Origin of the sequence: Rhodococcus aetherivorans, assembly GCF_011058165.1 — a bacterium.
Classification (GTDB): Bacteria; Actinomycetota; Actinomycetes; order Mycobacteriales; family Mycobacteriaceae; genus Rhodococcus; species Rhodococcus aetherivorans.
The window spans coordinates 1-57,671 of sequence record NZ_JAALEG010000025.1; the positions used below are offsets into that span (position 1 = coordinate 1).

Here is a 57,671-nt window from a genome sequence, read left to right on the forward strand (position 1 = left end):
CCCCGGCACCGGCCCCCGCTCCCGAAGCGCCGGCACCGGCGGCCGTGCCTTAGCCGGCCGCCGGTCCCCTCGCCGGTGCCCTAGCCGGCCGCCGGTCCCCTCGCCGGGGCCGTCACCGCCACCAACGCTCGAGGATGCGGGCTACCCCGTCCTCGGTGTTGGTGGCGGTGACCTCGTCCGCGGCCGCCTTCGTGTCCGGGTGCGCGTTCTCCATCGCGACCCCGTGGCGCGCCATCGACAACATCGGGATGTCGTTGGGCATGTCCCCGAACGCGACGATCCCGTCGGCCGCCACCCCCAGGTGCTCGGCCATCAGCTGCAGGCCCGACGCCTTCGTCACCCCCGAGGCGGAGATCTCGATCAGGCCGTTGTCCGTGGAATAGGTGACGTCCACCAGGCCGCAGAGCTGCGGGGCCAGCGCTTCGGCCATCTCGTGGCTCGTCGCCGACGCCATCCGGATCAGCAGCTTCACCGCCGGCTCGGCGATCACCTCGTGGTCGGCGAGCTCGGTGTTGTCCGGATTCAGCCACGCATGCTCGTAGCCGGGGGCGCTGACGAACTGTGGCGTCGCGGCGTCGTGGGCGCTCGCCCCGATCCGCTCGGCGGCCAGACCGCAGCCGGGCAGCACGCTGTTGGCGACGTCGGCAACCCAGGCCAGCTCGTCCGCGGAGAGCACGGCGGCGCTCAGGACCCGGTCGGCGGCGCTGTCGTAGAGCACCGCGCCGTTGGCGCACACCGCCATGGGCGCGAAACCGAGTTGCTCGATCACCGGCGGAATCCATCGCGGCGGACGGCCGGTGGCCAGGACGAACGGCGTCCCGGAGGACACCACGGCCTGCACCGCCGCGCGGGTACGGTCCGAGACGCGCTCCTCGTCGTCGATGAGGGTGCCGTCGACGTCGGTGGCAACCAGGCTCGGCAGATCTCGGCTCACTTCGCCATTGTGCCGGTCCGCCGCGACACGGCGCATCCGGACGACCCGGGCCTCACCGCGGCTGTCGTCGTCACCGGTCGGTGCCGGCATCCTTCTGCGCCCGGCGGGCCTTGCGCGCGGCGGTGTCGGCGTCGTCGAGCGCCGTGGCCTCCGCGAGCGTGGGCGCGGTGCCGCCGAGCCGGGCGGGCACCCAGTACGCACCGGCTTCGTGGACGTAGCTGCCCTGCAGTTCCCGCAGCATGCGCTCCATCGTCTCGTGCAGCTCCGCGGTCAGCTCCGACGCCGACGCGTTCGGCGCGATGGGTTCGCCGACGGCGATCGAGATCGGCGTCTTCGTGCGGCCGAGGCGCTTGGGGTGCCCCTTCGTCCACACCCGCTGGGACCCCCACATCACCACGGGGATGATCGGCACGTCCGCCTCCAGCGCCATCCGCACGGCACCCGTCTTGAAGCCCTTGATCTCGAAGCTGCGGCTGATCGTGGCCTCGGGGAAGACCCCGACCAGCTCGCCCGCACGCAGCGCCGCCACCGCCGCGCGGTAGGAGTCGGCGCCGTCGGCCCGGTCGACGGGGATGTGCTTCATGGCCCGCATCAGGGGACCGGAGATCTTGTGGTCGAAGACCTCCTTCTTCGCCATGAACCGGATGTAGCGCTTGGAGGTGCGGGCGGGCAGGCCCGCGTAGGTGAAGTCCATGTAGCCGACGTGGTTCATGGCGATCACGGCGCCACCGACGGCGGGGATGTTCTCGGCGCCGGTGACGGTGAACTTCAGTCCCTGCGCGGCGAAGACGGTCCGGGCGAGGCCGATGACGGTCCGGTAGAAGGGTTCCACAGTCGGTCAGAGTAGCCGGATCGGCGGCTGCGGGCTCCGCCCGATGTCCGCCGCCCGCCCGATTCGGGATCAAAGGCCCGTATCCGGCCCGGGTTCACCGCCTGGGCGCGGCGCCGCACCGGCGTCCCCCTACGCTGGGTGGTACGTCGGTCAGCACGTCAGGAGGCAACGAAGTGCAGATCACCAGCGTCGGACACGCCGGGTTCCACATTCAGACCGCAGCGGGATCGATCCTGTGCGATCCGTGGGTCAACCCCGCGTACTTCGCGTCGTGGTTCCCCTTCCCGGACAACACGCAGTTGGACTGGGACAAGCTCGGCGACGTCGACTACCTGTACGTCTCGCACCTGCACAAGGACCACTTCGACCCGGAGAACCTGAGCAAGCACGTCAACAAGGACGCGACGGTGCTGCTGCCCGACTTCCCGGTCCCGGACCTGCGCCGCGACCTCGAGCAGCTCGGGTTCACGAAGTTCCTCGAGACGACCGATTCCGTCAAGCACACCGTCAGCGGCCCCAAGGGCGACCTCGACGTCATGATCATCGCCCTGCGCGCGCCCGCGGACGGGCCGATCGGCGACTCCGGCCTCGTCGTCTCGGACGGCGAGACCACGGTGTTCAACATGAACGACGCCCGCCCGGTCGAGATGGACTCGATGCTCGAGGCGTTCGGTCGGATCGACGTCCACCTGCTGCAGTACTCGGGCGCGATCTGGTACCCGATGGTCTACGACATCCCCAAGCGCACCAAGGCGAACTTCGGCAAGCAGAAGCGCCAGCGCGGCATGGATCGCTGCCGCAGCTACATCGACCAGGTCGGCGCGACGTGGGTGGTCCCGTCGGCCGGGCCGCCGGTGTTCCTCGATCCGGCGCTGCGCCACCTCAACGACGACCACGGCGACGAGGGCAACATCTTCCCCGACCAGATGGTCTTCCTCGAGCAGATGCGCCTCCACGGCAACGACGGCGGCGTGCTGATGATCCCCGGTTCGGTGCTCGAGGTGCACGGCAGCACGTCGATGACGCTGACCCACCCGATCCCGGACGCCGACGTCGAGCGGATCTTCACCGACAAGGCCCCGTACATCGAGGAGATGGCGCAGCGCCTGGCCCCTGTGCTCGAGGCCGAGAAGGCGACGTGGGCCCCCGCCGAGGGCGAGCCGCTGCTCGGCCCGCTCAAGGCGAAGTTCGAGCCGATCATGGCGCAGTCCGATCTGATCTGCGACGGCATCGGCTACCCCGTCGGCCTGGTGATGGGCGAGGAGACGGTCGTGCTGGACTTCCCCAAGCGGGTCGTCCGCGAACCCATCGAGGGAGAAGGCAAGTACCGCTACGGTTTCCGCATCGCGCCGGAGCTGGTGCGCACTGTCCTGCGCGACGACGAGCCGGACTGGGTGAACACCATCTTCCTGTCCACCCGCTTCGAGGCGTGGCGTGTGGGCGGCTACAACGAATTCCTCTACACGTTCTTCAAGTGCCTCACCGACGAGCGGATCGCCTACGCGGACGGCTGGTTCGCGGAGGCCCACGACGATTCCGCGTCGATCGAGCTGGGCGGGTTCGAGATCCAGCGCCGCTGCCCGCACCTGAAGGCCGACCTGTCGAAGTTCGGTGTCGTCGAGGGCACCAGCCTCACCTGCAACCTGCACGGCTGGCAGTGGGACCTCGTGACCGGCCGCTGCAAGACCTCCCGCGGTCACGAGCTGCGCTCCCGCAAGCTCTGACCCCCCGTCGCGTGGGTGTGGCCGAATGTCACATGGGTTCAGTTCGATCGAACGCGTGTGACATTCGGCCGCAGCACGTTCGGCAACAGTGCCGGCACGGCGAGCACCAGCGCCCCCAGCGCGACGAGCGCATACGGCCACCACTGCCGCTCGGCGGTCGTCTCCACCGCCGCCCCGACGTCGCCCGACGACGCCGGGGCCGGCGACTTCGGCAGCGCGGCCGTCGCTTCCCGCACGTTGTCCGAGACTCCCTCGATCACCCCGGTGACCGGGCCGACGCCGTCCACGAGCTGTCCGGTGCCGTCGACGAGCTGCCGGCCGCCGTCGTCGAGGAGCATCAGTCCGTCGCGTAGCTGCCGCGAGCCGTCGGCGGCCTGCACCATGCCGGCGACGAACTGCGCGTCCGGGTCGCTCAATTCGTAGGCGAGCTGCCGCGCGCCGCCGCGCAGCTGCTCGAGCTGCGCGAGCGTCTCCGGGCCGAGCCCCTCGGTGTTCAGCCGTCCGACGAGCCCGTCGAGCCGGGCGGCGGCCTCCTGGGACACCGGGTCGGGCGATTGCCGCAGGGTGCCGGCGACGACGGTCAGCTGCTCGGTCACGCCCGCCTGCATCTCCCCGAAGCCGGTGAGCCGGTCGACGACCTGGTCGACGCCATCGCTGACCTGGGTCGCACCGTCGCCGAGCAGGCCCACCCCGCCCTGGAGCTGACCGAGCCCGTCGGCGAGCTGCTGCCCACCCGCGCTGGCCTGCGCGAGCCCGTCGGCGAGCTGGTGGGCGCCGTCGTCGAGCTGGCGGCTGCCGTCGGTGAGCTGCCCGACCCCACCGCCGAGAAGCGCGAGCGGCAACCCGGCCTGCTGAAGGTTGTTGCGGGTGCCGGAAAGCGGGTCGCCGGTCGCGGCGGGCGGTGCGTCGGCCGGCGTCGCGACGGCGGGCGCGTCGGCGTACGCGAAGGCGGAACCGGTACCGATCAGGCCGAGACCGGCGGCGACGAACAGGGCGGGAACGAGACGAGCACGCATGGCGGAGGACGTTAGTCCGGCGAATTAAGAGGGGACTGAGACGGCGGCAGCCACCGCACCGCCGCGACGGCCAGGCCGAGCAGGGGCACCGCCCACGCGGCGAGCACCGCCGCCAGCGGCAGCCAGACCGTTCCGAGCGCGAAGCCGGCGTAGACCGCCACCGACGCGACCTCGCCGACGAGGCCCGACACCGACGTCACGGTCGCGCGGGCGGTCCCGCTCATCGCGTCCTGCATCCGCGCCTCGGCGACGATCATCGCGTTGTGCAGGGCGCCGTAGCCGATGCCGATCGCCACGAATCCCGCCGCGCCGCCGAGCGCGGCACCCGCCGCCAGCAGCACACCCCCGGCGGCGATCACCGCCCCCATGGCGCGACCGGTCATTGCCGCGGTGCGGCCGGCCGTCGCGGCGCCGAGCACCTGTCCCGCAACGGTGATCGCCACCAGCACCGGCGCCGCGGACGTGCTCGAGCCACCCTCGCGCGCCAGCAACGCGAAGTACTCCTCGAACGCGAGGCACGCCGACAGCAGCGCCGCGAGCAGCACCGCGCGGCGCACCACGGCGCTGCGTCGCGCCTCGCTCGTCCCGGCGTGCAGCACCGCCAGGTAGCGGGTCACGAAAGCGCCTGGAACGGCGCCTGTCTCGTCCGCCGAGGCGTGACGGGGGGCGGCCGGCAGGGTGAGGACGAGCAACCCGTTGCCGACGGTGATCGCCACCGACAACCACCCCACCGTCGCGTAGCCGCCCACCGCGAACAGCGGCGCGGCCGACAGCGTCGCGGCGAGGACGCACAGCGTCTCGCCGGCGTTCGCGTAGCCCAGTACCGCCGGATACCGGTGCGCCGCCCCGCGTGCGGACAGTTCGTCGTACACCAGGGCCTCGAACGTCCCGGACTTCAGCGACTCGCTGATCCCCCACGCCACGAAGCCCGCCGCGAACCCCCAGTAACCCGGGAACAGCAGCCACAGGGCGAAGCCCGCGGTGAACAGGACCGCGCTGAGCAGCAACAGGCCCCGGCGGGACACCGTGTCGGCCCACGCGCCCGACGGCACCTCCGCGACGAACGCCACGACGGACCACAGCACGAAGAGCGACGAGATCTCGCCCGTACCGAGGCCGTGGTCCTCGAACAGGAGGGCGTACAGGCCGTAGAGCGGCACGAGTTCGCGGGTGGCCGCGTACGCCACCACACGAACGGTCAGGGAAGAGGCGGAGCCGGATCAACATCGGTGGCGCATGGCTCCAGGGTGGCACGCGCGGACGGGTTTGTCACCGCGCGATACGGTCGGCGGGTGACCGAACGCCAGCGCACCTACACGTGGGACGACCCCGCCCCGACGTCCGCCGCGAACCGCGACATGCAGGGCCTCGACTTCCTGCGCGGCCTGATCGACGGCTCCATCCCGCACCATCCGACGTCGCGCACGCTCGGCTTCCGGGTGACCGACGCCCGCGAGGGCTGGGTGGAGGTGAGCATGGAACCGCAGGAGTTCCACGCCAACGCGGTGGGCAGCGTGCACGGCGGCGTGATCGCGACGATGTTCGACACCGCGATGGGGTTCAGCGTGTCGAGCACGCTCGAGGCCGGTGTCGGGTACACGACCCTGGACCTGCAGGTGCGGTATCTGCGGCCGGTCCAGGCCGGCAACGGCGTCGTCCGCGTGCACGGCATCTGCGAGTACAGCGGCCGTCGCACCGCCACCGCCCGCGGCGAGGCCCGCGACGAGAACGACCGGTTGCTCGCGACCGCGTCGACCACCTGCCTGATTCTGCGCTGACAACCGTCGCCGGACCCGCACACTGAAGTGCATGAGCGTGGAACGCATCGCACTGGACCGCTTCTTCACCCTGTACGGAGAGGCGCTCGCCGGGTTCGACGCCGAGGCCTCGGCCGCGCTGTGGGGTGAACCGGGCACGATCCTGACGGATTCGTTCGCCGGATCGCTGGCGAACCGGAAGGAGATCACCGAGGCGCTCACGCAGAGCAACGAGACCTACCGGAAGCACGGCCTCGCCGGTGTGGGGCACGAGTTGCTCGACCTCTCCCCGGTCACCGACAAGATCGTGCGGGCCCGGGTGCGCTGGTCGTTCCGCGACGCGAACGACGCCGTGATGGCCACCAGCGACTACGAGTATCTGCTGCGCGACGACCCCGACGGCCTGCACGCGTACGTGGCCGTCGGCTGCGACCCGGGCAGCTGAGCCTCAGAAATCCTTCACGCGCTCGGCCGCCGCGTCGAGCACGTACCGGCGTATGTCGGGTGGTGTCCGTGACGTGGACTGGACGTGGACGGCGACATCGTCGGGACCGATCGAGTCCACGAACCGGACAGCAGCGGCCCGATCGAGAGGCGTCGTACCCCAATGGCTGCGGCACAAGGTGTCCGATCGCGTGAACGATCGATCGGCGTCGGTGCCGAGACGATCGACGTAGGTGCCGTACAGGAAGCACTCGGAGAAGTGGAGTTCTCGGGCGACGGCAGCCCGCCAGTCGTCGCCGGTGACCTCGCGGACGCGCTCGCCCACCCTTCGGACGATTCGAGGATCCCATGTCAGAAACGACGTCACATAGTCGGCCGACGGGTCCGACGACCGCGCGTCGAGGCCGAGAAGCCGATTCGCGGCATCGCGCCAAGCCGCGTGTCTCGCCATCGCAGTAGTGATCCCGCCGGGCAGTCGGTAGAATCTGACCGCTCCGCCGCGGAGGAAATCGTCGGCACCGACAGGGCGGATCAGCGCAACATCGGAATCGACGAGCAGAACCACGTTCGCCTCGATGCGGCTCGTCGCTGCGAGTTTGACGATCTGCTGCAGTACCCAACCGCGGACCGGTGGCCAGGGCCGCAGCAGGTTGAGCGCTTCCACTCTCGCCACTCTCGACATCCGGGGGATTCCCCTCAATCGGCTCCCCAGTGGATACGTGGACAGAAAGGAACGCGGCAGCAGTGCGTCGATCGGATGCACCGTCAGCCGACGGGATTCGATGGTCGTGAACAGCGCGACGTCGCGGTTCGGCACGACGACATGGTGGACGACATCGTCCGACGTGTACTGCACGACCGACGAATGCAGTTCCGTGAAATGCCGGAAATCCGGTCTGTAACTTGCAGTCAGTACGGCGAGGGTACCCAACTCCCCCTCCGATCCGATCTGCGCTCGAGTTCACGCATGGAGCCTCCGCCGTGCTCGCGTGACATCGGCGCACGGCAGATCACCGATCTCGGCCATTCACTTTCGAATCTACCGACCGAGACACGACCGTGTGGCGTTTCGGGTACAACACGGACGATCCCACAGGCTTCCGGTATCACAGCCTTCCGGTATACAGTCGTCCATCCGACGTCGTTCCGCCGTCCACTATTCAGGCACGAGGCCGTGCCCGATTGCCACGGGCAGGTACGGTATCCGATACCCGGTGAAGCTCCCCCTGCCGATACATGTGGCGGCTACCCTCGGTTTGTGTCCCGCCCCCGCATCAGAGTTGCTGTCCTCGGGATCAACTACGCGCCGGAAGTAACCGGAGTCGCGCCCTACACGACCGGTTTGGCGACGGGCCTGGCGGCACGCGGACACGACGTCCGGGTCTTGACCGGACTACCACACTATCCCCAGTGGAAGCTCGCCGAGGGATACGGGGGTTTCCGCTGGATCGGAACGATAGACGGTGTCCGCGTCGCTCGGTTCCGTCACCACGTGCCCAGCGGTCGTTCCATGAGGAGACGGGCGATCATGGAACTCACCTTCGGCCTCCAGCTCCTCACCGCGCCCTGGTACCGACCTGACGTCGTGGTGTGCGTGAGCCCCCCTTTGCTGGCCGTTGCCTTGGCAGCGACTCGCACCCAGCTGACCCCGCACCGACCGGCCCTCGGAGTCGTCGTCCACGACGTCTACAGTCGCGCTCTGGTGGAGATGGGCGCGGAATCGGGCCTGTCCGCACGCGCCGTCCGTGCGGTGGAAGCGTTCACGATCCGGCGGGCCGACGGCGTCGCCGTGATCCACGAGGGCTTCGCCACCGATCTCGTGTGCACCTTCGGCGTCGATCCGCGACGGATCCGCGAAGTGCGCAACTGGACGCACATCGCCGTGCCCGACCCGGCCGCCAGCGCCGACTTCCGATCGACGCACAAGTGGGGCGACGATGAGATCGTCGTCCTGCACGCCGGGAACATGGGGACCAAACAGGGGCTGGAGAACGTGATCGACTCCGCTCGCCTGGCCGGCGAACGTGGCCTTCGGGTCCGCTTCGTTCTGCTCGGGGACGGACATCGACGGACAGATCTGCAAGCCGCAGGTGCAGGCGTGCCCAACCTCCAGTTCCTGCCCCCGGTACCCGAGGCCGAGTTCCCTGCGGCGCTGGGCGCGGCCGACGTCCTCCTCGTCAACGAACTCCCCGGCGTAGCCCATATGGCGGTACCCAGCAAGCTGACCTCCTACTTCGCAGCTGGAAAGCCGATCCTGGCGGCCACCGACGAGAGCGGCTTCACCGCGGAGGAGATCGCCGAGTCCGACGCAGGAATCCGGGTCCCGGCCGGACGCCCGGACCTGCTGCTGCGTGAGGCGGTCCGGCTGGGCACCGATCGCGCCCTGGCCGGACGACTGAGCGAGGCCGGCCGGCGCTACAGCGACCTGCTCCTCTCCACGACAGGAGCGATCGACCAGTACGAGCAGTGGATCCTGGATCTTGCCGCGACTCGCCGAACGACACACTCGACACGTGAGGGGGAGGACCCATGAGGCGTCGCGCACTCATCACAGGAGTCACCGGGCAGGACGGATCGTATCTCGCGGAACTCCTGTTGCAGAAAGGGTATGAGGTTCACGGGATCATTCGTCGAGCGTCCACGTTCAACACCGGCCGGATCGATCACCTGTACGTCGATCCGCACGATCCCGATGCCCGGCTGTTCCTGCACTACGGCGACCTGCTCGACGGAACCCGCTTGATGGCGCTACTCGCTCGGATCGGACCCGACGAGGTGTATCACCTGGCGGCCCAACCACACGTCCGTGTCAGCTTCGACGAGCCGGAGTACACGGCCGACACAACCGGACTGGGCACGATCCGTATGCTGGAGTCGATCCGGCAGCTCGGGTTGGACTGCCGCTTCTACCAAGCATCGAGCTCCGAGATGTTCGGCTCCTCGCCACCACCGCAGAACGAGCTCACACCGTTCCATCCCCGCTCGCCATACGGCGTCTCGAAGGTGTTCGCATACTGGGCGACCCGGAACTACCGGGAGGCGTACGGCCTTTTCACCGTCAACGGGATCCTGTTCAACCACGAATCACCGCGCCGCGGAGAAACATTCGTTACCAGGAAGATCACGCGCGCGGTGGCCCGGATCCGCGCCGGACTCAACGAGCATCTGTACCTGGGCAATCTCGACGCCGTGCGCGACTGGGGCTATGCTCCGGAGTACGTCGAAGGGATGTGGCGCATGCTCCAGGCGGACCGTCCCGACGACTACGTGCTCGCCACCGGCAGAGGTTGTACGGTAAGAGAATTCCTTTCTCTGGCCTTCGAGCACGCCGGTCTCGACTGGCAACGGCGCATTCGGTTCGACGAGCGCTACCTGCGTCCCGCCGAGGTCGATGCGATTGTCGGCGATGCATCCAAGGCCCGGTCGCTGCTCGGGTGGGAAGCCCGGGTTCAGGTGCCCGAACTGGTGCGGATCATGGTGGAAGCGGACATCCGGTCGCTCGAGGCAGGCGGTACGTCGTGGATCGACCGGCCGACGGTGGCGGGATGGGGAACATGACGGGACGTCAGGTTCGATACGCATCCTGATGCCGACGGAACCACTCGTAGGTGCTCTGCACCCCCGCTTCGAGCGGAATCGTCGCGGTCCACCCCAGCTCGGTCAGGCGCCGTACGTCGAGAAGCTTGCGCGGCGTGCCGTCGGGCATGGTGGCGTCCCACAGGATCCTGCCGCGGTACCCGACCACGCCGGCGACCAGTTGCGCCACCTCGGCGATGGTCCGATCGGTTCCTGCACCCACGTTGACCACCGAGTCGTCGTCGTAACGATCCAGCAGGAAATGACATGCGTCGGCCAGGTCGTCAGCGTGCAGGAACTCACGGCGCGGGTGCCCGGTACCCCAGCAGGTCACAACGTTCACACCGTCGCGGGTCGCGTCGTAGAACCTGCGAATCATCGCCGGCAGGACATGGCTGTCGTGCGGGTGGAAGTTGTCGCCCGGTCCGTAGACGCTGGTCGGCATCACCGAGATATAGGGCAGATTGTATTGGCGCCGGATCGCCGTGATGTGAAAGATGCCGGCGATCTTGGCGATCGCATAGGCATCGTTGGTGACCTCGAGCGGACCGGTGAGCAAGGCTTCTTCCCGGATCGGCTGCTCGGCGAACTTGGGATAGATGCAACTGGACCCCAGAAACAGGAACCGCTCGACGCCGGACGCCACGGCACTGTCGAGGAGGTTGAGCTGGATCCGCATGTTGTCGGACAGGAATTCGGCCGGTCGGGCCGAATTCGCAGCGATGCCCCCGACTCGCGCGGCCGCGTCGATCACCACTTGGGGCCGGGTTTCCTCGAAGAACGCCCTGGTGGCGTCCGCATCGCGGAGATCCAATCCGATGGAGTCCCGTCCGATCAGATCCGCGAAGCCCCGCGAGGTGAAGTGCCGCCACAGCGCCGATCCGACCAGGCCCCGATGCCCCGCGATGTAGATCCGGGTATCCGTCGAAAGCGGCTCGCACACCATGACCCCCATTGTTCCAGCTTGTCGCTGCAGCTTCGTCGTGTATAACCCGTTTCGGCTCGGTCCTACAGATCCTTGCCGATTCCCCATCCGGCCGGACACGCGTGCGGCAGGATTGAGTTGATGTCAGCCGGAAGGGCACGAGAACGACTGATATGCGCAGCTCGGATCTGCGTCTATCCGTTGTGGTGGGGCGTGGTGCGAGCCCACGCCGCGACGACGGTTCAGGCCGATGTCGATCGGTGGATCGACTGCATCAACGATCCGGAGCTACGGGCCTTGGACGGTTACTCACGCTTCGCCTACCTCGCCGGCGCCCTGGCCGAGTTCCGTACCCTCGTGCACCACCGTCTTCGCCCCGCCCCCATGGCATTGCGGTTCCTGCTCCGCATGCTCTATCGCCCCGCATCCACCCTGACGCTCGATGCCGCCCGGATCGGTCCAGGACTCTTCATCCAGCATGGAGTCGGCACCATCGTTTCCGCCGAGGCCATCGGCAGCAACTGCTGGATCAACCAGCAGGTCACAATCGGATACGACGCGACCGGCAGGCCCACGATCGGCGACCGGGTCCGGATCGCTGCCGGAGCCGTGGTGCTGGGCCCGATCACTCTGCACGACGGCGCAACTGTGGGAGCGAATGCGACCGTGATCCATGACGTACCCGCGGGCGTCACCGTGGTGGCGCCGCTCGCCCGTCCTCTCGGCGAGGTGCAGCCACCGCCCCCCGGTCACGATGGTCGCTGACACCCCGGTTCCTCGACCGGTGGTCGGCGGCGCACCAGCGTTGGCACCCGGAGGAGGTCCGGCACCACCTGACCGACGAAGACGCCCACCGCCCCGGCAGTTACCACGCCCACCGCACCGTATGGCCGCGCCAGCACAAGCCCGAGGCCGAGGCCGATCACGGCCATCGCCACGATGCACCCGGCCTGCCATCGCGCCTCGGTCGGTCGAGTCAACAGCACGCCCGACGGAAGATGGCACCCCTGCGCGACGAACAGCACCCCGAACGAACACGCCAACGCCACCGCGACGTCGACCCGGCCGTCGGACAGCACCGATGCGACCCACGGCCCGAGCGTCGTCAGCACCCCCGCACCGAGCGCGGCCGCTGCCGTGAAGATCGCCGTGACCGACCACCACATGCGCACCGTCGCCTCGATCGCACCCCGCCGCTTCACGAAGACCGGCCAGTAGGCCATTCCTGCGGTGGACAGCACCGACCATCCCACGCCGTACATCTGCGCCATCAGGGCGTACGCCGACAACTCCGCTGGCGTGGACAAATGCGCGAGGAGCAGTCGCCCGGACTGCAAGCCGACGGGTAGACCGACGCCGGCAACGAACATCCACAGGCTTCCTTTCAACAACCGGATCCGCGCCGATGCTGCGCTGACGGGCTCGAATATCGACCGTCCCAGGCCGGACAGACGCAGCGCGACCACCGTGCCCACGATGTGCCCGGCGAGTACACCCCCCAGCGCCGACAGCGCATACCAGATTCCGGCGACGTCGAGCGCGGTCAGTGCAAGAGTCAGCAGCAGGGAGAACGCGGCGGCACTCATGAGGACCAGGGTGGCGATGTGATTCCGGTCGATACCGATGAGGATGCGCACCCCCAACCCCGCAGGAATCGTCAACGCGAACAGCACCACTGCCACGGTGATCGCCCACCGATCCGCAGGACCGGTCGACATGCCCACGAGCGGGCCCCACCCGTCGATCGCCATGACGACGAGTGCGCCGACGATCACCCCGCCGGCCACGGCGGACACGGTCCGATATGCACGGCGTATGACGTCGACGGGGTCCGGATCCCGCTGGGGCACGTTCAACGCTGCGGCGGCGCTGAGTACCGTCGCACCGATACCGAGATCCGCGAAGGGAAACAGTAAGGTCGTCGTGGCGACGAGGGACACCAAGCCGAAGACTTCCTCGCCGGTGTTCCGCACGATGATCGCGGTGTTCACCAGACCGAACACGGCCACGACCGGGGTGCCGAGAATGCGGTACAGCGTGCCGCGAACCAGAGCGCGTTGCTCGACGGGCGCCAACCGACGCGGATCGACCGTCATCGTCGCATTAGTGTCCGGGCGGCGAGCTTGCTGTGCGCCACCACCTCGACCACCCGTGACGCGGCCTCCGATGCCGTGCGACAGCCGAGCGGAAAGTACCCCGCCTCGTCCCACGCGAGCCGCGTGTCCCGGTAATGGTCCCGCAGAGGCCGCACCGACCCCGCCCCGGTGGTATCGAAGTTGCAGACCACACGATCGAGCACGACGGGTGGGCACAGCAGTGCGGCACGCAGCATGTACAGCTGATCCGCGGCGAGGCCGAACTCGACGTCGTAGTCGCCCAACCGATCGAGGATCGCGGCACCGAAGAAGGCCGCCTGATGCGGGATCGGTCTGTCCCCAAGGGCAAACCGCCGAAGCTCGAACGGTACGAAGCCCCACGTCCCGGTGACGTTCCGGTGTGCGTCGACCAGCCGTGCCCGGCCGTAGCCCCAGCGCCGACGCAGGACTGCGCGGCCGTCCCCACCGATCGAGTCGAGTGCGGCCGCGACCGCTCCGGGGTCCGAGAAACAGTCGCCGGAATGCATGAACCACACCAGATCGCCCGTACTCCGAGCGCGACCGAGGTTCATCGCATCGTAGCGGCCCCTGTCCGGCCGGGAGTGCCAATAAGCCAACGAGCGGTCCTGGGACCGCAGATACTGCTCCGCGTCGGCGCCGGATCCGCCGTCGATGACCACGTGCTCTATGTCGAAGTCACCGCGTTGCTCCTGCACGCTCGGCAGTGTCCGCCGAAGGCCTGGCAGGTCCCGATACGAGATGGTCACCACGGACACCGTGGGCCGTGACCGGAGGTCATGCGGCGATACGGTCACCGCGACCGCCGGAGCGGCATCGTCGTCCGTACCTGCCTGGCGGCTGCACGCCCCCGCAACAGCGCAATTCGGACCGCACCGAGCCCGGCATAGGCAAGTGCCTGTGGTCCCGGCCTGCCGTGACGCACAGCGGCCTGCACCGAACGCCATACGCCGACCACCGAGCGGGCCGATACCGCGGCGCTGACCGGACTGGTGCACAGGTAGTCGCCTCGTACCCGTGGCGACTCTCCACGCAGATGTTCCAGTCCCCACGCAATGTACTCGCCGGAGCGGTCGTGGGCTGTGCGGGAGACGGACTCGCCGGACACGTGGTACGTGCTCAATACGTCCGCCAACTGGATAATGCTCAACCCCTCGATCTCCCGCTGCGCCCGCATCAGCCAGCTCGGTTCGTCGTGCACCCCGTCCGGATCCGCGTCCCACCGGATCAAGCGCCCGATCTCGACGGGAAAACACAGCGTCGACGCCTGCAACACGGCGCCGCCGGCCGTCAGGCCAGTGAACCGGAACAGGTAATCCGCCACCGATTGATCCACCTTGACGAGTCGGCGCGGCCAGATGCGCCTCCGGTCGCCGGGGCCCACAACCGCCATGCGGGAGGACACGATCCAGCTCCGGTCCGACCTGTGGGCGACGGCGTCGAGTTGGCGCCGCAACTTGTCGGCGCACCATTCGTCGTCGTCGTCCAGGAGTGCGATCACCGTGCCGCGGGCAGCGTCGATGCCTGCCTGCCGACACCGGCCCGGACCGGCATTCGGACCCACCCCCAGTACGACGATCTGGTCGTTCGACGACACCGGCAGCGGCGCCCCCGTATCGGCAACGACGACGATCTCCTCCACCGGACAGGACTGGTTGAGCACGGACTGCACCGCCCGCGTCAGGGTCGGCCGACCGATCGTCGGGATGACGACGCTGACTCGGGCGTCCGGGGCGGGTCCGTCGTCGCGTCCGTTGGCGACTGGTTGGATCGGCGGCCGCGCAACCCGTGCCGGTTCGCGGCCTGCGCGTACGGACCCGGGGAAATGTCGCGCCGAGAACAACAGCACGATGCAGGCGTAGACCGGAATCAGGTTGTACGTCCATGGCGAGTACAGCAAGTCCCAGATTCCCTGCACTGCAACCACTACCACCAACGGAGCCCACCGGCCGTAACGGGGGCTATTCCACACAAGGGCACCGCAGACGCCCAGCAACCATAGAGGCAGCATTACCGCCGCGACGCCGCCTTCCGCCCACGACGCCAGCACGATGGAATGCAGTGCGGAGTAGTCCCCGGGGATACGCCAGTAGAGTTCGAAAGGCAGGGTCGGTGTGTACCCGAGCCGGATCGCGAGATGTGCCGCCGATGTGTACAACTCGGGTGTGAGGTGCTGTGCATCACCCCATCCGAGCAGTGGTCGCTCGTAGATCGCGGTGAGCGACAGGGGCGGCTCGGGACGTCCGGCGAACAGGGCAGGAAGACCGCTCGAATCCTGCTGCAGCACCTTCGCCTGCAGCGCAGGCCCGAGCAATCCCGTACGGGCGACACTCGGCATCACGACCGCGAAGGTGCCGGCGAACCCGAACACGACGGCGTACTGCCATCCGCGACCGATTCGAGGCGCCAACACCCAACCTGTCAGCACGGTCGCGGCCGCCACGAAGCAGATCAACGCGTGTGAGCGAAAATTCAGGACCAGACTCACAAGTCCGAGCGCGGCGAGCACCGACGGGAGAGCGAGTCGATGTACGCCCGCTTTCACCAACACGAACAGTACGAGGATGGTGGCGGACTGTGCGATGCCGTACTTCCACAGATCGAGGAAGCTCCCGGTCCGTGTCAGCTCGATGCCCCGCACGAGATGGAAGATCACGGTGCCCGCCGCAATCCCCGCAAGTACCGTCGCGATCGCTCGCACGGACCGACCGACGACCACGCTCAAACCGATCAGGTACAGCGCGAACGCCGCGGGAGCCATGACATTCGGAGACAGCACAGCGACGCCGTTGACCAGGCAGGAGGCCAGGTACGAGATCCAGCCCGCCGCCGCGAGCACCAGTGGCAGGAGTTCGATGCCCCGATGCTCGATCAGCAGGTATCCCGGCACCAGCAGCAGGCACAGGATCGACAGGCCGGTTGCCGTCACGTCGGCCACCGGCACGAACGCGGTCACACCGAGAGCGAACACAGCCGCCTGTGCGAGCACGAGTCGGCGTCTGCGCTGTCGCTCGCCGAAGGTGGTAGCCGAACGCGGCCCCGGTCCGACGTCCGCGGCAGGGGCCTTCACAAGGACATCGACCACGGCAGATCGCCCCCTTCGGCTCCCGTCATCCCAGCCGTGACCCTTCACCCTAGCGGTTCTCGATACAAATCGGGCCGGACCTCGTACCGTTACCCACAGAAGCAACCGATCGACCGGTGCAGGAGATCCTCATGTCCGGTGCGCGCGCCAAGCGATCACTGGCGGCACGGCGCGGCCGACCGTACAACAAGGGTCGCGGACTCCTCGCGCAGGCTCTGTGGGTGGCCGTCTCCACCATGCTGTTCTCGCAGGTGTGGTGCCCGAACCGGCTCCGCTGCGCGCTGCTGCGCTGGTTTGGCGCCGAGGTGGGCACCGGTGTGCTGATCAAGCACGGGGTGAGCGTGCAGTGGCCGTGGAAGCTGTCCATCGGCGACAACTCGTGGGTCGGAACCGGGGCCGATCTCTACAACATCGACCGCATCGTCATCGGCTCCGACGTATGCATCTCCCAACAGGCGTACCTGTGCACGGGCAGCCACGATCGGCGCTCGCCGACGTTCGAGTTCGACAATGCGCCCATCGTGGTCGAGGACGGCGCCTGGATCTGCCTCCGGTCGGTGGTGCTGCGCGGTGTCACCATCGGCGCCAATTCGGTGGTAGGTGCCATGGCCGTGGTGTCGGCGAACGTGCCGGCGGACTCGCTCGTCCGGTCGCCGGCACCGAGCGTGGCACCCGGTTGATCAACGTGCGGATCCTGCAGGTGGTGACGCTCTTGAGTCCTGACGGTGCGTACGGCGGCCCGGCCCGGGTCGCTCTCGATCAGAGTCGCGAACTCCGCTGCCGAGGACACGACGTGACCCTCGCAGCGGCAACGCGCGGATTCCCGGTAGTACCGACCGAAGTGAACGATGTGCCGGTGCAACTGTTTCCCGCGAGGACCCTGCTTCCCGGATCCGGCTTCGCCGGACTCGGTGCGCCCGGCCTCGGCCGGTGGTTCCGTCGGTGCCGCGCCGATTTCGACTTGGTGCACGTCCATCTCGGCCGTGACCTGGTGACCCTGCCGGTGGCCGTGACCGCGCTCCGCCACCGAATTCCGTACGCGGTGCAAACCCACGGGATGGTCGTGCCGTCGCGCCATCCGCTTGCCACGCCGCTCGACGCCATCTGGACCCGCAAGGTGCTGCTCAGCGCCGGTGCGGTCTTTCACCTGACGCCGCGGGAACGGGAACAACTGATCGCCGTCGCCGGACCGGACCTGGCGCTGGAACAACTCCGCAACGGTATTCCGGATCTGCCCGTTCGCGCCCCTACCGCGAGCGGACCGCCGGAGGTCCTGTTCGCTGCGCGGCTGCATCCGCGCAAGCGACCGACGGTGTTCGTGGAGATGGCACGCGCCCTGCTCGCCACCGGGGCCGATGCCCGGTTCACCCTGATCGGCCCCGACCAAGGTGAGGGATCTGCGGTGCTAGCCGCGATCGGGAACGAGTCCCGCATCCGCTGGAGCGGACCTGTGGATCCAGCACAGATGCGCCGCCGGGTTGCGTGCGCAACGGTATACGTGCTGCCGTCCGTCCGGGAGCCGTACCCGATGGGGGTGCTCGAGGCGATGTCCGTCGGTGTACCCGTGATCGTCGGCACCGACTGCGGCCTGGCACCGCTCGTCGAGCGAACCGGCAGCGGAATCGTCACCGCTCCCGATGTTCCCGCCCTGACCGCCGCCGTCCGCACTCTGCTGGTGGACCGCACCCTGGCCACAGACATGGGTGAGCGGGCCCGGGCGACCGTACGCCGCGAACTCGGAATGGCACCCGTGTGCCGTCACCTGGAGGACACCTATTCACGACTGATCGGGTGGAAGGCGTGAAGCGACTGGTCGACACTCCGCGGGCGCTGATGGTGGCTGCATTAACACTGATCCTCGCCACCGCACTCACGACGGCGTCGGTCATCGCCCTACGCAGCGATGTCGAGGCCGCCTCTGCCCCACCGCTGCACATCGCAGTCGTCGGCGACTACTACACCGTCGGAACCCAGAACCTGACGGTGTGGCCGACACTCATGGCCCAGCGCACCGGATGGGCCGTCACCAACGTTTCACTTCCCGGCGCCGGATATGCAGCCGACGGCCGGGGCGGATACGCCTTCACGTACCAGGTGGATCGTGCCCAGGCTGCGCAACCGGATGTCGTCCTGGTGGTCGGCGGGACGAGTGACACGTCCTTCGATCCGCAGCGGGTCGCCTGGGGTGCCGGCGATGTGCTGGGCAAGATCGCTCGCGGGGGGCAACGCGCCTTGGTGGTCGGGCCGACCTGGTACGAAACCCCGGTCGCCCCGGAAGTGATCGGTGTGGCCGAGATCGTCCGATCCGCCGCCGAGACGGCCGGCGTGCCGTTCCTGGATGCACTGGACCCACCTTGGCTTACAACGGAACTCATGCGGCCCGACTTGACGGGTCCGACCGACGAGGGCCAGTCGGTGCTCGCGGCCAGAATCGCCGCCTGGGTGCGCGGGGAGGTACACGAATGAAGATGCGGCCATTCGATGCGGCATTGACCCTGCTCGCAAGCGCTGTCATCTGCGGCGGGGTCGCGGTGACAGCGGCGCCGATCTGGGGGTCGACGGGCATCACGTCCCCCGCGGTCGCGCCGCCGAGCACCGCAGATCTCGCCGGGACGGCCCCCCCGACAGCGCTGTTCATCGGCGATTCGTACACCAGCGGCACGGATCTCGCCGAGAACTCCTATGCCTGCCGGGCAGCCGCGCGCATGGGCTGGACGTGTGCACTGTCGGGGATCCCGGGGACCGGCTACATCAGTGGCGGACCGCCTAATCGCTTTGTCGTCAACGAGTACATCGGGGAGACCACGTCGTTCTCCGAGCGGATTCCGGAACTGGACGCTCGATACGACCCCGACTACGTAGTCCTCGACGGTGGACGCAACGACGGATTCGCACCTGCGGAGGATGTCTACGAGGCGATGGTCCACACGCTCGGTGAGGTGCGCCGGACGTGGCCGGAGGCGACGATCGTGTTCGTACGGCCGAGGACATTGGCCGATCCCTCCGACACCATCGGGTTCGACGACGCCTCCATGGCTCGACTGCGAGACGAGCCTGCCGCCGAGGGTGTGCTGTTCGTAGATCCGATCCACGACGGATTCGCAGGCACCGAAACGTCCCCGATCCTGCTCGAGGACGGTCTTCACCCCAATTCCCGGGGTGACCGGGAACTGAGCGCCGCGCTCGTCTCGGCACTGCAATCCCTCGGCTTGAGCGCGACGCCATGAATCCGGCGATGCTCGAGTACGCCCGCGTGCTCCGCGAGCGGTGGCGGTGGCCGGCCTGGGGTGCGGTGCTCGCGGTGGGGTTGGCCATCGTCGTGCTGCTCGTAGCGCCACCGGTCTACAGATCGACGGCAACCGTCTTCATCCGCACACCCGGCGATGTGAGCCGCGCCGTCGACGGCGGCGACACCTATGCGAGGCACCGCGCCGGAACCTATGTGGAGTTCGCCCGCAGCCCGGAACTCGCGGCCCGGGTGATCGCCGATCTCGGACTCGACCTCGCACCCGAGGAACTGGCCGGTCGGATCACGGCGGAGAACACCGCCGGGACGGTCCTGATCGAGGTCGGCGTCGGCGCGCCCACCGCCGCCGAGGCGCAACAGACCGCAACCGTCTATCTCTCCGAGTACGCGGCCACGGTGAAGGCGCTGGAAACGGTAGCGGGTTCGGTGGTACCGAGAGCGGAACTCGTGGTGGTCGATCCGCCCGGGCGGCCGACTCGAGCGGATGCGTGGGGCGCGCCGATCCCCGTCGTGCTGCTCGGCGCCGGCCTGGTGGGAGTCGTGCTCGGCGCGCTCGGCGCGGTCCTACGCTCGGTCTTCGATCGAACGGTACGCGACCCCCGTGACGTCGCCCGGATGTGCGGGCGGCCTGTACTCGGGCCGGTCACGCGCGCACCCACCGGCATCGTCACCGACGACGCACGCGTCGCCGCCCGCGACCTGCAGAACGTGGCCGACGGACCTGACCATCACCGCATCGTGGTGGTCACCGAGCCCGAGACCGGAGCGGGCGCGACGTACGCCGCCGTCGCCCTGACCGCTGCGCTGCAGGAACTGTCCGGCGCGGCCGTTCTCGTCGACCTCGACCTGCGTTCCCGCACTCTGACGGAGCGGCTGGGACGGTCGGATGCGCCCGGTATCACCGATGTTCTGGAGGGCCGTTCCGAACTGGAGGAGGCGTTGACCAAGTCGGATGCCGGACCGTTTCTCGGCTCGGGCCACAGCATTCCTGCCCCCACAGAAGCTGTCGGCTCGCCGGCGCTGCGCGAACTGACAGCGGAGCTCGGCGCCCGGTATTGCTGGGTAGTCCTGGTCTGTGCGCCGGTCCTGTCGACTGTGGATGCCACGGTGGTCGGAGCCCAGGCGGACGCGACAGCACTCGTCGTGAGCCTGGGGGTCACCACGGAGGAGCAGGTGCGGCGCGCGTGCGAGGTCCTGCCGCGGCACCCGGCGTCGGTGGTGTTCCTCGATCGGGTGCCGGATCACCCGATGCCGACCGTGTCCCGGACGGAAGAAGGCGCAGGTGCGTAGACGATGACCCTCCCCGAGTTCCTCGACGCGATACGGCTGCGGTGGAAGATATTCCTGACGGCGTTCCTCGGATGCGTCGGTCTCGGAGTGATCCTGGGCCTCGTGCAGCCTACCGGATACGTCTCGACCGTCCGGTTGCTGGTCAGCGCCCAGGGCACCACGACCGCAACGTCGTACGAGAACCTCCAGGTCGAATCGGGTCGCGCAGACACCTACGTGGCTCTGCTGACCAGCGAAGTCGTTGCACAGCGAGTCGTCGACGATCTCGGCCTGGCGAAATCGGCGCGAGAACTGTCGACCGGTGTCAACGCGACGATCGTGCCGCAGACGACGGTCATCGACGTCGAGGTCACCGGTGATTCCCCGGAACAGGCCCGCCTTCTCGCCGACACACTCGCCCGCGAGTTCGTCGAATACTCCGCCGCCCTGGAGACCCCGACCGGGTCCGACGATCAGCGTGTGCGCACTACGGTCGTGAGTTCCGCGAGTCCGCCGATCCGGCAGATGCCGACGCCGGTCAACTTCGGATTGCTCGGCGCGTTCGCCGGACTCGTGGCGGGTGCGACCGCGGTGTGGGTCCGCTCACGCACAGATCCCCTCGTACGAATCCCCTCGGACGCGGCCGCAGCATCGGGCCTCCCGGTGCTCGGGTCTGTCCCCTCGGGCGGTGCCGGATCCACGGCGAACACCGAGTCCTACCGCAGTCTCCGTACCCGGCTGCTCACCGCGGAACGCCGCGAAGGGACCGGCGGACAGGTCTGGCAGGTGACGAGCCCGGACCCCCGCTGCGACACGGCCGGCGTCGTGGCGCTCCTCGGACGCACACTCACCGCCGGCGGCAGTCGGGTACTGATCGTCGACGCCGATCTGCGCGGGGCGCACCTAGACGAGACCTACGGCCTCGGGCCGGGACTCGCGGAGGTGCTGACGGGTGTGGCGCGCGTCGACCACGTCGTCCAGCGCATCGACAACGGTCTCCTCGACGCGCTTTCGGCCGGGATCGACACCGACGATTCGATCGATCTCCTGCCCACCGGCGCGATGGCCGAACTGGTCGATGCTCTGCGTGCCGACTACGCCTTCGTCGTCATCGGCACTCCTGCGGTGGCACCGGTTTCCGACGCCGCCGCAGTGAGTCGATACACCGACGGCGTGTTGGTCGTCGTGACCGAGGGCACCACCCGTCGACGGGACCTGAACCGGGCTGTCGAATGCCTGCACACCGTCGGCGCGAGGCTGATGGGAGTGGTGGTGCGCACGAATCGAAAAGGCCCTCGGCGGGGCAAAGACGGCGCGCAGAAATCGGATGAAACGTCCACCTCGACCAAGCACCGTCGGTAGAGTGAGCCCCTGAGACCGCGACCTCGATGAGACGGCAAGGGGGTCGGTTTGGATCTGTTCGACGTAGCCTGGGCATGCGTTCGACGCTGGTACGTATTCGTGCCCCTCATGGCGGTCACCCTCCTGATCAGCTATCGCACATACACCGGCGTGGAACCTGTCTACTACTCGAGCACCACACTGGGGCTCGCGAATGCGAGCGTGACCGCGCAACAACAATCGGGTGAGGTTCGCAGCAACGGCCTCGTGAGCGCCGGTGGACCGAATCTGGTCGCCAATCTCCTGGCGATGGGCCTGAACAACGGGGCGGTGACCGAGCAGGTCGTTGCGGCCGGCGGCCTTCCCGATTACACCGCCGAGGTCTTCTCGGTTCCCGGTGGTCAATTGCCTCTGGTGGTGATCAGCACGACCTCTCCGGATCCGGATGCGGCGCGGAAAACGATCGAACTGGTCGCCGCACAGGGAGTGCCGACGATGAGAGCCCTACAGCAGAATGCCGGCGTTCCCGAAGACCAGATGCTCATCCCCTATGCCACGTTGGCACCGGGCGAGCCCACCGCGGCGATGCCGAGTAGAACACGGTCCACGCTAGCCATCTTCGTCGTCTGCGCCGGACTGTCGGTCGTTCTCACATTGCTGTTCGATCTTCTCGCAAACCGTATCGGTCCGAAACGGCGGGTCCGAGCACACACCGCAGTACCGGGCAGCCCTGCCCGCAACGGTCCGCCGATCGACGATCACGACGGCAGTGCCACGACACGGACTCGCAGCGGAGACGCCTCGGAGATCTCATGACCGCCACACAGCCGGCGGACAGCACCCGAGAACCGGGTCCCGGGCACCCCGACCCTCAGCCGACCCCTCGCGGGGGGAAGACTCCGTGGCTGGCAGCAATCTTTGCGGTAATTGTTCCCGTCCTTCCGACCACATCGGTGTTCCCAGGGCCGCTGCGAGGCAATGGCTCGCCCGCACGTATTCTCAGCTACCTTTTCTTCACGCTGATTGTCCTGGGATTCCTCGTCAGGAGACGAACATCAGATCGGGCCAGGGTCAATCCCGGCACCGTCATCGTGATCGTGTTCTTCCTGATGCAGCTGGCGACATACGCTACCGGGCTGTTCGAGGTGGGAAGTCCCGTCGTCGAAGCGAGCAAGGGCCGCACTGCCCTCTCGCTCGTCGCGCAGGTCGGCATCACCCTGTACATCCTCCAGACGGTCCGGACCGCTCGGCAACGCGCCATCGTTCTCGGCTGTCTCATCACGGGAATCGCTTATTCGTGTGTGATCGGAATCCTCCAGGGGTTCGTCGGCATCGATCTCCGTTTCCTCGCGGTACCACCGGGGTTCGTGGAGGTGCTCGAGACGCCCGAGCTGACCAGCCGACAGGGAGCCTTGCGTGTACTCGGTACCTCGCAGCATGCCATCGAATTCTCCGTCATGGCTGCGGCATCGGTGCCCCTGAGCCTTCATCTCGCCCGGCACGCGACCACTCCGCTCCGCCGCCAGCTTGCCGCTATCGCCGGTCTGCTGGCCGTTGCTGCGGTGCCCACCGCTGTCTCCCGATCCGGGGTCGTCACCCTTGCCGTCGCCCTCGCCGTGTACATGTTCGCGTGGAAGGTTCGACCTATCGGCAATGCCATCCTGGTCGGCGTGGGCGTATTGGCGGCCTACGCGGTTGTGAGCCCCCTCTATCTGAAGGCACTCTGGACCACAATCGTCTCGTCGCAGAGCGACAAGAGCATCACGACCAGAACGGAGGACTATGCCGCAGTCGGCGAGCAGTTCCGTCAAGATCCATGGTTCGGGCTCGGACTGGGCGGATATCCGCCCACCGAGTTCCGATATCTGGACAACCAATGGTTGCAGGCGGTCGTGCAGGGCGGCATCGTCGGACTGGCCGCACTGGCACTTCTGACACTGGGCTCCGTTGCCGGAATGACAGCCGCCCTGCGCCGGAGCACTACGGCTCGGGACAGGAACCTGGCGTACGCCCTCGGCGCGGCTCTCATCGGGATAGCCGTCTCGAGTGCAACGTTCGATCTGTTCTCCTTCCAGCAGATCACGTTCGTGTACTTCATCCTGTATGGGCTGGTGTGGTCGTTCCACTCCACGCCGACGACTCCGGACCACCGGAAGGCCGTGACGCAGGAACATCCGCCGCCCGTATAGCGACGTTGTCCGTAGCGACCTTCCCGGGACTCCAGCCGTTCGGCACTACTCAAGCGCCGACCGGAATTCCGGTGCGAGACGAGCCCTGTGTAGCGTCAGAAATGCGGGCGGCCCCTCGACCAGATACCTGTGTGCCAATCGACGTGGATCACGCGCCAGGCGATACAGCCATTCGAGACCGGACTCCCGCAACAGTCGCGGCGCCCGGGTGGCGGTGCCGGCGAGAAAGTCTGCCGCCGCACCGAAGGCCAGCAGTACCCGCGCACCCGTTGATGCGCCGTAGTGGTCGATCCACAGTTCCTGTCTCGGCTTGCCCAACCCGACCACCAGGACGTCCACGGCGTAGCGTTCGATCTTCCGAGCCAACTGCCGCGAGCGTTCCGGATCTTCGATCTCGTCACGCTCGGGTCCCCAGAACTCGAGCCTCCCGATACCCGGAAAGGACTTGGGCACGGTCGCTTCGAGCTTCCGATGCAGGTCGGGGAAGCCGCCGAGGAATCCGACCGTGCGGTGTGCCGCCGCAGATTCCGCAAGGATCATCGGCAACAGATCGGCACCCGCTAGCCGGGGCCACGCGTGCCCGGTCAACCGTCCGGCGCAGGCTGCGATAGGCGCACCGTCCGCGAGCAACACCCAATCGACACCATCGCCACGGCGGCCTCCCGGATTCCCGAGTCGGGGACGATCCGGTCCGGCGAAATGGTGCAGATGATCCAGATTCACCGAACCGACCGCCAGTGGCGGCTCCTCGGTGGCGGCGATTCTGCGCCGCACGAGCGACAGGACGGCCTCCACCGTGCACAGATCCACGGGGACCGCACCGATCATCATGATCACCGGTTCGGCACCGTTCGTCGACGGCATCGCAGACATGGGCGCACTCCTCGAATCCCGACCTTCAGCGTCTGAATCGGCCACTGTCGTCCCGTTCCCACACCGCCGGACAAATGTGGTGGCGCCGGCCGCGCGCCATCAGGCTGATCGCAACGTAGACGGCTGCGTCCGTTGCCGATCTCGGTCCGCGGATCGATCCGATCACGGTCCGGAGGGTTCCGGCCGCGGACGCCGCGTCGGCGACCTGCGCCTTGCCGCGGTATACCCGACGTAAGGTCGAGAGCAGGCTCCCGAGGTCACGTGGGGTGGTCACGATCGCCGGAGTCGTGTCGACAACAGCTTTCTCCTCGGCAGCGAATCGGCGGTCCACCCACAGGTCGTCGGCGATCAGGCTCGGAAATGCTCCGATTCTGCGATGCCCGGCCTCGCTCAGGCCGTATGCGCCGGCACCCCACAGTGCCTTCCGGAACTGCGGAATCCGTTGCCGTGCCCGGTAGAAACTGCGCACGACCACATCGGCACCGTCCATGTCGTACCGCGACGCCGGACGTGCAGCCAGAATCCGCCCCGCCCGCAGCTCCGCGAAGACGTCTGCCACAGTGTCGGCGGTGATCCCTATGTCCGCATCCAGATAGAGTCGCGGCCACAGTTCCGCTGCGTCGTCGCCGATGTTGAGCGCGAAAGTCTTCGATGCCACCGGAGTCTCCAGCACAGTCACTCCGGCGAACCCACGCGCAACGGTGGCTGTGTCGTCCGTGCACCCGTTGCAGACGACGATCAGTTCGATCGCCCCGGTCGCGGCGGCGATGGAGAGCGGTGCAAGCGTCCCCCCGATCACCCGTGCCTCGTTGTGCGCCGGAACGATCACGGCACCGCTCCGAGATCCGGGGGCCACGCAGGACTCGTGCCGCGCACGAGGCAGTTCGCCCCACCGCTTCCGATGGAGGACGACCCCCAAAGTTGCCCGATGTACGGGATCCCTTGCTCGAAGGGCATCGGACAATGCGGCCACGACGCGGAAGGCAGCGGCATACACACGTCCGTGGTAACGCTCGATGTATCGAATCCTGTTGACCGTCATCAATGCCGCAAGCGCGGGGGACGTGCCGGACCCTCCCCCGGTGTGCTGTACGACCGCCGACGGCTCGAACCACACCCCTCTTCCGGATTCGCGGATCCGCCGCATGTAGTCGGTCTCTTCCGAATACAGGAAGAAGTCCTCGACCCACTCCCCGACATCCGCGTCGACGTCGGCGCGGATCAGTACCGCAGCACCGGTTGCCCAATCGACTGCATGAGGATGGTCGTATTCGGCACTGTCGTACAGTGTTTCCGAATGCAGCGGCAGACCTCTCTGCAGTCTGCCGACGAATAGAGCGTCGGCGAATGCCGAAGCGAGCGAGGGCTCTCGACGCAATGACGGAGCGGTACGACCCTTCTCGTCGACTATGCGCGGGACCACCGCTCCCACAGCTGAATCGCGGAGTGCCGCAAACATGGCCGCAACGGCGCCGGGCAGAACCCTCAGATCGGGGTTGAGCACCAGCACCGCCGAACACCGGCCCAGGTGTCGTCGCCCGGCATTGATGCCGCCGGCGTATCCGATATTCCCGCCGGATCGCACCAGCACGACATCGTGATGTGCTGCGACGATCTCGGCGGTTCCGTCCACGGAGTCGTTGTCCACCACTATGACCCGAAACGACAGTGTCCGGGTCTCCTGTCGCAGGTCCGCGAGCAGTGTGCCCACGACACGAGCGCTGTTGTACGTAACAATCAGCACTGCGACATCGACCTGTCCGAAATCGGCAAATTCGCGCTCGGCGGACGGATCCCTGATCCCCGCCTCGCGCGCGTGCGCACGACTGCGCATCATGACCGATCCGACCAGGATTCGAACACAGCGGATGTCGGCACCGTGGCGGCCTCGGCTTCCACACCGCCGTCAGCGCTCACTCGCTCTCGTCGGCCGCGGGTGAAGGCGGGGATCAGGACCGCAACCGCCACCGCTGCCTCAACGATCAAGTTGTTCTCGAGGGGCTGGCGAAACCGCGTGCGTGCGAAGAACACCGCCTTGATGGGCGCGTTCGCGACAAACAGTACCAGGAACAACCGCTCGGACGGCAGGATCGGGGCGCGTCTGCGCAGCAGGACACGCACGCACAGCAATGCGACCGTGACTGCGAAGCTTGCCCAGACACCCGCACTCTCGAGCCCACCGCCCCGTCCTGCGGTGGCGGGCCGGTTGTACGGCGAGAAATAGTTCAGGACCTTCTGCCCGTAGCGCACGGCCGCGCCGCTGGGATGGGTGGTGATCCACTCGACGGCCGACCCACGAAAGTAGTCATCGGCTTCGACCTCCCCGACACCCTCCGCCCCCTGGACGTACGATCCGATATGAGCGGCTACGCCCAAAGTCGCGGTGGCGTTCTCGTTGTTGCCCCGCAGAGGGTTCAAGCCAGAACCGGTGCTGAACGCTACCGGCGATCCGATCACCGTCGCGTTTCGCACCGACCACGCGAACACCGCGGATCCGATCCGGTTTCGGCGCCCGGGCTGATGCCACCTGGTCCACAGCACCACCACGACCGCGCTGAAGATCATGGTGGGCACAGCCAAGGCGAACGCCGCGGTGAGCAGGCCCGACACGACACACGCACGGCGCGACATCGCTGCCGGAATCCCGTCCGCCGAGCGGGACGCGACCAACCACAGCGCCAGGAGTATGGCGGTCGCCAGAGCCCGTGGGTAGAGCGTCGCCGCCGTGTACACATTGAGGGGGTAAAGCACAACGGCGGCCCCGGCGAGCATGCCGAGCCTGTGGCCGACGATCCACGCACCCAGGAGCGCGGCGATGACGAGGCACAATGCCGGGATCATCCCGATGTACTGTGCGCGCACGTGGACCGCGGTCGCGGCGGCAAGGATGAGCGGCCCCGTCGGCGGCCGGTACGCGGTTGCCGAACCGTCGAGAGAGTATCCCGCCCCATTGGCCAGGTTCGTCGCGATCTCCAGATGCTCGCGTTCGTCCGCATAGACGGGAGTCGACGACGCAACAGCCAGTACCACGATCACCCCCGCCGCGACGGTGCAGATCACAGCGCCGGCCATGAACGCCTCCGACCGGCGATCCATGGATGTCGTGCGCATCGAAACCAGCTTTCGCGCCAGACGCTCGCATCTTCTACGACCGCCACCACCAAAAACAATCTCAGAGTTTGATAATAGGCATATATCAATCTCTACACACGGAAAAATCGCCATCGATGTCTTCGTCGACTCCCAAGAGGGCACCGGTGGGGCTGGCGTTCATGGCCGCCGGACGCGATGGTAGAGGAGCGCTGCTCTTCGTCCGATTCTCGCTGTACGCACCGATCAGAACGATCGACGGTTGCGTGTCCTCGGCCGCCCCGTCGGCGACCCTGCGCTCCTGGCGGTCGACGTCGTGACCCTGGGAACGTCGACGATCGTTGCGTGTCGGCGATGGTGTTCCATACCGACGGGAACCGACTGGGTGCCGCATTCGTCTCGGTGCCGGAGACCAAGTACTGGGGGTGTCGGTAGCTGCGCCTCTACTCGACGCGCAGGCGATCCGCACGCGGCACGAGGTCGAACAGATCAGCGGGATACGCATGGATCACCTCGCCATCCTCAACTGGTATTCCGATCGGTCGACTCGTCGATCTCGTGGGTGGCGTCGATGCGGAGCTGGATCCGGCATCTGGAGACTCGACACCGACCCGAGTCGGTGTCGCTGCGGAACAGGTCGTCGATTTCGTCGACGGAGACGGGACTTCCCCGTCGGACGAGATCGCGCGGTTCCTCCGACAGCAGCGCCTGCTGGACGGCGCCCCGCAGAACGCGCTGCAACAGGAGTCTCGCAAGCAACCGTTGCAGATCCACCGGGCGCTGCACCCGTGTCGTCGGACCTGGCCAGTCGACCACACGTGGTCTATGACTCAGATGGCTCGCCTCGTGAAAGCGGACATGCCAACCTCCCTGTAGGCGGACACGTTCTTCCCTGCTGACGGACAGCTGATCTCCCTGTCCGTGACCGTGGGACCGGCGGTGTGTCGGTCCTGAACCAGACGCCCCTGAAGGGGTTTTGCTCGAGGTCTTCGACCACCACCGAGCGACTCCCACCGGAGGGACGCATGAAGAAGTCTGACAGGGACATCATGGAAATTCTCGAGGCCTACGACGCCACCGGCAACGCGCACTCGGCCGCGCAGCTCGCCGGGGTGGATCCGAAAACCGTCCGACGCTACGTCGCCACCCGGGACGCCGGTATGCCGGTGACCGGCCCGGCGCGGCGGCCGCGGATCATCGACGACTACCTCCCCAAGATCGAGGAGTGGGTCGAACGCAGCAAGGGCCGGGTCCGCGCCGACATCGTCCACGAACGACTCGTCGAGCTCGGCTTCGACGGCACCGAACGCACCACCCGCCGGGCCGTGGCGCAGGCGAAGACGGCGTGGCGGGCCGGACACCGCCGCACCTACCGGCCCTGGATCACCGAACCCGGATTGTGGATGCAGTTCGACTGGGGTGCCGGCCCGAAGGTGCCCGGACCGGGCGGGGTCGTGCGCTCGACGCTGCTGTTCTGCGCCTGGCTGGCCTGGTCCCGGTTCCGGGTCGTGATCGAAGGTGTGGGATCAGACGTTGCCGACGCTGATCGCGTGCCTCGATGCCACGGTGCGCCGCTTCGGTGGGGTGCCGACCTACGCGCTGACCGACAATCCCCGCACGGTCAGCATCGATCATGTCGCCGGGATTCCGGTGCGGCATCCGCAGATCGTCGAGACGGCCCGCCACTACGGCATGGCCGTGCACACCTGCGTGCCCTTCGACCCGGAATCGAAGGGCGGCAGCGAAGCCACCGTCAAGATCGCCAAAGCGGATCTGGTGCCCACCGAGGCGAACCTGCTGCCCGAGTACGCCGCGTTCACCGACCTCGAGGCCGCCTGCGACCGCTTCTGCGCCACCGTCAACGCCCGACGGCACCGCGAGAGCGCCCGCATCCCGGCCGAGGCCCTGGCCGACGAACGCACCCGCCTGCACACCCTGCCCGCTACCCCGCACACGTTGGCGTTGGGGACCACCCGCAGCGTCGGCACCGACCAGACGATCCGGTTCGGCTCGGTGCGCTATTCGACCCCACCGGGCCTGGTCGGCGCCGAGGTGTGGGTGCGCGCCGCCGGTGCCGACCTGGTCGTGGTCGCCGACCTCGATGCCCTGCCCCGGGTTCCGGACTGGGCCACCGGCCGGCGCGGTCTGAGCGAGGTTGCCCGGCATCGTCTTTCGACACCGGGCAACCCGAGCATCGATCCGGCCCACTACCCGAACCACCCCCAGGACCCCGACGGGGCGCCGCGGCCGCCCCGTCCGAGGGCCCGCTCCGCCGCCGAGGCCCGGTTCCTGGATCTGGGGCCCGGCGCGCACACCTGGCTGATCGCCGCCTCCGCCGCCGGAGTGGTCCGGATCCGGGCGAAGATGACCGCCGCGGTGGAGCTGGCCGCGTTCGTCGGCGCCGACACCGTCTCGGCGGCGCTGGCGGTCGCGGCCGAGGCGGCCCGGTTCGCCGAGTCGGACCTGCCGGCGATCGCCCAAGCACCACACCGACACCGGCGCCGGACGGGTCGTCGCCGACGAGGCGCATTCGGTCCAGCCCGGCACCGCCGCCTGGGCCGGCTTCGGCACCGCCCGCACGGAGGCCCGCTCGTGAACCCCACCGCACCGCCGCTGCCCGACGATCTGCTCGCCGTCCTCAAACGCATGCGCCTGCCCTACCTGCGGGCCGCCGCCCCGGAGGTGCTGGCCACGGCAAAGGCACAGCGGTGGGACCCGACCGAGGTGCTCAAGGTGCTGCTGACCGAGGAGGTCCGCGGCCGCGACGAGGCGACCAGGGCGATGCGCCGCAAAGCCGCCGGACTGCCGGCCGGCAAGACGTTTTCCTCCTGGCGCGAGGAGGATTCGTCGATCCCAGCCCCCACGCAGAGCGCCCTGGCGGCGTTGGAGTGGGTGCACCGCGCCGAGAACCTGGCGATCAGCGGCCCGTCGGGGACGGGCAAGACCCACTTCGTCGAGGCGTTGGCGCACGCCGTGATCGACGCCGGGATGCGGGTGTCGTGGTTCACCCTCGAATCGTTGACCACCGCGATCGGACGGGCCGCGGTGGACGGGTCGATCACCAAGACCATCACCAGGATCACCCGGGCCGAGCTGATCGTCGTCGACGACATCGGCATGCTGCCCTCCGGTCAGGCCGCCGCCGAGGCGTTCTACCGCCTCGTCGACGCCGCCTACGAACGGCGCAGCGTGGCGGTGACCAGCAACCTCCACCCCTCCGGATTCGACACCATCATGCCCAAGACCCTCGCCACCGCCGCCGTCGACCGGCTGCTGCACCACGCCCACGTCGTGATCACCGAAGGCACCTCACTGCGGCTGAGCGAAGCCACCGCCGGACGCGGGGTGGTGCCGTTGACCTGACCTCGAGGGAGATCACCTGACCGCGGACAGGGAGATCAGCTGTCCGCAGGCAGGGAGATCACCTGTCCGCCCACAGGGACGCCCTCCTGTCCCTTGACACCTCGTCGCCTCACCGTGCAACCGGCGGTCCCGAGCCATCACCCACCACACGGCGTTCCCCGACCGCGACGGCGCACCGCTGTGGGAACGGGTACGTTCCGAACGTCTCGGTGGCTAGCTGAGATCGGTTAGGTCGCGGCACGGACGTCGTCGACGAGTAGGTATCGACGTGGGCTCGGCCCAGGAGATGCCGAATCGCCTGCGACGGCGCAGGCCGGACCGCATACTTACCTGCAGAAGTCACGGCGGGGCGGTTCCGTGTAATACCGCGGCAATTAGCAACAGCCCCGCGTCAAGGGAGTTCGGCTTGGATCACTGCGACTCTGCACAGTCGGGACCTCGCATCCGTGGTCGAGGGACGGTCCCCCGGACTCGCGTTGCGAACCCATCGGCGACCGTCGCGCCACCCACCGGAGACGGTCGAGCGCATCGAGCGATCGCGGCGGCGGCGATCTGCATCGTGGCGCTGCTCGGGATGTCGTGTACGAGCGAACCAGCACCGAGCCCTTCGCCGCAAACCCCCGAATCGATCTGGCGCGACGACGTCGTCCCTCCGGAAGAAGTCGGTGCCGACGCGGAATCCGTCGAGATGGGAACCCGGTTCTCGGCCTCGAGCAACGGCCGGATCACCGCGGTGCGGTTCTTCCGGGAGCCGGGAAGCGACATCGATACGGTGTCGATCTGGAGCACCGACGGCGCGCGGCTCGCAACGGCTCCCGTGACCGAACTACGCGACGGGTGGCAGGCCGTTCCACTCCCTTCACCCGTGCGCGTAGTCATCGGCATGGACTACGTGGTGTCCTATCACGTGGCCGAAGGGCCGTTTCCGACCGCGCAGCATACGTTCACCGAGGGCCGGGTCGTGGAACACGGCTGGCTGACGGCTCGACGTGGCGTCTTCACCGACGGCTCCGGATTTCCCGACGAGGACGGCAAGGGTGCGTCCTACTTCGCCGACGTCGTGTTCGAGCCGGCCGGCCCCTCCCTGCGACCGGTGGACGGGGGTGAGGAGTTCTACGGCTCGTTCACGAATTCACTGCCTGCCACTCCGGACTTCTTTCCCATCGGAGTCTGGTTCGCGGGCGTTCTGAGCGCCGAAGAGATCGCCACGGACAGCAGCATCGGCATCAACACGTACGTCGAACTGACCGACGACAGCGATGTGGAACTGATCGCCGACAACGGAATGTTCGCCATTCCCAGCTGGGGTGCGGATCACATCGCCGGCCGGCTCACTACCGACGAAGCCGACATGTGGGCCGGGCCGGGCAGCGCAGCCTGGACGGGATCGACTCCACCGGCAGTGCAGCCCGTATGTGTCCCCGCGGATGCGAAGTGCGGCTTCACCGTGATGCACACCCTGCGGAACCAGGTACCGCCCGGGATCATGGTGTACGCCAACTACGGCAGGGGCGTCACCTTCTGGCAGAGCAGGGAGGACAGCGCGCGATTCGTCAGCGAGTTCCAGGATGTCGTCTCGGCGGACAATTACTGGTTCACCGACGGCAACATCTGCGGTGAATCCGAGGGAGGCGCACTCCGGACGAGCGGCGAACGTGCACTGTCCGACGCCGAGTGCCGTCTGGCCGCGAACTACGGTCTCACCGTCCGTCATGTTCGTTCCTTGGTATACCCCGCCGGATCGAAGCCGGTCTGGGCGTTCGTCGAGGTCGGACACCCCACGACATCGGCAACCGACCCGTCGATCACAGGCCCGCAGGTCCGCGCCGCCGTGTGGAGCAGCATCATCAACGGCGCTCGCGGCATCGTCTACTTCAATCACAGTTTCGGCGGGCCGTGCATCACCGCCAACGTCCTGCGTGGCACCTGCGGTGACAGCGTCCGTGACGATGTGACCCGCGTGAACGAACAGATCCGTCGGCTCGCGCCGGTTCTCAACGCCCCGTTCGTCGACGGCCTGGCGCGCTCGGACAGCCCGGTCGACGTCGCGGTCAAGAGCTACGACGACGACCTCTACATCCTGGCGGGTGCGACGCAAGCCGACCCGTTCCAGGCGCGGATCGAGGTTGCATGCGCCGGGGATTCGACCGCCGAGGTGTTGGACGAGGACCGGCGGGTGGAGGTCGTCGACGGTGTTCTCACCGACGACTTCGCCGACGGCAACGCCTACCACCTCTATCGGATCACGGCCGACGGCTCCTGCGGCCTCGACTAGCTGTGATGTCCAGGGAGGTTGGTCCGGACATTGTCCGGTGAGTCGAGCTGACAGGTGAAGGCCTCCGGCTGTGAAGTGGAGCTGTCTAGGAACCGCTTCACCACGAGGAGGCCTTCGTGTCCCACGCTAACGCAACGCTGACTCCGGTCACACGCCTGCGCCTGGCGCGCCTGATCGTCGACGACGGCTGGTCCTACGCAGTGGCCGCGAAGATGTTCATGGTCGCCTCGCGAACGGCGAAAAAGTGGGCGGACCGCTACCGCGCCGAAGGCGTCGCGGGAATGGTCGACCGCAGCTCCCGACCGAAGTCGAGCCCGAACAGGACTCCTGTCGAGGTGGTTCGACAGATCGTGGCGTTGCGGTGGCGTCACAGGCTCGGCCCGGTCCAGATCGCCGGACGCCTATCGATGCCGGCCTCGACCGTTCACGCCGTGTTGGTGCGCTGCCGGTCAACCGGCTCAGCCACATCGACCGGGCCACCGGTGAGCCGCTTCGTCGCTACGAGCATGCTCACCCAGGGGCGTTGATTCACGTCGATGTCACCAAGTTCGGCAATATCCCCGATGCCGGCGGCTGGCGGTATGTCGGTCGGGTTCAGGGCCGCCGCAACGGCCAGGCGACCGCCCGCAGAACCGGTCGACGGGGTCGTCACTATCGGCCGGTGATCGGTACCGCGTTCGTCCACACCGTGCTCGACGACCACTCTCGTGTCGCCTACGCCGAGATCTGCACCGACGAGAAGGCGGCAACAGCGGTCGGAGTTCTCCGGCGAGCGGTGGCATGGTTCGCCGACCGCGGTGCCACCGTCGAACGAGTGCTCTCCGACAACGGATCCGCGTACCGATCCCAGGCCTGGCGCGAGGCCTGCGCCGACCTGTGCATCACCCCGAAGCGGACGCGCCCGTACCGTCCGCAGACCAACGGGAAGATCGAACGATTCCATCGCACGCTGGCCGATGGTTGGGCCTACGCCCGCTTCTACGAGTCCACCGAGCTACGAAACTCACATCTGCCCGGCTGGCTCCACTTCTACAATCACCACCGGGCCCACTCCGCAATCGGAGGCCGGCCACCGATCAGCCGACTGACCAACATGCCTGGACATCACAGCTAGCCGTCCTCGTCCAAGTCATGCTTGTCCGGACTGGCCCGTTCCTCAGGCCGGCGGTTCGAGCACCTCACGCCCGACGAACGGCACGAGCGCCGACGGAACGCGCACGGACCCGTCGGCCTGCTGGTGGTTCTCGAGGATCGCGACGAGCCAGCGGGTGGTGGCGAGCGTGCCGTTGAGGGTGGCGGCGATCTGCGGCTTGCCGTTCTCGTCGCGGTAGCGCACGCCGAGGCGACGAGCCTGGAAGGTGGTGCAGTTCGACGTGGAAGTCAGTTCCCGGTAGCGCTCCTGCGTGGGCACCCACGCCTCGCAGTCGAACTTGCGGGCCGCCGACGAGCCGAGGTCACCGCCCGCGACGTCGATGACCCGGTACGGCACCTCGATCGCGGCGAGCATGTCGCGCTCCCACGCGAGCAACCGCTGGTGTTCGGCGGTGGCGTCCTCGGGCTTGCAGTAGACGAACATCTCCACCTTGTCGAACTGGTGGACCCGGATGATGCCGCGGGTGTCCTTGCCGTAGCTGCCGGCCTCGCGGCGGAAGCACGACGACCAGCCCGCGTACCGCTTCGGACCGCCCGACAGGTCGAGGATCTCGCCGGAGTGGTAGCCGGCGAGCGGCACCTCCGACGTGCCGACGAGGTACAGGTCGTCGTCGGCGAGGTGGTAGATCTCGTCGGCGTGGGCGCCGAGAAAGCCGGTGCCCTGCATGATCTCCGGCCGCACGAGCACCGGGGGGATCATCATCTGGAAGCCGTTGGCGACGGCCCGCTGGGCGGCGAGCTGCAGCATGCCGAGCTGCAGCAGCGCGCCGTAACCGGTGAGGAAGTAGAACCGGGCGCCGGAGACCTTCGCGCCGCGCTCCATGTCGATCAGTCCGAGCGATTCGCCGAGGGTCAGATGGTCCTTCGGCTCGAAGTCGAAGGTGGGCAGCTCACCGACGGTCTCGAGGGTGACGAAGTCGTCCTCCCCGCCGGCGGGGGCGCCCTCCTGCACGATGTTGGAGATCGCCAGGTGCGCGCGCCCGAGCGCCTCCTCGGCGGCCTGCTGCTCGGCCTCGAGCTTCTTGACCTTCGCGGCGAGTTCCTTCGCACCATCGAGCAGCGCGGGCCGTTCCTCCGGGGACGCCTGCCCGACCTTCTTGCCCAGCGCCTTCTGCTCGGCGCGGATGTTGTCGCCGGCCAGCACCGCGGCACGGCGGGCCGCGTCGGCCTCGAGCAGCGCGTCGACGAGACCGGGGTCCTCGCCTCGGGTGCGCTGCGAGGCACGGACGGCGTCGGGGTTCTCGCGGAGGAACTTGAGGTCGATCACGAGGTCACAGCCTACTCGGCGCCGTCTACGGCCGATTCCGACCTACTGTGCCCACAGTTGCAGGCAGTCCTCGCGTTGGAACATCCTCGCCGAGTCCACGGCGTTCGGATGTCCGGCGTAGGGGTCGGCTCCGGCGTCGGTGAGCACCCGCACGACGTCGATCGCCCCTTTGAACACGGCGCCGGCGATCGGCGACTGCCCGCGGTCGTTGAGCCGGTCGACGTCGGCGCCCCGTTCGATCAGGGTCCGCACCGCGTCGGCGTGACCGTGGTAGGACGCCAGCATCAGCAGGGTGTCGCCCTTCTCGTTGCACAGGTTCACCGGCACCCCGGCGTCGACGTAGGCGGCGAGCGTCTCGACGTGCCCGGCGCGGGCGGCGTCGAACAGGCGCTGCGCGATCTCCTGGACTTCGGGATCGATGGGCTCCGTCATGTGCACCGAAGTTACCCGGGGCGCCGCGCACAGGCATGATGGACGGTGATGGCCGAGGAGAGTGAGCAGCAGTCCGATCGGACGACACCGTCCGCGTCGCGGGTCCGGGGCGCCCCGTCCGCGAAGCTGACCCGTCGCGCCTTGATGCTGGTTGCGGCGGGCGCGGTACTCGCGGCGCTCGTCACCGCGGTGGTGGCGGGATTCGGCGGGTCCGACGACGAGCCCGGCGGTTCGACGAGTGCCGTCGTCACCACCGGCGCCGTGGCCGGCGAGGCCTTCGGCACAGCCGTCGCAGGCGACTGCCTGACCTGGACGGAGATCGATGCGAGCGACCTCGCGAAGGTGGACTGCGCCGAGTCGCACCTGTTCGAGGTGGTGAAGGACATCGACCTGAGCGTCTACCCGGGCGCCGAGTGGGGTCCCGGGTCGCGCTTCCCGTCGGTGCTGCGTTTCACCGAACTGCGCGACGAACTGTGCGCACCTGCCGCGATGAACTACCTCGACGGCCGGTTCGACCCGCACGGCAAGTTCAGCGTGGGCCTGATCAACCCCGGTGAGGCAGGCTGGGCGGCCGGTGAGCGGACGCTGCGGTGCGGCCTGCAGTTCTCCTCCACCACAGGCAACCTGCTGCCGATCAAGGGCACGGTCGCCGACCAGGACCAGTCCAAGGTCTGGGACGTGGGCACGTGCATCGGCATCAACAACGGGGTGCCGGCGGACCCGGTGGACTGCGCCCAGCCGCACGCCTTCGAGGTGATCTCCGTGGTGGACCTGTCCGGCCAGTTCCCCGGCGGTCTGCCGAGTGTCGAGGACCAGGACAAGTACCTCGAGGGGACGTGCACCGAGAACGCCAACGCCTACCTGGGCAGCCCCGACGCGCTGCGCAACAAGACCCTCACACTGTTCTGGGACAACCTGGACTTCGACAGTTGGCTGGCGGGCAGCCGCAAGGTCAACTGTTCGGTGGGCAAGCAGGTCGAGGGCGGCGGATTCGCGTCGGTCACCGGCACGGCCGCGGGCGACATCCTCATCGACGGCCAGCCGCCGGTGCCGCCGCCCGCCGCGCCCGAGGGCCGCTCGCTGCCGACCCCGCTGCCGGGGGCGGCGCCCGTTCCGGGCGCCTGAGGTGGCCGCACGGATGGGCGACGAGCGGTTCGACGAGCTCGTCGGAGAGGCCCTGGATCTGATCCCACCGGAACTCGCGCGGGCCATCGACAACGTGGTGGTGCTGGTCGAGCCCAGAAACGAGGAAGAGCCCGATCTGCTCGGGCTCTACCACGGGATCGCGCTCACCGAGCGCGACAGCCACTATGCGGGTGCGCTACCGGACACCGTGACCATCTATCGCGACGCCATCCTCGACATCTGCGACTCCGACGACGACGTGGTGCACGAGGTCGCGGTGACGGTCATTCACGAGATCGCTCACTACTTCGGAATCGAGGATGCTCGGCTGCACGAGCTGGGCTGGGGCTAGTGGACCCGTAACGGGGTCCGGTCGCGCCGTACTTCGGCTTGCGCTGCAGAAAGTGCGGACTGATCGTCGAAATGATCAGCAGGGCGAGCGTACCGATGATCACCTCTGCGACGACGATGTAGACGAAAGCAATACCGACGATCTTTGCGATCTCTTCCATGTCGATCACCTCCGGTCCGACCGTACCGCGGGACGGCCGTCCGGACGGGGTAACCGGGACGGCCGTTGCCGGGCGGCGTCACGGCCGCCCGGCAACGGTGTCCGGTCACTCGATGCGGTCGAGATCGATGCCCTTGGTCTCGCGGCTGCTCAGCACCGCGACGACGGTGATCATCATGGTCACCACCAGGTACGCGATGACGGTCCCGACGCCGAAGCGGTCGATGAGCCAGACGGCGATGAAGGGCGCGGGCGCGCCGGCGATGATGGACGACCCCTGGAACACGAGCGACGAGCCGGCGTACCGGTAGCGGGTCGGGAACAGTTCGGTGATCCAGGCCGCCTCCGGGCCGGCGAGAGCACCGTGGAAGAAGGCACCGACGCACACACCCACCCACAGCAGCGGCACGCTCTGCATCTGCACGAGCCAGAAGAAGACGGGCGCCCACACCACGAGCACCACGGCGGGCACCAGCATCGCGATGCGGCGGCCGACCCGGTCGGACCACCGGCCGCCACCGATCATGCCGACGAACTGGAACACCGACGCGAAGGTCACGGCCAGTATCACCTCGCCCCGCGCGAAGCCGTGGTAGGTGGTGGCGTACGCGATGACGAAGACGGTGTAGACGTAGAAGGCGATGTTCTCGCCGAGCCGCATGCCGATGCCGAGCAGCACCGGGCGCGGACGGGACAGCGCTTCGACGATGCTCGACCGGGACTCGGTGCGGCCGGCCGCGGAGGCCTGCGCCGCCCGGAACACCGGGGACTCCTCGACGCCGTGCCGGATCCAGAAGCCGAGGATCAGGAGCGGAATCGCGAACAGGAACGCGATCCGCCAGCCCCATGCGTCGAACGAGTCGGCCGGGAGCAGGAACACCAGGGCCGAGACGACCACGGCGGCAAGCACGGTGCCCGACGGTGCGCCCGCCTGCGGCCAGGACGCCCAGAAGCCGCGGCGCTTCGGCTCGCCGTACTCGCTCACCAGCAGCACGGCCGCGCCGAATTCACCGCCGAGCGCGAAGCCCTGGATCATGCGCAGCGCGACGAGCAGGACGGTGGCCCAGATGCCGATCTGCTCGTAGGTCGGCAGCAGCCCGATCGACGCGGTGGCGGTGCCCAGCATCACGAAGGTGATCACGAGCATCGGCTTGCGGCCGAACCGGTCGCCGAGATGGCCGAAGACGATGCCGCCGAGCGGCCGGGCGATGAAGCCGAGGCCCTGGGTGGCAAGGGCGAGAAGCAACTTGGTGATGCCGTCGGATCCGGGGAAGAACAGCGGGCCGAGGACGGTGGCGGCGAGAATGCCGTAGATCGCGAAGTCGTACCACTCGAGCACGGCACCGGCCATGCTTCCGGTGAGGACCCGTTTGAAGCTGCTGCGTGGCACGTCCGGCGCGGTGGGCGCGGTGCGCACGGCGATCGGGTCGAGCGTAGATCCCATGACGGATCCTTTCGAAGGTCGGTGATTCAGAGTCGCAGGGCCAGCCGGTCGCCACAGGCACGCGAGCAGCAGGTCATCATCTGCCGGTTCGCCGCCCGCTCGGCCTTGGTCAGCACCGTGTCGCGGTGGTCGACCTCGCCGTCGAGGACGGCGACCTCGCACGAGCCGCAGAGGCCTTCCTCGCAGTCGCTGGGCACGTCGATGTTGTTGGCGCGCAACGCGTCGAGGACGGTCTGGGTGGGCTCGACCCGCACGGTCAGCCCCGAGTCGCGCAGTTCGAGGTCGAAGGCGTGCTCGACGTCCGGATCGAGCGCCGCGAGGGACGAGGTGAAGTGCTCGACGTGCAGCGCCCCGTCGGGCCAGTTCCGGCTCGCGTCCTCGAGTCCGGCGAGCAGCCGCCCGGGCCCGCACGCGTAGATCTGGACGCCGGGGGCGGGCTCGGCGAGGAGGGCGGCGAGGTCGATCCGGGTGCCTTCCTCGGACACGTGCAGGGCGGCCCGGTCACCGTGCCCGGCGACACGCTCGAGATAGGCCATGCCGGAACGGTTTCGGCCGCAGTAGTGCAGTTCGTAGCTCCACCCCCGGGCGCGGGCGTGGTCGGCCATGGCCAGGACTGGGGTGATGCCGATGCCGCCGGCGACGAACACGTAGTGCTCGGCGCCGGGGTCGAGCGCGAAATGGTTCCGAGGGCCGCGCATCCGGAGCGGGCTTCCCACCTCGAGCTGTTCGTGGATGTAGCGCGAACCGCCGCGGCTCTCGGGATCCAGGTGCACGGCGATCTCGTAGCTCGGCGCATCGGGCGCGCCGCACAGGGAGTACTGGCGCGACAGCGCGCCGAGGTCGAGGTCGATATGGGCGCCGGGAGTCCACGTGGGCAATGTCTTTCCGCCGGCGTCGCGCAGGACGAGGCGCAGCACGTCGTCGGCGATCCGGTCCAGGCGCTCGACGGTGACGGTGCGGGACACCGCCCGGGCGGCGGGTTCTCCGATGGTGACCGGTTGATGCCGGTGCAGCACAGCAGGATCGGTGCGCTCGGGATTCGCCTGCGGATCCCACTGCACCCACACGTGGTCGGGTCCGCGGAAGGACGTATTCGGCAGGTAGGTGAACTCCTGGTCGGGTACGAGTTCCATGTGGGGAAGCCGCGTGGTGAGTTCCTCGAGGAAGATCTGCATCTCCATGCGGGCCAGGTTCTTGCCCATGCACTGGTGGCTGCCGTACCCGAAGGTGAGATGGTCGCTCGAGTTCGGGCGCCGGATGTCGAACTCGTCGGGGCGCTCGAAGTGGCGCTCGTCGTGGTTGGCGGACGCGTTGACGACGAGCAGCTTGGCGCCGGCGGGGATGTCGACGTCGCCGATGCGGGTGTCGGCGGTGGCCACCCGTCGCCACGCCGCCACGGACCCGGAGTGGCGCAGGCACTCCTCGACGGCGTTGGGGATCAGCGACGGATCCGCGCAGATCTCCTCCCACACCGCGCGGTTCTCGAGCAGCAGCTTGAACGCGTTCGCGGACGCGTTGGCCGTGGTCTCGTGCGCGGCGACGATGCCGGCCATCATCATCGAGTGCAGGTAGGAGTCGGTGACGACGTCCGGCATCTCCCGCTGCTTGCGGATCCCGTAGGGCATCCAGCCGTGTCCCGACGGGTCCTGCCGCATCTTCTCGAGCACCGTGCCCGCGTACTGCCAGAACCTGCCGACCGCCTCGGCGACGGCCACCTGCTCCTCGGGCGCGGGGCGGCCCCAGGTGTTCACGGTGTGCGCGATCGAGTACTTGCGCATCGTCGCCATGTCCTCCTCCGGCACGCCGAGGAAGTGCAGGGCGACGGTGAGCGGAACCTCCCACAGCATCTCGTCCACCAGGTCGGCCTTGCCGGATTCGACGAAGCGGTCGACGTATTCGCGCGTGAGCCGTCGCACCATCGCCTCGTGGTGCGCCAGTTCCTTCGGGGTGAACGGATCCATGAGCGCGCGGCGGCGCGGCATGTGGGCGGGCTCGTCCTCGTTCACGAGGGTCCGGGCCATGGCGTAGTCGTACCGGGCGAGGGTGGCGGTGGCCTCCGCCGAGACGGGAGTGATCTTCTCCAGCGCGATCGCCGGCGAGAACAGGATGTTGTCGCGGAACACCGCCTTCACATCCTCGTACCGGGTGACGACCCAGTAGCCGAGTTCGGGGCTGTAGAACACCGGCTCCTCGTCGCGGGACCAGCGCAGCGACTCGGCCGGATCGGTCTGGTACGCGGAACCGAACGGATCGAACGCCGCGGCGTTCGCCGACACCGGGCAGCCGCCCGCCAGGGCCGCGTGGTCGACGGGACACGCCGGCGCCGACGCCGGAACTGATGCACTCATGCTGACACCGAAAACCTCTCCAACAGCACTGTTACTTTTATCGAACAGTTTCGTCCTATATACGGACATGCAGCAGAGTAAGCGGCATCACAGAAGAGGTCAAGCGGGATCCGCGGTCACAGCAGCCGGGCCCACGTCCGCAGGACTCCCCGGCACCCGCGCGGCCGCCGCCACCGAGCATCAGGACCGGACGTCACGAGCCGGTACCCGAGGCAGGTCCTGCCCCTTCGAGCACCTCCGCGCGCTCAGCCGGCGGCAGCGCCGAACCACTGGGTCAGCCGGCCGAGCAAATCCTGTTGATCGTCACCGGCCCACGCCACGTGGCCGTCGGGCCGCAGCAGCACCGCGGGCACGTCCAGTTCCTCGCTGACGTCGACGACGTGGTCGACCCGGTCGGCCCAGCCCGTCACGGAAAGCCGTCCGGTCTGGTCGAGGAGCAGTCCGCGGCCGCCGTGCATCAGCTCGTAGAGGCGACCCTGCTTCAGCCCCACGTCCCGCATCCGCCGGCCGAGCAGGTCGTGGCCCTCGCCGAAGTCGTAGCGGACCCCGACCGCGGTGATCATCTCGGTGACGTACCGGTTCACCTCCTCGAAGTCCATCAGCTTCGAGAACAGTTCCCGCAGCGCGATCACACCCGGATCGGTTCCCATCAGCGTGATCTGCGCGCGGGTGTTCTCGAGCACGCGGGCGCCCACCGGGTGCCGTTCGGCGTGGTAGCTGTCCAGCAGTCCCTCCGGAGCCCAGCCGCCCACTTCGGCGGCCAGTTTCCAGCCGAGGTTGAACGCGTCCTGGATGCCGAGGTTGAGTCCCTGCCCGCCGGTCGGCGGATGGATGTGTGCCGCGTCGCCGGCCAGCAGCACCCGCCCGACCCGGTAGCGCTCGGCCTGCCGGGTGGCGTCGCCGAACCGGGAGAGCCAGCGCGGCGAGTGCGCGCCGAAGTCGGTGCCGGCGATCGCCCGCAGCCGCTGGGTGAACTCGTCGAGGGTCGGTGCGGCCGCCCGGTCCTCGGCCACCCCGTCGGCGGGCACGATGACGCGGTACGCCCCGTCCCCGAGGGGTACGGCGCCGAACCGCAGATGGGTCTTGTGGACTTCCGCGACCACGGCGGCCACCGTCGCCGGGTCCTCGGTCAGCTCCATCTCGCCGAGCAGCGTCTCGACCTTGCTGGGCTCGCCGGGGAAACCGACGCCGAGCAGCTTGCGCACCGTGCTGCGGCCGCCGTCGCAGCCGACGAGGTAGCGCGAGCGCAGCCGGGTACCGTCGGCCAGCTCGGCGCTCACCCCGTGGTCGTCCTGGCTCAGCCCGACCAGTTCGCAGCCGCGCCGGATCTCGGCGCCGAGTTCGAGGGCGTGCTCGTTGAGCAGCCGTTCGGTGACCGGCTGCGGAGTGGCGAGGCCGTACGGGTGCGCCGTGTCCACCCGGTCCGGCCACGGCTTCATGATGCCGCCGAAGAGACCGCCGACCCGGAACTTCTCACTGACCGCGAGAAACCGGTCCAGCAGGCCGCGTTGGTCCATCATCTCGACGCTGCGCGCGTGCAGGCCCTGTCCGCGGGACTGCGCGGTCGGCTCCGTCGCCTTCTCGAGCACGAGCGTGTGCACGCCGTGCAGCCGCAACTCGGAGGCCAGCATCAAACCGGTCGGCCCGCCGCCGGTAACGATCACATCGATCATGAAAAATCCCCCGTTCGACAACGTTGTATTTCGGCCGGCTGCTCCACACAGTCCGGCGGGCCCGCACACCCGCACCCGGGCGCCGGGTGCCCGCAACCACCCGAGTCCTACCGGCGGTTGGACGCCCACCTCGCGAATCTCCCGTTTCCGCAGGCTCCGGCTCCGGCTGGCGATTCTGCAGCACCACCGGGGTCTTGCGGCAAGGCCCCCCGCGCGCTATATGTTGAAAGTGGCAAGGAGCCGATGACCTTCTTGCCTTTGCCTTCTCGGCGCCGACCACAGTTCCGTCCATCCCGGGCCGACGTCCGGGTGAACGACGATGGGAGTGTCAGTCGGTGAGCAGAGCGCTCAGCCGTGCCGCCGCGTCACCGACTGCGAGGGCCGCGGCATCGACGTCGAGACCGGCGATGGCCACCACCCCGACGCTGCACTCGAGGCCGGCCCCCCGCGGCGCGCGCACCCCGGCGGCGACACCCACGGCGCCGCGCTCGAGCTGTCCGCGCGTGACGCTGTAGCCGAGCGTCCGGGCCTGCTTCACCGCTTCGGGGTCCCGCGCGTCCTCGGGTCGCAGCGCGAGGATCGCGATCCCCGCCGCCCCGCGGTCGAGCGGGTGCCGGTTGCCCACCCGGTATCCCACGTGCAGGAGCGCCCCTTCCGGCTCCGCGACGAGGATGACGATGCACTCGTCCCCCTGCGCGGCGGACACGAAAGCCGTCGCCTGCGTGCGCTCGGCCAGGTCGTGCAGCACCGGACCGGCCGCATGCTGAAACTGGGGCACGAACCGCGACGCAAGGACGGCGGCACCGGCGCCGAGCCGGATCCGGCCGTCGTCGGCCCGCACCACCAGCGAGTGCGATTCGAGCGTTGCGACGATCCGGTAGGAGATCGCCCGCGCGATCCCGAGTTCCTTGGCGAGGTCCGCGACCGTGATACCGGCGGGCGAACGGGAGATGATGTCGAGCGCGCGCAGACCACGATCGAGGGTCTGCAGCGTGCTCATGGGTTCCTCCGTCCGTCGTGCCGGATCCGACCCTACCGGCGCGGGCGCCACCCCCGATGCAGCGCATTGCAACGCTTGAGCACCCCCCGCCGCACTGGTTCCCTTCGAGTGACACAGGTCACTATGGACGGGAGCCGGTATGAGCATCGAAGGCAAGGTCGCGCTGGTCACCGGCGCCGGGCAGGGCATCGGACGGGCGATCGCGCTGCGGCTGGCGACGGACGGTGCGGACATCGCACTGCTCGACGTCGACGGCGGCAAGCTCGCCGCGGTCGAGGACGAGGTGCGGGCCGCCGGCTCGAAGGCGATCTCCGTCGTTGCGGACGTGACCGACCGCGAGCAGATCCGAGCCGCCGTCGACCGGACGGAGACCGAACTGGGCGGGTTCGACATCATCGTCAACAACGCCGGCATCGCACAGGTGAACCCCATCGCCGACGTGACGCCGGAGGAGGTGTCCCGGATCATGGCGGTCAACGTCGAAGGCGTCCTCTGGGGCATTCAGATCGCCGCCGCCAAGTTCCGCGAGCGCGGGCACGGCGGCAAGATCGTCAATGCGTCCTCGATCGCCGGCCACGAGGGCTTCGCGATGCTCGGGGTGTACTCCGCAACCAAGTTCGCCGTGCGGGCGCTCACCCAGGCCGCGGCCAAGGAGTACGCGTCCGACGGAATCACCGTCAATGCCTACTGCCCCGGCGTCGTCGGCACCGACATGTGGGTCACCATCGACGAACGCTTCGCGGCATTGACCGGGGCACCGAAGGGAGCGACGTTCGAGAAGTTCGTCGGCGGCATCGCGCTCGGCCGCGCGCAGACGCCGGAGGACGTCGCGGCCTACGTCTCCTACCTGGCCGGCCCGGACTCCGACTACATGACCGGCCAGTCCGGGTTGATCGACGGCGGCCTGGTCTACCGGTGAGCCGAACCCGCTGCACCGGAAGGAGACTCCCTTGTTGAGCAGGGCGGTACGGACACTGGCGGTTCCCCTGCTCGTGTTCCTCGACCATGTGATGGCGCCGAAGTACTCCCCCGAACTGTTCGCCCTCTCCGAGCAACTCGCGGGCCACACCGACTGAGGGGCGCAGCCGGACTCGAGCAACGGCGGACCTCGGCATCGTTCGTCCACCCTCGCTGCCCCTCGCCCCCACAGGTTCGCCAGGACGGCCCGACGTTCCCCGTCGGGCCCGAAAGTTGGCGTGTAAGGCCTGTACTGCGTTGATCGATTGCGTGACGATGCAGTCGTGCACGGGCACTCAGTGGGACTTCATGGCTCGGTGGCGGCGTACCGCGTCCGCATTGCCGCAACGAGCACTGCAATACGCCCGGCGGCCGTTGCGGCTGGTGTCGACGAACACTCGAACGCATTCCGCGTTCGCGCACGCGCCCAGACGACCCCCCTCGGCCTCGACGGTGAAGATCGCGAGCCCACCCGCGGTGACCGCCATCACACGCCCGACGAGGTCGTTCTCGTCCGGCGTGAAATGCAGATGAGGACGGTGGTTGTCGTGCGTGGTGAGATACACGCTGGCTACCCCGTCGAGCAGGAGGGCGTTGATCGACCGGCAGCGTTGCTCCTCGTCCGGCGCCACGAACACCGCCCGGAGCCGGGTCGTCCACCGACGCAGCGCCGGCACGTCGCTCTTGTCGACATCCGACCACCGGATCACGTGCTCGCGAAACACGGCCTGGACCTCCGGGACGGTCCACACGCTCCTCTCCCCGAGGTTCACGAGGTCCGCGGCCAGCAGCGCACCGGTCATGTTGTCATGGTTGAACTGCACTGACCGATTGCACCACGGTGGTCGCGTGCACCTGGTCACCACCGCCGTTCTCCCCATCGTTCTCATCCTCGCCCTGGGCGCAGTCCTCCGTCGCCGTGTCGTCACCGACGCCGGCTTCTGGCGCGGGATGGAGTGGCTGAGCTACCACGTGTTCACGCCTGCGCTGTTCGTCGAATCGATCGCACGGACCCCGTTGCGGGAGGTATCGCCGGTCCCGTTGCTTCTCAGTTTGTCCATCCCGGTCCTGGCTGTGTCCGTGTTGCTCGTCGCCCTTCGTCGACCACTACGGGCCGAAGGACCGCAGCTCACGTCGCTGGTGCAAGGAAGCATCCGCATCAACACCTACATCGGGCTGGTGTTCGCCTCGGCGCTCGAAGGCACCGGCGGAGTAGCCGCCTTCGCACTCGCGGCATCGGTGATGGTTCCGTTGGTCAACGTCGTGTCGGTCACCGCGCTGTCGTTCTACGGTGCCCGCAATCACGCGGCTGCAATGTCGAGTACGTGGCGCCACCTGGGCACCAATCCCTTGATTCTGGGATGCGTTGCGGGCCTGACGCTGAACCTCACCGGCATCGGATTGCCCCCGGCGATTGCGGTACCGGTGGAGATGTTGGCAGAACCCGCACTTGTCACCGGCACACTCGTGGCAGGGGCGGCGATCACCCTTCGGGTGCGGCTCCGCGACGGCCTCGACATCACCATCGCGTCGACGATCAAACTGGTCGCCCTTCCTCTGTCGGCCGCCGCCCTCGCAAGTGCACTGGGATTGACCGCCGCAGCCCTGACCGCCGTCGTGCTCATCTGCGCCGTCCCCACCGCGCCCTCGGCGTACATTCTCGCCAGACGTATGGGCGGCGACTCGCAACTGATGGCGTCCATCACCGGAGCGCAGACAGTCCTGTCCGTAGTAACTCTGCCCCTGATCCTTCACCTGACCACAGCGACCTGACCCATGACCACAGCGACCTGACCCACGACGACAACGGCGTGATGCACCACCGGGAAGCGACCTCGCCCGCACAGCGACCGCCGACGCCGAGACATCTCGCCGCGCCGCCCCGGCCGACGCATCCATGCAGGCCGAGTAAACAGTCGGTCGGCTCGAAACTCGGACGGTTACGCAGAGAGCTCAGCCCCGACGGCGCCCCCGCCCCGCCTGACAGGCGTTCCTGCCCGCGCGCACAGGAGCAGTCGTATACACCACGTCTCCAGCACCACACATTGCTATCCGACCAGCTCCAGGCGGTGAATGACCCACACTCGAGGACGGCTGGTCCCACGGGCCCCTCGCTCGCAGGTCCCCACGAGGCCGACCTCACCCTCGGCGTGCGTTTGACTTTGTGCGGCGCGTCACATAACTTATCGACTGCTAACCGAACGATCGATTGGCTACACACGTTCGCAGGAAGGGCAGCCATGGCCACCCCCTCGGTTCCACAGGCGCAGGAGACGGCGCCCAGCTCTCCGCCACCCGCCGCCCCGCCGCACTCGCGCCGGGCGGCCCGCAAGGCCGCGTTCGCTGCCGCGGTGTCGACCTCCCTCGAGTGGTACGACTTCTTCATCTATGCCACCGCCGCGGCGCTCGTGTTCAACAAGACGTTCTTCGCCACCGGCAGCGAGGTCGTGGCCCCGCTCAATTCGTTCGCCACCGTCGCGGTCGGCTTCGTCGCCCGCCCCATCGGCGGGATCGTCTCGGGCCACTTCGGCGACAAGTACGGGCGCAAGCCGGTACTCGTGACCGCCATCCTGCTCATGGGTGTCGCGACCACCCTGATCGGCTTCGTGCCGAACACGTCGATCACCTGGCTCGCCCCCGCGATGCTCGTCCTGCTGCGCATCTGCCAGGGACTGGCGGTCGGGGCGCAGTGGGGCGGCGCGGTCCTGCTGGCCACCGAGTACGCCCCGGCCCATCGCCGCGGCTTCTACGGAAGCTTCGCCCAGCTCGGCATCCCGATCGGCGTGGTGATGGGCAACGCGGTCTTCCTGGCGGTGGCGTGGGCGGTCTCGCCCGAGGCGTTCACCTCGTGGGGCTGGCGCGTGCCGTTCTGGATCAGCCTGTTCATGCTGTTCGTCGCCTTCGCCATCCACCGCTATCTCGAGGAGACCCCCGAGTTCCAGCAGGTGGAGGCCAAGCTCGCGGCCGCGCCGGCCCAGCGGCGTTCCCCGGTCCTCGAAGTCCTCCGGCACAACAGCGGCACCGTGCTCATGGCCGGCGGCACCTATCTCGTCGGCATCGTGATGTTCTACATCACCATCACCGGCTCGGTGCAGGTGGCCACGACCAACCTCGGCATCACCCGTTCGGACGTGCTGGCGATCATCCTGATCGCCGCGGGCGTACTCGTGCCGATGGTGCCGCTGACCGCCTACCTGTCGGACCGCTACGGCCGCAAGCTGATCTACGGCATCGGCATCGTCGGCATGGGCCTGTGGGCCGTGCCGATGTGGCTGCTCATCGGGGCGTCCTCGTCGGAGGACATCTGGCCGCTGGCCGTCGCGCTGATCGTCTCCTGCGTGGTGATGTCGTTCCAGACCGGGCCGCAGGCCGCCCTGTTCGCCGAACTCTTCCCCCCGGAGATCCGTTACTCCGGAGCGTCCCTGGGGTACCAGGCGGCAGCGATCCTCGGCGGCATGGCGCCCATGGCAATGGTCGCGCTGATCAACGGGGAGGTCGCCAACCTCTGGCGCGTGGGGCTGCTCATCGCGGCGCTCTCGGTCCTCGCCCTCGCCTGCCTGGTGGCCCTCGCCCGTCGTCGCGCCTGACCTCCCGGCGCCACTGCCCCTTCGGCGCCACTGCCCCTTCGGCGCCACTGCCCCTTCGGCGCCACTGCCCTCCCGGGCGCCACTGACTCTCCGCCCGAACGAACACTGGAGACCCCATGTATCCCGGTGCCTACCTCGACACCACTGCGCACAAGCCGGCCGTGATCATGGCCGACACCGGCCGGACGGTCACCTTCGCCGAGCTCGAAGCCAACTCGATCCGCATCGCCCGCCACCTCCGCACGCTGGGACTGCGCGGCGGAGACCACGTCGCGGTGCTCGCCACCAACACTCCCCGGGTGTTCGACATCTACTGGGCGGCAATGCGGTCGGGCCTCTACGTCACGATGGTGAACTGGCATCTCACTCCCGGCGAGGCCGCCTACATCGTCGACGACTGCGGCGCGAAGGCCGTGCTCGTCGACGCCGCGCTGGAGGAGATCGCCCGGGTGCTTCCCACTCTGCTGCCGAACACCGAACACCGGCTCGCCTTCGGTGGCACGCTCCCCGGATACGCCGACCTGGACGCGGCCGCGGCCGCCGAGTCGGATGCCGCGCCCGCCGATCAGCCCCGGGGGGCGGACATGCTCTACTCGTCCGGCACCACGGGCCGCCCCAAGGGCATCAAGCCCGCGCTGCCCGACCGCCAGGTTCACGAACCCGGTGACACGATGACCGCCATGAACGCCTCGGTGTGGGGCGTAAATCCGGAGACGGTGTACCTGTCCCCCGCACCGCTGTACCACGCGGCACCGTTGCGCACCTGCGCCGCGGTGCAGGCCCTCGGCGGCACGGTCGTCGTGATGGGCCGCTTCGACCCCGAGAAGGCCCTCGAATACATCGAGCGGTACCGGGTCACCTACAGCCAGTGGGTGCCCACCATGTTCGTGCGCATGCTCAAACTGCCGGAGGACGTGCGCTCCCGCTACGACGTGTCCAGCCTGCAGGTCGCCGTGCACGCCGCGGCCCCCTGCCCGGTCGAGGTCAAGCGGCAGATGATCGCGTGGTGGGGCCCGATCCTGTCGGAGTACTACTCCTCCACCGAACTCAACGGCCTCACCCTCGTCGACACGGAGGAATGGCTGCGCAAACCCGGCACGGTGGGCCGGGCCGCGCTCGGCGTCGTCCACATCTGCGGCGAGAACGGCGAAGAACTGCCGGCGGGGCAGATCGGCACGATCTATTTCGAACGCGACCTGCTGCCGTTCGAGTACCACAACGCACCGGAGAAGACCCGCGACGCCCAGCACCCGCACCACCCGGCGTGGACGACGACCGGCGACGTCGGTTACCTGGACGAGGACGGGTATCTGTTCCTCACCGACCGTGATTCGTTCATGATCATCTCCGGCGGAGTCAACATCTACCCGCAGGAGATCGAGAACGCGCTCGTCGAGCATCCCAAGGTCCTCGACGCCGGCGTGATCGGGGTGCCCGATGCCGAGATGGGCGAGATCGTCACCGCGGTGATCCAACCGGCCCCCGGCTTCGACGGCGACGACGCGCTCACCGCCGAACTGGCCGACCACCTCCGCGGTCGCCTCGCCAAGTACAAGCTCCCGCGCCGGATCGTGTTCAGTGACGACATGCCCCGGACACCGACCGGCAAGCTGGTCAAGCGCAAGCTGAAGGAGCGCTTCGTCGACACACCGGTGTGACGCCGGGCCGGGAAACCCGGTCGACGACGAAAACGACTCGGCCTGCCGCTCGTTGCGAACGCGGCAGGCCGAGTCGTCGTCGGTTCGCGGGTGCGTCCTCGTCGGTTCGCGGGTGCGTCCTCGCCGGTTCGGCAGCCCGCAGCCTCCCGGCCGCAGCAGCGGTTCCAGTTCGCTCCACTGCCGCCCGCAGTAGCCGCTACAGCCGATCGTGTCGGCGGCCGCCCACTGCACGGCATCCCGGTGACAGCTCATTTTGATGCGGCCGCGTCGGGGCCGCTGTCCGCGGGCGGGTCACGCCCACATCGAAATCGATGCCGGCGACGCGGTCGCCGGCGGCAGGGTCAGGCTCCGGTGGCGTGCTCACCCAGGATGGTGGTGAGTTCTTCCGCGTACGCGAGCTGCGTGCGCAGACGAGCGCAACTGTCCTCGGCCCGCCGATGGAACTCCGCCAGCACGCCGCGTGCGTCGGCGGCCCCCTGCCCGGAGGTCGCGGCGGCGGCGATCCGATCGAGAGCGGCGAGCAACGCGCGCATCTCGTCGAGGGTGAACCCGAGCGGTTTCATCCGCCGGATCACCAGCAGGCGCTGCACGTCGTCCTCGGTGTAGAGGCGGAACCCGCCGGCGCTGCGGGCGGACGGGGTGACCAGGCCGACCTCGTCGTAGTGACGGATGGTCTTGATCGACAGCTCGGTGCGCGCAGCCACCTGCCCGATCTGCATATGCCCCGAATCGATAGTCACAGCCGCACCCTTTCCTCCCGGTCGCGCCTCCACCGTAGCGAGCGGCCCGACCCTCGATTCGAACTCTACCCTCACCGGAGGGTAGAGTTCTGCGGGTTCCGCGGACGAGACGATGCCGTCCCGCCCGCGCGGGGGCGTCGCCCCCGGCTTCCCATGGAAAGAAGACACGACTGTGACAACTCCTGCCGGGACAACTCCTGCCGGCAACGCGCCGGCCGTCCACGAGGCGGACGACGATCCCGTCCTCTCGGTGCGCGCCGCCCTGCGCTCCCCGAAACGCCTGAAGACCGAGATCCTGGCCGGCCTGGTCGTGGCCCTGGCACTGATCCCGGAGGCGATTTCGTTCTCGATCATCGCCGGCGTCGACCCGCGGGTCGGGCTGTTCGCCTCGTTCACCATGGCCGTGACGATCTCCATCGTCGGTGGCCGGCCGGCGATGATCTCTGCCGCCACCGCCGCGATCGCGTTGGTCGTCGCGCCGGTGGCCCGCGAGCACGGCTTCGACTATCTCGTCGCCACCGTCCTCCTGGGTGGCCTGTTCCAGGTGGTGCTGTCGGTCCTCGGAGTGGCCAAGCTGATGCGGTTCATCCCGCGCAGCGTCATGGTGGGCTTCGTCAACGCCCTGGCCGTCCTGATCTTCACCGCCCAGCTGCCGCACCTGATCGACGTCCCGTGGTTGGTCTACCCGCTGGTCGCCGTCGGACTCGGCGTGATGGTGTTCCTCCCCAAGCTCACTTCCGTGGTCCCGGCGCCGCTGGTGGCGATCGCGGTGCTCACCGCCGCCGTGCTCGCCTTCGGCTGGGACGTGCCGAACGTCGGCGACGAGGGTGCGCTGCCCGAGTCCCTCCCGGCGCTGTTCCTCCCCGACGTGCCGCTGACCACGCAGACCTTCGCGATCATCGCCCCCTACGCGCTCGCGATGGCCCTGGTCGGCCTGCTCGAATCCCTGATGACCGCCAAACTGGTCGACGACATCACCGACACCCACTCGAACAAGACCCGTGAGGGCTGGGGCCAGGGGGTTGCCAACCTGGTCACCGGATTCTTCGGCGGCATGGGCGGCTGCGCGATGATCGGCCAGACCATGATCAACGTCAAGGTCTCCGGGGCCCGCACCCGCATCTCCACCTTCCTGGCCGGGGTGTTCCTCCTGATCCTCGTCGTCGCCCTCGGTGACGTCGTCGCCCTGATCCCCATGGCCGCCCTCGTGGCGGTGATGATCATGGTGTCGGTCGCCACCCTCGACTGGCACAGCATCGCCCCGCGCACCCTGAAGCTGATGCCGCGCAGCGAAACCCTCGTGATGCTGGTGACGGTCGCCGCGACCGTGATCACCCACAACCTCGCGATCGGGGTGATCCTCGGCGTGGTCACCGCGATGGTGCTCTTCGCCCGCCGGGTCGCCCACCTGACCAGCATCGAGAAGGTCTCCGAAGCCGACACCGACCACGACGGCAAGGTCGACACCCGTGTCTACAAGGTGCACGGCGAGCTGTTCTTCGGCTCCTCCAACGACCTGATCTACCAGTTCGACTACGTGGGCGACCCGCGCAACGTCGTCATCGACCTGACCGGCGCCGACATCTGGGACGCCTCCACCGTGGCCACCCTCGACGCGATCCGGCACAAGTACGCCAACAAAGGTAAGAGCGTCGAGATCGTCGGCCTCGACGGCGCCGGCCTCGAACGCCTCGACCGGCTCTCCGGGCGACTCGGCGAAGGTCACTAGCTGCCGGTGTGCTCGCCTCGTCCATGCGGGCGCGTGCTCGACGAGCTGCGCACCGCCCGGCCGGTGCGAGTGGTGGATCTACCGGTTCCGAAGTCGCGCGGATCGACGCCGGAGTGTGGCCGACCGAGTGCGATCCCTCGGGGCACCTGCACACCCGGTGTTGGGCGGCCGTCGTTCTCGTCGCGAATCCGGATGTCGACGGCGTGCAGGAGCGGCTCCGCCACGACGAGAACACTCCGGCGTGGATGCTCGCCGTCTCCCCTGCCGCCCGCACTCACCCTGCCGTCGTCGTCGCGGTGGGGTGTGGTCCTATCCGCGGACCTCGCGCAGCACCGGAGTCGCGGCGAACTCGGCGCGAGCGAGGGACCGGCGGTGCACCTGATCGGGGCCGTCGGCGATCTGCAGGAACCGCGCCTGCGAGTACAGCATTGCGAGCGGTGTGTCCTGGGACAGTCCCGCACCGCCGAAGATCTGGATGGCGTCGTCGACGATCTTCTTCACCGTCAGCGGCACCATGACCTTGGCGGCGGCGATGTCGTGCCGGGCGGCCTTGGCGCCCTCGACATCCATCCGCCACGCGGCGCGCAGCACCATCAGGCGGGCCGCATCCACCTGGATGCGTGCGTCGGCGACAGTGGCCTGCACGACCCCTTCGTCGGCCAGCGGCCTGCCGAATGCGACGCGGGTGCGCGCCCGCTCCGTCATCAGCGCGACGGCGCGTTCGGCCATGCCGATCAGGCGCATGCAGTGGTGGATCCGGCCCGGGCCCAGGCGGGCCTGCGCGACGGCGAAACCCTTGCCGCGCGGGCCGAGCAGGTTCGCCTTGGGCACCCGCACCCGGTCGAAGACGATCTCGCCGTGCCCGCCCTCGTGCCGGTCGTCGAACCCGAGCACGGACGTGGAGCGGACGATGTCCAGGCCCGGCGTCTCCATCGGGACCAGCACGATGGAGTGCCGGGATCCGGCCGGAGCGCCGGGATCGGTGACCCCCATGACCATCGCGACGCGGCAGTCCTCCCGCAGTGCGGCGGTGGACCACCATTTGCGTCCGGTGAGCACCCACTCGTCGCCGTCGTCGGCGATCTCGAGGCGGACGTTGCTCGCGTCCGAGCTGGCGACGTCGGGTTCGGTCATCGAGAAGCAGGACCGGATCTCACCTTCCAGCAGGGGGCCGAGCCACTGCTGCTTCTGGGCGTCGGTGCCGTAGCGGGCGAGCAGCTCCATGTTCCCGGTGTCCGGCGCGGCGCAGTTGAGCGCCTCCGGGGCGAGATGCGGGCTCCATCCGGTCAATTCGGCCAGCGGGGCGTATTCGAGATTGGTCAGGCCGGCCCCGCCCGCCTCGGGGAGGAAGAGGTTCCACAGCCCCTGCCGCTTGGCGGAAGCCTTGAGGTCGGCCATGATCGGCGGGGCACCCCAGTAGTCGGGCTTGCTCGCGAGCTGCTGCGCGGCGATCGGCTCGGCCGGCAGGATGCGTTCCTGCAGGAAGCCGGTGAGCCGGTCCTGCAGTTCGCGGACCTTGGGGCTGTACTCGAAATCCATTGTTGCTCCGATTCTGAGGGAGTGATCGCCTAGCGGCGCAGTTCGGGAAGGGCCGAGGTGGCAGCGAGATCGAGGGCGCGCCGGAGCAACGGCCCGACCATGTCGGCGATGCCGTCGAACCCCTCCCCCACCGTCTCGCCCCGGTCGTGGCGGGCACCGATGCCCTCGAGGATGACGGCGATCTTGAAGTCGGCGAAGACGGTGTACCAGTCGATGTCGGCGAGATCGATTCCGCGCGCGGCGGCGTAGCGCTCGAGCAGCTCCGTGCGGGTGGGGAATCCGTCGAGGGTGGCGAGGCCGCGGGTGATGGGGTTGTATGCCGCACCGGGAACATCCCAGAAGCTCAGCATGATTCCCACGTCGGCGAGGGTGTCGCCGAGGGTGGCCATCTCCCAGTCGAGCACGGCGGCGATGCGTCCGCGATCCTGCGGCGCGGCGAGGACGTTGTCGAGCTTGACGTCGCCGTGGACGATCCCGGGGTGGCGGGTCTGCGGCAGCGCGCGACGGAGCTTGTCGAGCAGCACCGCCACCTCGGGCCGGTCGACGCGGCGAGAGGCCTCCCACTGCTTCGCCCACCGGCCGAGCTGGCGCTCGAGGTAGCCGTCCGGACGGCCGAAGCTGCCGAGCCCGACGGCGTCGGGGTCGATGTCGTGCAGCGCGGCCAGGGTGTCGGCGAGCGAGAACCCGAGGCGGCGACGCTCGTCGGCGGTGAGGGCCGAGGCCTGTTCGACGGTGCCGACGGCCACGCCGTCGACGAGTTCCATCAGATAGAACTTCGCGCCGAGGATGCTCTCGTCCTCGCACAGGTGCACCGCGCGGGGCACGGGGACGGACGTGCCACCGAGGGCGTTGATGACGGTGAACTCGCGCCGCATGTCGTGCGCGCTGGGCAGCACGTGCCCGTACGGCGGTCGGCGCAGCACCCATGCGTGCTCGTCGTCGGCGAGCCGGTAGGTGGGGTTGGAGCGGCCACCGCCGATGAGGGAGGCGGTGAGCGCGCCGGTGACCTCACCGCCGAGTACGCGCTGCAGGTGGGCGGTCAGCGCGTCGAGATCGAGGTCGGCGACGGCGCCCGCAGGCGATGCAGTCATCGCGGATTCCTTCCTGCGTCGGCCTGTCGGCCAAACGATCGTTCGGATGACCTACAGAGTCGCCGAACGAGCGTTCGGTGTCAACACGGCTACCGACGGACGGGATCCCATCTGCGATAATGCCGATGCGGAAGGAAGATGCTGCAGCACCGAAGAGGCGGCAGCCGATCAATCGTTAGGAAACCGAGAGGCCGCCGTGACGGGGACGGTGCTGCACCATCGCCAGGGCCAGATCCGCGTAGCGGTCCGCGAGCTCCTCCGGCCGCAGCGGCCCGTCGGACCGCCACCAGGCGCACACCGACTGGCCCATGTTGATGATTCCGCGCACCGCATCGCGCGGGAACTCCACCTCGAAGGCCCCCTCCTCGACGCCCCGCTCGACGACGTCGCGGAACAGACCCTCCTGTTCGTCACGCAGCGCGACGACGAGCCGGCGGCCGGCCTCGTTCAGGCTGCGCAGCTCCGTCGCACCGACCAGCGCATCGAGCTGCCGGGTGGTGTGGAACATGACCCACGCGCGCACCAGCGCCTGCAGCTGCGCGTCCGGCGAACCCCCCGCCCGCAGCAACGCCCCGCGGGTCATGGCGATCGCATCGTGCAGCGCCCGGGTCATGATGTCCTGCAGGATCTCCTGCTTGGACTTGAAGTGGTGGTAGATCGAGGCGACGGTGATGTCGGCGTCCCGGGCGATGTCGCGCATCGAGGTGCCGTGGTACCCGCGCTCGTTCATGTTCCGCATCGCCGAGTCGAGGATCGCCTGCCGGCCGTTGCCGGTCCCGACCGTAGCCGCCTTCGCCGCGCACATCGTCAACTCCGTCCCGCCGGTCGTGAACCGGTGACAGCGTAGTCGCAGGGCACGGGCCGGGATCGGCCGGATCCGCACCGCGAACCCCGCGGATCTGCCGTCCCCGCGTGCCGGAACGACGAATTGTCGGTCCGACCTGGCAGCATCAGCCGCGGCAGCCTCGCCCGGGGCCGCTCACCATCGGACAACACAGGGGGCCGTCATGCCAGCACCCGTTCTCACCGACGAACAGCGCACCGCCGCACTCGCCAAGGCCGCCGAAGTGCGCAAGGCCCGCAGCGAGCTGCTCGCCGCCGTCAAGGCCGGAGAGCTCGACGTCTCGGCCGTGCTCGACAAGGCGGAGACCGACGAGGTCGTGAAGAAGACGAAGGTCTCGGCCCTGATCAAGGCGCTGCCCGGCGTCGGCGCGGTCAAGGCCGCCAAGCTCCTCGAGCAGCTGTCGATCCCGGACACCCGCCGCATCGGAGGCCTCGGCGCCAACCAGCGTCAGGCGCTGCTCGACGCCACGACGGCCGCCTGACCCGTCGTTCGACCCGGCGCAGGTGTTCCCACGCCCCGA

The 57,671-nt window shown here is 68.4% G+C and carries 48 protein-coding genes and 2 pseudogenes; 27 read left to right on the forward strand and 23 right to left on the reverse strand.

Features of this window, described 5'->3' with window-relative positions:
• Nucleotides 1-112: 112 nt before the first annotated feature.
• Nucleotides 113-934 (reverse strand): Cof-type HAD-IIB family hydrolase, encoded by an 822-nt coding sequence (locus G6039_RS12420; RefSeq protein ID WP_029547012.1) that lies wholly within the window; start codon nucleotides 932-934, stop codon nucleotides 113-115.
• A gap of 70 nt (nucleotides 935-1,004) precedes the next feature.
• Nucleotides 1,005-1,766 carry a lysophospholipid acyltransferase family protein gene (locus tag G6039_RS12425; protein ID WP_043798758.1) on the reverse strand — a complete coding sequence of 254 codons (762 nt, stop codon included), beginning with the start codon at nucleotides 1,764-1,766 and terminating at the stop codon, nucleotides 1,005-1,007.
• Between the two features lie 173 nt (nucleotides 1,767-1,939).
• On the opposite strand from G6039_RS12425, the gene G6039_RS12430 reads away from it, so the two are divergent.
• Nucleotides 1,940-3,490, forward strand: coding sequence for an MBL fold metallo-hydrolase (locus G6039_RS12430; protein WP_029547011.1), 1,551 nt, complete (start codon nucleotides 1,940-1,942; stop codon nucleotides 3,488-3,490).
• A 38-nt stretch (nucleotides 3,491-3,528) separates the two neighbouring features.
• Here G6039_RS12430 and G6039_RS12435 read toward each other — a convergent pair whose 3' ends face one another.
• Together G6039_RS12435 and G6039_RS12440 are read right to left on the reverse strand one after the other, a co-directional pair.
• Nucleotides 3,529-4,506 carry a membrane protein gene (locus G6039_RS12435; RefSeq protein ID WP_043798760.1) on the reverse strand — a complete coding sequence of 326 codons (978 nt, stop codon included), beginning with the start codon at nucleotides 4,504-4,506 and terminating at the stop codon, nucleotides 3,529-3,531.
• Nucleotides 4,507-4,517: 11 nt separating this feature from the next.
• Nucleotides 4,518-5,696 carry an MFS transporter gene (locus tag G6039_RS12440; protein ID WP_043798761.1) on the reverse strand — a complete coding sequence of 393 codons (1,179 nt, stop codon included), beginning with the start codon at nucleotides 5,694-5,696 and terminating at the stop codon, nucleotides 4,518-4,520.
• Nucleotides 5,697-5,864: 168 nt separating this feature from the next.
• On the opposite strand from G6039_RS12440, the gene G6039_RS12445 reads away from it, so the two are divergent.
• Both G6039_RS12445 and G6039_RS12450 read left to right on the forward strand, forming a co-directional pair.
• Nucleotides 5,865-6,284: a PaaI family thioesterase gene (locus G6039_RS12445; protein ID WP_202917463.1), complete on the forward strand. Its 420-nt coding sequence runs from the start codon at nucleotides 5,865-5,867 to the stop codon at nucleotides 6,282-6,284.
• Nucleotides 6,285-6,315: 31 nt separating this feature from the next.
• Entirely contained in the window at nucleotides 6,316-6,708 is a 393-nt protein-coding gene (locus G6039_RS12450) for a hypothetical protein (protein WP_006944530.1), read from the forward strand.
• Nucleotides 6,709-6,711: 3 nt separating this feature from the next.
• Here the strand turns inward: G6039_RS12450 and G6039_RS30580 are convergent, their stop codons facing one another.
• Nucleotides 6,712-7,638, reverse strand: coding sequence for a DUF6492 family protein (locus tag G6039_RS30580; RefSeq protein WP_241258768.1), 927 nt, complete (start codon nucleotides 7,636-7,638; stop codon nucleotides 6,712-6,714).
• A gap of 327 nt (nucleotides 7,639-7,965) precedes the next feature.
• Here G6039_RS30580 and G6039_RS12460 point away from each other — a divergent pair, with 327 nt between their 5' ends.
• Nucleotides 7,966-9,240: a glycosyltransferase family 4 protein gene (locus tag G6039_RS12460; protein WP_037201312.1), complete on the forward strand. Its 1,275-nt coding sequence runs from the start codon at nucleotides 7,966-7,968 to the stop codon at nucleotides 9,238-9,240.
• Nucleotides 9,237-10,265, forward strand: a complete 1,029-nt coding sequence (gene gmd / locus G6039_RS12465; RefSeq protein WP_029547007.1) for a GDP-mannose 4,6-dehydratase — start codon at nucleotides 9,237-9,239, stop codon at nucleotides 10,263-10,265. The genes G6039_RS12460 and gmd overlap by 4 nt, the downstream gene beginning before the upstream one ends.
• Nucleotides 10,266-10,272: 7 nt before the next feature.
• Here the strand turns inward: gmd and G6039_RS12470 are convergent, their stop codons facing one another.
• Nucleotides 10,273-11,238: a GDP-L-fucose synthase family protein gene (locus tag G6039_RS12470; RefSeq protein ID WP_051359232.1), complete on the reverse strand. Its 966-nt coding sequence runs from the start codon at nucleotides 11,236-11,238 to the stop codon at nucleotides 10,273-10,275.
• A 63-nt stretch (nucleotides 11,239-11,301) separates the two neighbouring features.
• Between G6039_RS12470 and G6039_RS12475 the strand changes: the two genes are divergently transcribed.
• Nucleotides 11,302-11,973 (forward strand): serine O-acetyltransferase, encoded by a 672-nt coding sequence (locus G6039_RS12475; protein WP_277606665.1) that lies wholly within the window; start codon nucleotides 11,302-11,304, stop codon nucleotides 11,971-11,973.
• On the opposite strand, the gene G6039_RS12480 is transcribed toward G6039_RS12475, so the two are convergent.
• From G6039_RS12480 to G6039_RS31245, 3 genes are read right to left on the reverse strand one after another with little or no spacing between them, the layout of a single operon-like run.
• Entirely contained in the window at nucleotides 11,958-13,304 is a 1,347-nt protein-coding gene (locus G6039_RS12480; RefSeq protein ID WP_029547004.1) for a lipopolysaccharide biosynthesis protein, read from the reverse strand. The two genes, G6039_RS12475 and G6039_RS12480, sit on opposite strands and share 16 nt — an antisense overlap.
• A complete protein-coding gene (locus tag G6039_RS12485) occupies nucleotides 13,301-14,119 on the reverse strand; it encodes a glycosyltransferase (RefSeq protein WP_051359231.1) in 819 nt (272 codons plus the stop codon). The genes G6039_RS12480 and G6039_RS12485 overlap by 4 nt, the downstream gene beginning before the upstream one ends.
• Nucleotides 14,116-16,161, reverse strand: a complete 2,046-nt coding sequence (locus G6039_RS31245; protein WP_235194044.1) for a glycosyltransferase — start codon at nucleotides 16,159-16,161, stop codon at nucleotides 14,116-14,118. The genes G6039_RS12485 and G6039_RS31245 overlap by 4 nt, the downstream gene beginning before the upstream one ends.
• Before the next feature lie 377 nt (nucleotides 16,162-16,538).
• Between G6039_RS31245 and G6039_RS12500 the strand changes: the two genes are divergently transcribed.
• The 8 genes from G6039_RS12500 to G6039_RS12535 are packed head-to-tail and all read left to right on the forward strand — an operon-like array spanning nucleotide 16,539 to nucleotide 24,453.
• Nucleotides 16,539-17,087, forward strand: coding sequence for an LbetaH domain-containing protein (locus G6039_RS12500; protein ID WP_029547002.1), 549 nt, complete (start codon nucleotides 16,539-16,541; stop codon nucleotides 17,085-17,087).
• A 23-nt stretch (nucleotides 17,088-17,110) separates the two neighbouring features.
• The gene (locus tag G6039_RS12505) at nucleotides 17,111-18,211 is read left to right on the forward strand and encodes a glycosyltransferase (RefSeq protein WP_235194045.1); all 1,101 of its coding nucleotides are present in this window, start codon (nucleotides 17,111-17,113) and stop codon (nucleotides 18,209-18,211) included.
• Nucleotides 18,208-18,873, forward strand: a complete 666-nt coding sequence (locus G6039_RS12510) for an SGNH/GDSL hydrolase family protein (RefSeq protein ID WP_231385990.1) — start codon at nucleotides 18,208-18,210, stop codon at nucleotides 18,871-18,873. The genes G6039_RS12505 and G6039_RS12510 overlap by 4 nt, the downstream gene beginning before the upstream one ends.
• Nucleotides 18,870-19,634 carry an SGNH/GDSL hydrolase family protein gene (locus tag G6039_RS12515; RefSeq protein ID WP_029546999.1) on the forward strand — a complete coding sequence of 255 codons (765 nt, stop codon included), beginning with the start codon at nucleotides 18,870-18,872 and terminating at the stop codon, nucleotides 19,632-19,634. Before G6039_RS12510 ends, G6039_RS12515 begins: the two co-directional genes overlap by 4 nt.
• On the forward strand, nucleotides 19,631-20,944 hold the full coding sequence (locus G6039_RS12520) for a tyrosine-protein kinase domain-containing protein (RefSeq protein WP_029546998.1): 1,314 nt from the start codon (nucleotides 19,631-19,633) through the stop codon (nucleotides 20,942-20,944). The genes G6039_RS12515 and G6039_RS12520 overlap by 4 nt, the downstream gene beginning before the upstream one ends.
• A 3-nt stretch (nucleotides 20,945-20,947) precedes the next feature.
• Nucleotides 20,948-22,285, forward strand: coding sequence for a tyrosine-protein kinase domain-containing protein (locus G6039_RS12525; protein ID WP_029546997.1), 1,338 nt, complete (start codon nucleotides 20,948-20,950; stop codon nucleotides 22,283-22,285).
• Between the two features lie 48 nt (nucleotides 22,286-22,333).
• A complete protein-coding gene (locus G6039_RS12530) occupies nucleotides 22,334-23,080 on the forward strand; it encodes a YveK family protein (protein WP_029546996.1) in 747 nt (248 codons plus the stop codon).
• Complete coding sequence (locus G6039_RS12535) at nucleotides 23,077-24,453, forward strand: O-antigen ligase family protein (protein WP_080688501.1); 1,377 nt, start codon at nucleotides 23,077-23,079, stop codon at nucleotides 24,451-24,453. The genes G6039_RS12530 and G6039_RS12535 overlap by 4 nt, the downstream gene beginning before the upstream one ends.
• Before the next feature lie 45 nt (nucleotides 24,454-24,498).
• On the opposite strand, the gene G6039_RS12540 is transcribed toward G6039_RS12535, so the two are convergent.
• The 3 genes from G6039_RS12540 to G6039_RS12550 form a co-directional block, all read right to left on the reverse strand.
• Nucleotides 24,499-25,284: a WecB/TagA/CpsF family glycosyltransferase gene (locus tag G6039_RS12540; protein ID WP_161780435.1), complete on the reverse strand. Its 786-nt coding sequence runs from the start codon at nucleotides 25,282-25,284 to the stop codon at nucleotides 24,499-24,501.
• A 67-nt stretch (nucleotides 25,285-25,351) separates the two neighbouring features.
• Complete coding sequence (locus tag G6039_RS12545; RefSeq protein WP_080688503.1) at nucleotides 25,352-27,163, reverse strand: glycosyltransferase family 2 protein; 1,812 nt, start codon at nucleotides 27,161-27,163, stop codon at nucleotides 25,352-25,354.
• Nucleotides 27,160-28,437 carry a hypothetical protein gene (locus tag G6039_RS12550; protein ID WP_152104045.1) on the reverse strand — a complete coding sequence of 426 codons (1,278 nt, stop codon included), beginning with the start codon at nucleotides 28,435-28,437 and terminating at the stop codon, nucleotides 27,160-27,162. The genes G6039_RS12545 and G6039_RS12550 overlap by 4 nt, the downstream gene beginning before the upstream one ends.
• Nucleotides 28,438-29,441: 1,004 nt before the next feature.
• Between G6039_RS12550 and istA the strand changes: the two are divergent.
• From istA to G6039_RS12570, 4 genes and pseudogenes are all read left to right on the forward strand, one after another.
• Nucleotides 29,442-31,012: pseudogene (gene istA / locus G6039_RS12555) on the forward strand (IS21 family transposase).
• Nucleotides 31,009-31,779 (forward strand): IS21-like element helper ATPase IstB, encoded by a 771-nt coding sequence (gene istB / locus G6039_RS12560; protein ID WP_029546992.1) that lies wholly within the window; start codon nucleotides 31,009-31,011, stop codon nucleotides 31,777-31,779. Before istA ends, istB begins: the two are co-directional and overlap by 4 nt.
• A gap of 574 nt (nucleotides 31,780-32,353) precedes the next feature.
• Entirely contained in the window at nucleotides 32,354-34,054 is a 1,701-nt protein-coding gene (locus G6039_RS12565) for a DUF4082 domain-containing protein (RefSeq protein WP_164528079.1), read from the forward strand.
• A 116-nt stretch (nucleotides 34,055-34,170) separates the two neighbouring features.
• Nucleotides 34,171-35,168: pseudogene (locus G6039_RS12570) on the forward strand (IS481 family transposase).
• A gap of 42 nt (nucleotides 35,169-35,210) precedes the next feature.
• Here the strand turns inward: G6039_RS12570 and serS are convergent.
• Together serS and G6039_RS12580 are read right to left on the reverse strand one after the other, a co-directional pair.
• Nucleotides 35,211-36,473, reverse strand: coding sequence for a serine--tRNA ligase (gene serS / locus G6039_RS12575; RefSeq protein ID WP_029546990.1), 1,263 nt, complete (start codon nucleotides 36,471-36,473; stop codon nucleotides 35,211-35,213).
• Nucleotides 36,474-36,515: 42 nt separating this feature from the next.
• On the reverse strand, nucleotides 36,516-36,905 hold the full coding sequence (locus G6039_RS12580) for an ankyrin repeat domain-containing protein (RefSeq protein ID WP_043798768.1): 390 nt from the start codon (nucleotides 36,903-36,905) through the stop codon (nucleotides 36,516-36,518).
• A 48-nt stretch (nucleotides 36,906-36,953) separates the two neighbouring features.
• Between G6039_RS12580 and G6039_RS12585 the strand changes: the two genes are divergently transcribed.
• Nucleotides 36,954-38,030 (forward strand): septum formation family protein, encoded by a 1,077-nt coding sequence (locus G6039_RS12585; RefSeq protein ID WP_006944536.1) that lies wholly within the window; start codon nucleotides 36,954-36,956, stop codon nucleotides 38,028-38,030.
• 13 nt (nucleotides 38,031-38,043) lie between these two features.
• Nucleotides 38,044-38,382: a metallopeptidase family protein gene (locus G6039_RS12590; RefSeq protein ID WP_006944538.1), complete on the forward strand. Its 339-nt coding sequence runs from the start codon at nucleotides 38,044-38,046 to the stop codon at nucleotides 38,380-38,382.
• Between the two features lie 265 nt (nucleotides 38,383-38,647).
• On the opposite strand, the gene G6039_RS12595 is transcribed toward G6039_RS12590, so the two are convergent.
• The 4 genes from G6039_RS12595 to G6039_RS12610 all read right to left on the reverse strand — a co-directional run bounded on the left by G6039_RS12595 (nucleotide 38,648) and on the right by G6039_RS12610 (nucleotide 45,006).
• Nucleotides 38,648-39,985: an MFS transporter gene (locus G6039_RS12595; protein WP_043798769.1), complete on the reverse strand. Its 1,338-nt coding sequence runs from the start codon at nucleotides 39,983-39,985 to the stop codon at nucleotides 38,648-38,650.
• Nucleotides 39,986-40,011: 26 nt separating this feature from the next.
• Complete coding sequence (locus G6039_RS12600; RefSeq protein WP_043798771.1) at nucleotides 40,012-42,333, reverse strand: cytochrome P450/oxidoreductase; 2,322 nt, start codon at nucleotides 42,331-42,333, stop codon at nucleotides 40,012-40,014.
• Between the two features lie 245 nt (nucleotides 42,334-42,578).
• Nucleotides 42,579-44,006: a rifampin monooxygenase gene (rox, locus tag G6039_RS12605; RefSeq protein ID WP_029546986.1), complete on the reverse strand. Its 1,428-nt coding sequence runs from the start codon at nucleotides 44,004-44,006 to the stop codon at nucleotides 42,579-42,581.
• Nucleotides 44,007-44,334: 328 nt separating this feature from the next.
• Nucleotides 44,335-45,006 (reverse strand): IclR family transcriptional regulator, encoded by a 672-nt coding sequence (locus tag G6039_RS12610; RefSeq protein WP_029546985.1) that lies wholly within the window; start codon nucleotides 45,004-45,006, stop codon nucleotides 44,335-44,337.
• A gap of 139 nt (nucleotides 45,007-45,145) precedes the next feature.
• On the opposite strand from G6039_RS12610, the gene G6039_RS12615 reads away from it, so the two are divergent.
• Together G6039_RS12615 and G6039_RS31080 are read left to right on the forward strand one after the other, a co-directional pair.
• Nucleotides 45,146-45,925, forward strand: a complete 780-nt coding sequence (locus G6039_RS12615) for an acetoin reductase (RefSeq protein ID WP_006944547.1) — start codon at nucleotides 45,146-45,148, stop codon at nucleotides 45,923-45,925.
• Nucleotides 45,926-45,959: 34 nt separating this feature from the next.
• Nucleotides 45,960-46,082, forward strand: a complete 123-nt coding sequence (locus tag G6039_RS31080; protein WP_006944548.1) for a hypothetical protein — start codon at nucleotides 45,960-45,962, stop codon at nucleotides 46,080-46,082.
• A 177-nt stretch (nucleotides 46,083-46,259) separates the two neighbouring features.
• Here G6039_RS31080 and G6039_RS12620 read toward each other — a convergent pair whose 3' ends face one another.
• Nucleotides 46,260-46,787, reverse strand: coding sequence for a CGNR zinc finger domain-containing protein (locus tag G6039_RS12620; RefSeq protein WP_043798773.1), 528 nt, complete (start codon nucleotides 46,785-46,787; stop codon nucleotides 46,260-46,262).
• A gap of 25 nt (nucleotides 46,788-46,812) precedes the next feature.
• Between G6039_RS12620 and G6039_RS12625 the strand changes: the two genes are divergently transcribed.
• The 3 genes from G6039_RS12625 to G6039_RS12635 all read left to right on the forward strand — a co-directional run bounded on the left by G6039_RS12625 (nucleotide 46,813) and on the right by G6039_RS12635 (nucleotide 51,208).
• Nucleotides 46,813-47,736 carry an AEC family transporter gene (locus tag G6039_RS12625; RefSeq protein WP_006944550.1) on the forward strand — a complete coding sequence of 308 codons (924 nt, stop codon included), beginning with the start codon at nucleotides 46,813-46,815 and terminating at the stop codon, nucleotides 47,734-47,736.
• 467 nt (nucleotides 47,737-48,203) lie between these two features.
• Nucleotides 48,204-49,550 (forward strand): MFS transporter, encoded by a 1,347-nt coding sequence (locus tag G6039_RS12630; RefSeq protein WP_043798774.1) that lies wholly within the window; start codon nucleotides 48,204-48,206, stop codon nucleotides 49,548-49,550.
• 116 nt (nucleotides 49,551-49,666) lie between these two features.
• On the forward strand, nucleotides 49,667-51,208 hold the full coding sequence (locus G6039_RS12635) for an acyl-CoA synthetase (RefSeq protein ID WP_043798776.1): 1,542 nt from the start codon (nucleotides 49,667-49,669) through the stop codon (nucleotides 51,206-51,208).
• Nucleotides 51,209-51,549: 341 nt separating this feature from the next.
• Here G6039_RS12635 and G6039_RS12640 read toward each other — a convergent pair whose 3' ends face one another.
• Nucleotides 51,550-51,927 carry a MerR family transcriptional regulator gene (locus tag G6039_RS12640; RefSeq protein WP_006944555.1) on the reverse strand — a complete coding sequence of 126 codons (378 nt, stop codon included), beginning with the start codon at nucleotides 51,925-51,927 and terminating at the stop codon, nucleotides 51,550-51,552.
• Nucleotides 51,928-52,060: 133 nt separating this feature from the next.
• Here G6039_RS12640 and G6039_RS12645 point away from each other — a divergent pair, with 133 nt between their 5' ends.
• Entirely contained in the window at nucleotides 52,061-53,677 is a 1,617-nt protein-coding gene (locus G6039_RS12645) for a SulP family inorganic anion transporter (RefSeq protein WP_206530991.1), read from the forward strand.
• Between the two features lie 309 nt (nucleotides 53,678-53,986).
• Here G6039_RS12645 and G6039_RS12650 read toward each other — a convergent pair whose 3' ends face one another.
• The 3 genes from G6039_RS12650 to G6039_RS12660 form a co-directional block, all read right to left on the reverse strand.
• Nucleotides 53,987-55,216, reverse strand: coding sequence for an acyl-CoA dehydrogenase family protein (locus tag G6039_RS12650; RefSeq protein WP_006944558.1), 1,230 nt, complete (start codon nucleotides 55,214-55,216; stop codon nucleotides 53,987-53,989).
• Nucleotides 55,217-55,245: 29 nt separating this feature from the next.
• Entirely contained in the window at nucleotides 55,246-56,307 is a 1,062-nt protein-coding gene (locus G6039_RS12655; protein ID WP_043798781.1) for a phosphotransferase family protein, read from the reverse strand.
• A 175-nt stretch (nucleotides 56,308-56,482) separates the two neighbouring features.
• Entirely contained in the window at nucleotides 56,483-57,112 is a 630-nt protein-coding gene (locus G6039_RS12660) for a TetR/AcrR family transcriptional regulator (protein WP_029546979.1), read from the reverse strand.
• A gap of 202 nt (nucleotides 57,113-57,314) precedes the next feature.
• Here G6039_RS12660 and mihF point away from each other — a divergent pair, with 202 nt between their 5' ends.
• A complete protein-coding gene (gene mihF / locus G6039_RS12665; RefSeq protein ID WP_006944561.1) occupies nucleotides 57,315-57,632 on the forward strand; it encodes an integration host factor, actinobacterial type in 318 nt (105 codons plus the stop codon).
• The last annotated feature ends 39 nt before the right edge of the window (nucleotides 57,633-57,671 follow it).

Excerpts from the sequence above, each read along its gene's own strand:
- G6039_RS12435 (WP_043798760.1), bottom strand. The coding sequence starts at position 4,506 with ATGCGTGCTCGTCTCGTTCCCGCCCTGTTCGTCGCCGCCGGTCTCGGC.
- G6039_RS12445 (WP_202917463.1), top strand. The coding sequence starts at position 5,865 with ATGCAGGGCCTCGACTTCCTGCGCGGCCTGATCGACGGCTCCATCCCG.
- G6039_RS12450 (WP_006944530.1), top strand. The coding sequence starts at position 6,316 with ATGAGCGTGGAACGCATCGCACTGGACCGCTTCTTCACCCTGTACGGA.
- gmd (WP_029547007.1), top strand. The coding sequence starts at position 9,237 with ATGAGGCGTCGCGCACTCATCACAGGAGTCACCGGGCAGGACGGATCG.
- G6039_RS12470 (WP_051359232.1), bottom strand. The coding sequence starts at position 11,238 with ATGGGGGTCATGGTGTGCGAGCCGCTTTCGACGGATACCCGGATCTAC.
- G6039_RS12480 (WP_029547004.1), bottom strand. The coding sequence starts at position 13,304 with ATGACGGTCGATCCGCGTCGGTTGGCGCCCGTCGAGCAACGCGCTCTG.
- G6039_RS12500 (WP_029547002.1), top strand. The coding sequence starts at position 16,539 with ATGTCCGGTGCGCGCGCCAAGCGATCACTGGCGGCACGGCGCGGCCGA.
- G6039_RS12515 (WP_029546999.1), top strand. The coding sequence starts at position 18,870 with ATGAAGATGCGGCCATTCGATGCGGCATTGACCCTGCTCGCAAGCGCT.
- G6039_RS12520 (WP_029546998.1), top strand. The coding sequence starts at position 19,631 with ATGAATCCGGCGATGCTCGAGTACGCCCGCGTGCTCCGCGAGCGGTGG.
- G6039_RS12525 (WP_029546997.1), top strand. The coding sequence starts at position 20,948 with ATGACCCTCCCCGAGTTCCTCGACGCGATACGGCTGCGGTGGAAGATA.
- G6039_RS12535 (WP_080688501.1), top strand. The coding sequence starts at position 23,077 with ATGACCGCCACACAGCCGGCGGACAGCACCCGAGAACCGGGTCCCGGG.
- G6039_RS12540 (WP_161780435.1), bottom strand. The coding sequence starts at position 25,284 with ATGATGATCGGTGCGGTCCCCGTGGATCTGTGCACGGTGGAGGCCGTC.
- G6039_RS12545 (WP_080688503.1), bottom strand. The coding sequence starts at position 27,163 with ATGATGCGCAGTCGTGCGCACGCGCGCGAGGCGGGGATCAGGGATCCG.
- G6039_RS12550 (WP_152104045.1), bottom strand. The coding sequence starts at position 28,437 with ATGCGCACGACATCCATGGATCGCCGGTCGGAGGCGTTCATGGCCGGC.
- G6039_RS12565 (WP_164528079.1), top strand. The coding sequence starts at position 32,354 with ATGTCGTGTACGAGCGAACCAGCACCGAGCCCTTCGCCGCAAACCCCC.
- G6039_RS12580 (WP_043798768.1), bottom strand. The coding sequence starts at position 36,905 with ATGACGGAGCCCATCGATCCCGAAGTCCAGGAGATCGCGCAGCGCCTG.
- G6039_RS12585 (WP_006944536.1), top strand. The coding sequence starts at position 36,954 with ATGGCCGAGGAGAGTGAGCAGCAGTCCGATCGGACGACACCGTCCGCG.
- G6039_RS12590 (WP_006944538.1), top strand. The coding sequence starts at position 38,044 with ATGGGCGACGAGCGGTTCGACGAGCTCGTCGGAGAGGCCCTGGATCTG.
- G6039_RS12595 (WP_043798769.1), bottom strand. The coding sequence starts at position 39,985 with ATGGGATCTACGCTCGACCCGATCGCCGTGCGCACCGCGCCCACCGCG.
- G6039_RS12600 (WP_043798771.1), bottom strand. The coding sequence starts at position 42,333 with ATGAGTGCATCAGTTCCGGCGTCGGCGCCGGCGTGTCCCGTCGACCAC.
- rox (WP_029546986.1), bottom strand. The coding sequence starts at position 44,006 with ATGATCGATGTGATCGTTACCGGCGGCGGGCCGACCGGTTTGATGCTG.
- G6039_RS12610 (WP_029546985.1), bottom strand. The coding sequence starts at position 45,006 with ATGAGCACGCTGCAGACCCTCGATCGTGGTCTGCGCGCGCTCGACATC.
- G6039_RS12615 (WP_006944547.1), top strand. The coding sequence starts at position 45,146 with ATGAGCATCGAAGGCAAGGTCGCGCTGGTCACCGGCGCCGGGCAGGGC.
- G6039_RS12630 (WP_043798774.1), top strand. The coding sequence starts at position 48,204 with ATGGCCACCCCCTCGGTTCCACAGGCGCAGGAGACGGCGCCCAGCTCT.
- G6039_RS12635 (WP_043798776.1), top strand. The coding sequence starts at position 49,667 with ATGTATCCCGGTGCCTACCTCGACACCACTGCGCACAAGCCGGCCGTG.
- G6039_RS12640 (WP_006944555.1), bottom strand. The coding sequence starts at position 51,927 with ATGCAGATCGGGCAGGTGGCTGCGCGCACCGAGCTGTCGATCAAGACC.
- G6039_RS12645 (WP_206530991.1), top strand. The coding sequence starts at position 52,061 with ATGCCGTCCCGCCCGCGCGGGGGCGTCGCCCCCGGCTTCCCATGGAAA.
- G6039_RS12650 (WP_006944558.1), bottom strand. The coding sequence starts at position 55,216 with ATGGATTTCGAGTACAGCCCCAAGGTCCGCGAACTGCAGGACCGGCTC.
- G6039_RS12655 (WP_043798781.1), bottom strand. The coding sequence starts at position 56,307 with ATGACTGCATCGCCTGCGGGCGCCGTCGCCGACCTCGATCTCGACGCG.
- G6039_RS12660 (WP_029546979.1), bottom strand. The coding sequence starts at position 57,112 with ATGTGCGCGGCGAAGGCGGCTACGGTCGGGACCGGCAACGGCCGGCAG.
- mihF (WP_006944561.1), top strand. The coding sequence starts at position 57,315 with ATGCCAGCACCCGTTCTCACCGACGAACAGCGCACCGCCGCACTCGCC.